Raw genomic sequence first — 57198 nt, 5'->3', positions numbered from 1 at the left:
ACACGAACGGATTTCACCATGGACGATTTTCCCTTCAGGATGAAGGAAGTAGTGCGGCAGGGAATGCGCTTATAGCAAAAGGAAAAACCTGGATGTTGAGTGTGCGCACGGAATGCGTAGCAGGAATATCCTTCGAAAGAGGGTGCAAAAAGGCGGCGGGTTTAACCTGCCGCCTTTTTTCTTTGTTCGCTTTCTGCTAGATTCCGCCGCAATCGTATAGCATCTATCTCTATACTGAATCTACATACCTAAGAGCATACGCTATGAACCAGCCATCAAAAGCACCTCGCGCCCCACGCAGCAGCGCGGCGACGTCGAAAACCAAAAAGAAAAGCCGTGTGGAGCTCGATCAGGAAGCCCGTGAGCGCAAGCGTCTGAAAAAGCGCCGTGGTCTTGCTTCCGGTTCTCGCACCCAGGTTGAGTCTGCCAATCAAAAGAATAAGGCCGACGCGCAGACCAAAGATCCGCGCATTGGTAGCAAAGTGCCGGTAGCGCTGGTGGTTGAAGCCAAGCCAAAAGCCAAGCCGCAGCCAAAACCTAAGGCCGAAGCCAAACCACGTCTGTCCCCGGAAGAAGAGCTGGCGAAGCTGGAAAATGATGAGCGTCTGGACGCACTGCTGGATCGTATTGACGACGGCGAGACGCTGAGCGCAGAAGATCAGAGTTATGTTGACCAGACTCTGGATCGCATTGATGCCCTGATGGAACAACTGGGCATTGAGCTGGGCGACGATGAAGACGACGAAGAAGAAGAGAAAAAGGAAGATATCCTGAAACTGCTGAAAGGCGGTAACCCGAAAGACGTAATTTAACGCGTCATGTGGCTGATCCCGTCAATAGCCCTACTCTTGATGTGTTATCTGCTGTGGTTATTCGGTAAACTATGGCGGCTGTCTAAACGCAAAAAGCGTTTTCGCAGCGCTTCCGCGGCCAGACAGCGTAGACAACTGCCCATCTCCCGGCCCGGTAGGAAAAAATATCGGAAGGAGTGAGCATGTCAGAGCAGGCAATTGTCTGGGATCTGGCCCTGATCCAGAAATATAACTATTCAGGGCCGCGTTACACCTCATACCCCACAGCGCTGGAATTCAACCAGAGCTACGACGAAGCGGCGTTTCAACGCGCCGCGGCGCGTTATCCTGAGCGCCCTTTATCGCTGTACGTGCATATTCCTTTCTGCCACAAGCTCTGCTATTTCTGTGGTTGCAACAAGCTGGTGACGCGTCAAACGCACAAGGCCGATGAATATCTGGCGGTGCTGGCGCAAGAGATTGCTCAACGTGCACCGTTGTTTGCCGGGCGTAAGGTCGGCCAGATGCACTGGGGCGGCGGTACGCCAACCTATCTGAGCAAGGCACAAATCAGCCAGCTGGTAACGATGCTGCGCCAACACTTTGATTTCCTTCCCGATGCCGAAATGTCGATCGAAGTCGATCCGCGTGAGATTGAGCTGGATGTGCTCGATCATTTACGTAGCGAAGGTTTTAATCGCCTGAGCATGGGGGTGCAGGACTTCAATAAAGAGGTGCAGCGGCTGGTGAACCGCGAGCAGGATGAAGACTTTATCTTTGCCCTGATTGCTCGCGCTAAAGCGCTTGGCTTTAATTCCACCAATATCGATCTAATCTACGGCTTGCCAAAGCAAACGCCGGAGAGCTTTGCCTACACTCTGCAGCGTGTGGCAGAGCTAAGCCCCGATCGCCTGAGCGTATTTAACTATGCCCATATGCCGAACCTGTTTGCTGCCCAGCGCAAAATCAAAGACGCAGATCTGCCGAGCGCGCAGCAGAAACTGGATATCTTGCAGCACACCATAGCCTCCCTGACCGAATCGGGTTATCAGTTTATCGGCATGGATCATTTCGCACGACCGGACGATGAGTTGGCGGTGGCACAGCGCGAAGGAAAACTTCATCGTAACTTCCAGGGGTACACCACCCAGGGCGACAGTGATTTGCTGGGGCTGGGTGTCTCCGCCATCAGCATGCTGGGGGACAGCTATGCGCAGAACCAGAAAGAGCTGAAGGTTTATTACAACAGCGTTGAAGCGCAAGGTCATGCACTGTGGCGCGGCCTGGCGATGACCGAAGACGACTGCTTGCGGCGTGAGGTGATCAAAACGCTGATCTGCAATTTCAAACTGGACTATCTGGCCATAGAACGTCAGTTCGGCATCAACTTTGCCGATTATTTTGCCGAGGATTTGCAATTGTTGGCGCCGTTTGAACGCGATGGGCTGGTGGAGCGTGACGAGCAGGGCATTCAGGTTACGCCGCGTGGCCGGTTACTGATCCGCAATATTTGCATGTGCTTTGATATCTACCTGCGTCAACAGGCCCGCGCTCAGCAATTCTCTCGGGTTATTTGATGAGTAAAACATCGGCCGCTTTCGCGGCCTTTGTTTTAACTGAAGAAATTAATCAGTGCGGCGCACAATACCGCAGCAACGGCTGCCTGCGGCGTGTGGCTGGCGGCAGAACCAAGTTCTGCGCCTTGAGAAATGAATGCGATTAACGAATCCAGCATGGAAGCCTCCAGGGTGTGCGCCCCGATCATACTGCGGCCTCTTCGGCTGTAAAGCCTGAAATAGCCGTTTTTTTGTGCGCTTGATTGTATTTTCTATCATCAATGCCGCAAACTATTCCATTCCCAATTCTTTCAACTTACGCGTTAACGTATTGCGCCCCCACCCCAGCAAACGGGCGGCTTCCTGCTTATGCCCCTGGGTATGACGCAGTGCAGTGGTGAGCAAGGTGCGCTCCATCTCCGGTTGCGCTTCCGACAGCAGGTTTTGATGACCGGAACGCAGCGCGCGGTCTGCCCACTGTGCCAGCAGCGTGGCCCAACTGTCGGGCAGGCTATGCCCGGTCGTTTCCGGCGCAGAGGTTTCAAACAGCTCGCTCGGCAGATCCTGAATCAGCACCTCCTGACCAGCGGCCATCACGGTTAACCAACGGCAGGTGTTCTCCAACTGGCGAACGTTACCTGGCCATGGCAGGCGCGTCAGTGCAGTTTCAGTCTCCGGGTGCAGGTTTTTCGCTTCCACACCCAGCTCCTTTGCCGCCACCTGCAGGAAGTAACGCGCCAGACGCGGAATATCCTCACGACGTTCACGCAACGGCGGAAGGTGCACGCGGATCACGTTCAGGCGGTGGAACAAATCCTCACGGAATTTACCTTCCTGTACCCGCATTTCCAGGTTCTGGTGGGTGGCGGCGATGATGCGTACGTCAACCTTCACCGGGGCATAACCACCGACCCGATAGAATTGGCCATCTGCCAGCACCCGCAGCAAGCGGGTTTGCACATCCAGCGGCATATCGCCGATTTCATCCAGGAACAAGGTCCCGCCGTCGGCCTGCTCAAAGCGACCCTGACGGATCTGGTTGGCGCCGGTAAAGGCCCCTTTTTCATGCCCGAAAAGTTCGGACTCGATCAGGTCTTTGGGGATCGCCGCCATATTCAGCGCGATAAAAGGCGATTTGGCGCGCGGACTGTGACGGTGCAGGGCATGGGCAACCAGCTCTTTACCGGTACCTGATTCGCCGTTGATCAGTACGCTGATCGACGAACGCGACAGGCGCCCGATGATGCGGAACACGTCCTGCATCGCCGGGGCTTCACCGATGATGTCTGCCACCGGATCGTTGGCCGGTTGGCTGCGTGCAGGCTGCTGCTGCTCCTGATAATGGCTGATGGCGCGTTCTACCAGCGCTACGGCTTCATCGATATCAAAGGGTTTCGGCAGGTAATCGAACGCCCCTTGCTGGTAGGCGCTGACGGCGGCGTCGAGATCCGAATGTGCGGTCATTATGATGACCGGAAGCATCGGATGACGCTGTTTGATCTGCTTGAGCAACGCAAGACCATCCATACCCGGCATGCGGATGTCAGACAGCAACACGTCAGGAGTTTGCGTGGCCAGGGCTTCGAGCACCGCATTGCCACTGTCGAAGGTCACGCAGCTCACACCGGCTCCAGTGAGCGCACGTTCAAGCACCCAGCGGATGGAGCTATCGTCATCGACGATCCAGACTATCCCTCGTTGCATAGAAAACCTCACTGGCGAATAGGCAGGTAAACCGAGAATTCGGTATGTCCTGGCCAACTGTTAAATTCAATTTTTCCGCAATGCTGATCGATAAGATTACGGGCGATGGATAACCCCAGGCCGGTCCCGCCTTCGCGGCCGCTGACCATCGGGTAAAATAGCGTGTCCTGCAACTGCGCCGGCACACCGGGGCCGTCATCTTCTACGTCGATACGTGCCGCTAACCGGTAGCGGGTGCCGTGCAGGGTGATCTGGAAAGCGGTACGAGTGCGCAGCGTGATGGTGCCGCCCGTTTCTCCCAGCGCCTGCAGCGCATTGCGGGTGATGTTCAGCAATACCTGTTCGATTTGATCTGGGTCGTGCGCCATTTCAGGCAGGCTCGGGTCGTAGTCCCGCACCAGCGTCACGTTATCCGGCTTCTCAAGCGACACCAGTTGGCACACTCGCTCTGCCACCTGATGAATGCTTTGGGTTATGTGCTGGCCCGGTCGCTGCGGGCCGAGCAGGCGATCGACCAGGTTGCGCAGGCGATCGGCCTGCTCAATGATCACCTTGGTGTATTCGGTCAGCGACGGATCGGGTAGCGCCTTGGCCAGCAATTGAGCCGCACCGCGCAACCCGCCAAGCGGGTTTTTAATTTCATGCGCCAGGCCTCGGACCAGATCGCGGGCTGCCACCTGCTGGGCGTGCTGAAGTTGTTCCTGGCTCAAACGGCGTTGGTTATCCATTGGTGCCAGCTCGATCAGGATATAGCCATCAGGCAGAGCCTGAGCGGTCAGGGAGAGGATATGCGCACGCCCGTCAACCACCAGGGTCACTTCGTTATCGGTAAAGCCCTGACCGGCATGCAGGCTCTCACGCATCAGATCGACGTTCAGTGAGAAATAACCGAGCAAATCGGGTAACGGTGTACCGAAAAGTTTACGAGAACTTTGTGCCAGCAGTTGTTGTGCTGCCGGATTGGCGTAATGAACCGCCAGTGAGTCATCCAACAGCAGGATGCTGTTGATGAGAGAATTGAGGATCTGCCCTGCGTCGGGCAGCTTGCCAGTTGCCATATATGCCCTTTATCTTTCAAGACGCAGCGTTGTTGGCTGCTCTTACTCACACCAGTCACTTGGCAGACCAAGCTCCTGTCGGTTCGCTCGGTTGCCGCCTAGCTGCACCGTGAAATCTCTTGGGCATAGCAGACGACTGCACCTTTTTAGTGCATTTATCCTACTCCATCCGTTATGCACGCGGCATGGAATAGTTTTGCAGAAAATACGGTGGAGAAAAAAACCCATCCGAAGATGGGCTGAAAGTTTCCACGGCAACAAAAAAAGACAACTAAATCTGGGCGCCGCCCGCAGACGGCGCGGTAAAACTTAAACGCTGTAGTACAGTTCGAATTCAACCGGGTGTGGCGTCATGCGAACGCGGTCCATCTCTTCTTTGCGCAGATCGATGTAAGCATCGATAGCGTCGTCAGTGAATACGCCGCCACGGGTCAGGAACTCGCGGTCTTCGCTCAGTGCTGCCAGCGCTTCATCCAGGGAGCCTGCAACTTTTGGAATTTCAGCTTCTTCTTCCGGTGGCAGGTCATACAGGTTTTTGTCCATGGCGTCGCCAGGGTGGATTTTGTTAATCACACCGTCCAGGCCTGCCATCAGCAGGGCCGCGAAGCACAGGTACGGGTTAGCCGCTGGATCCGGGAAACGGGCTTCGATACGGCGCGCTTTCGGGCTGGCAACCACTGGAATACGGATGGAAGCGGAACGGTTACGGGCAGAATAAGCCAGCATGACCGGAGCTTCGTAGCCTGGGACCAGACGCTTGTAAGAGTTGGTGGTCGGGTTGGCCAGGGCGTTGATCGCTTTAGCGTGCTTGATGATACCGCCGATGTAGAACAGGGCAGTCTCAGACAGGCCGCCGTATTTGTCGCCGGCGAACAGGTTAGTCCCATTCTTGGACAGCGACATGTGGCAGTGCATGCCGGAACCGTTATCACCGAACATTGGCTTCGGCATGAAGGTCGCGGTTTTGCCAAATGCGTGAGCCACGTTGTGAACCACGTACTTGTAGATTTGGATTTCGTCGGCTTTCTTGGTCATGGTGTTGAAGCGGGTTGCCACTTCGTTCTGACCTGCGGTTGCCACTTCGTGGTGGTGCGCTTCAACGACCAGGCCCATTTCTTCCATGGTCAGACACATGGTAGAACGGATGTCCTGTGAAGAATCGACCGGAGGAACCGGGAAGTAACCGCCTTTGACTGCCGGACGGTGGCCTTTGTTGCCGCCATCGTATTGGGTGCCGGAGTTCCATGCGCCTTCGATATCGTCGATGGCCACGTGGGAACCGCGGATGCTGCTGCCGAAACGAATGTCGTCAAACAGGAAGAATTCTGGCTCAGGTCCGAACAGAACGGTGTCTGCGATGCCGGAAGAGCGCAGGAAATCTTCTGCACGCTTGGAGATTGAGCGCGGGTCACGATCGTAGCCCTGCATGGTGCCTGGCTCGAGGATGTCGCAGCGAATGATCAGGGTAGATTCTTCGAAGAACGGATCCAGTACCGCAGTGCTGGCGTCTGGCATCAGCACCATGTCAGATTCGTTGATGCCCTTCCAACCGCCGATCGAGGAACCGTCAAACATTTTACCTTCTTCGAAGAAGTCGGCATTTACCTGATGAGCAGGGATGGTGACGTGTTGTTCTTTACCCTTGGTGTCAGTGAAACGCAGGTCTACGAATTTCACTTCATGCTCATTCAGCATCGTCAAAACGTGTTCAGCGGACATACTTAACTCTCCCGGATTTATCATTGTCGTCGTCGTGGAACGAATCTGTGAAACTGGCTTTTTTTGCCTTGAAAAGACTAAAGCGAAAACTGTGCCAACTTTGCTAAAGCGCTTTAATCGCCTTTCTGCTTGGGTTTTGCACAGAATCAGTATGCACCATCAGTGACGTTTTGCACTTAAATGGTGCAATCGGTGCGGGGTGGGGCACTGTAATGGTGCAAAAGTGCACCGGATGCTGCTTTTTGCACCGTGAAAGGGATCACATACTGACCTGTACACAGTTGTTTATAAGAGACTGTTGTGATCTTGTTTAGTCCCTCGCTTAATACGTGTACAATAGCGCGCTATTTCTAATGCCTGAGGCAAAGCTGTGATCGAAAATTTGCGTAACATCGCCATTATTGCCCACGTTGACCATGGTAAGACCACCCTGGTTGATAAGCTGCTGCAACAATCCGGTACTTTCGGAGAGCGTGTAGAAGCCACCGAACGCGTAATGGACTCCAACGATTTGGAGAAAGAGCGTGGGATTACCATCCTCGCAAAAAACACCGCCATTAATTGGAAAGACTACCGCATCAACATCGTGGATACCCCAGGACACGCCGACTTCGGCGGTGAGGTTGAGCGTGTGATGTCAATGGTTGACTCGGTGCTGCTGGTTGTGGATGCAATGGATGGCCCAATGCCGCAAACCCGCTTCGTGACCAAAAAAGCCTTCGCTAATGGTCTGAAGCCGATCGTGGTAATCAACAAGGTTGACCGTCCGGGCGCACGTCCTGATTGGGTTGTTGATCAGGTCTTCGACCTGTTCGTTAACCTCGACGCAACCGACGAGCAGCTCGACTTCCCAATCATCTATGCTTCTGCATTGATGGGGATCGCCGGTACTGACCACAATGAGATGGCGGAAGACATGACCCCGCTGTATCAAGCGATCGTAGACCACGTGTCTGCACCGCAGGTTGAGCTCGAAGCGCCATTCCAGATGCAAATCTCCCAGTTGGACTACAACAACTACCTGGGCGTGATCGGTATCGGCCGTATCAAGCGTGGTAAAGTGAAGCCAAACCAGCAGGTCACCATCATCGATAGCGAAGGTAAAACTCGCAACGGTAAAGTGGGCAAAGTGCTGGGCCACATGGGTCTGGAGCGTATCGAGTCTACCCTGGCTGAAGCGGGCGACATCATCGCTATCACCGGTCTGGGCGAGCTGAACATTTCCGACACCATCTGTGACACCTCTGCAGTGGAAGCACTGCCGGCGCTGTCTGTAGATGAGCCGACCGTAACCATGTTCTTCAACGTCAACACCTCACCTTTCTGTGGTAAAGAAGGTAAGTTTGTGACTTCGCGTCAAATCCTTGAGCGTCTGAACAAGGAACTGGTGCACAACGTGGCACTGCGCGTTGAAGAAACTGAAGATGCTGATGCATTCCGCGTATCTGGCCGTGGTGAACTTCACCTGTCGGTTCTGATCGAAAACATGCGTCGTGAAGGTTTCGAACTGGCGGTATCCCGTCCGAAAGTAATCTTCCGTGAAATCGATGGTCGTAAACAAGAGCCGTTCGAAAACGTGACCTTGGACATCGAAGAACAGCACCAGGGTTCAGTCATGCAAGCCATGGGTGAGCGTAAAGCTGACCTGAAAAACATGGATCCAGACGGTAAAGGCCGTGTGCGTCTCGACTACGTGATCCCAAGCCGCGGCTTGATTGGCTTCCGTAACGAGTTCATGACCATGACTTCCGGTACCGGTCTGCTGTACTCCACCTTCAGCCACTACGACGACGTGCGTCCGGGTGAAGTTGGCCAGCGCCAGAACGGCGTGCTGATCTCTAACGGCCAGGGTAAAGCGGTAGCGTTCGCCCTGTTCGGTCTGCAAGATCGCGGCAAGCTGTTCCTGGGTCACGGTGCGGAAGTGTATGAAGGCCAGATCATCGGTATTCACTCACGTTCCAACGACCTGACCGTGAACTGCCTGACCGGTAAGAAGCTGACCAACATGCGTGCTTCCGGTACTGACGAAGCCACTACCCTGGTTCCGGCTATCAAAATGACTCTGGAGCAAGCTCTGGAATTCATCGATGATGACGAACTGGTAGAAGTCACGCCAACCTCGATCCGTATCCGTAAGCGTCACCTGACGGAAAACGATCGTAAGCGTGCAAGCCGCGGTCCTAAAGAAGCTTAATCGCCGATTTAGTCTGCAACACTTAGGGCGCGCCAGCGCCCTGAGTTTTTTCCTCTGTCTTTTCTCATTTCTGCCGCGTGCTATATGCTTTTCCATTCGCTCTCTATTCAGCCTCTGCTTTTCCCGCTACAGTAAAATCTCACCGGCCCATCAGGAGAGGACTATGCTGTATATCTTTGATTTAGGTAATGTGATCGTCGATATCGATTTCAAACGTGTACTGGGTGTATGGAGCAGTTTGAGCGGTACGCCATTGGCGGTCTTGTCCGAACGTTTTGCTATGGGCGAATTGTTTCAGCAGCACGAGCGCGGTGAAATCAGCGATGAAGACTTTGCCGAAGGGCTGAGTGCCGAAATGGGGATTGCCCTCAGTTTCGAGCAGTTCGCTACCGGTTGGCAGGCGGTGTTTGTCGCCCTGCGTCCAGAAGTGATCGACATCATGAAGCGCCTGCGCAGCGAAGGTCACCGGGTGGTGGTGTTATCGAACACCAACCGCTTGCACTGCAATTACTGGCCGCAGCACTACCCGCAGGTGGCCGAAGCCGCCGATCATCTCTATTTGTCGCAGGATCTTGGCATGCGTAAGCCGGACGCCAATATTTATCTGCACGTACTGGATGCAGAAAATACCTCGCCGGATGACGCGGTGTTCTTTGACGATCACCCGGATAACGTCGCCGCGGCACAGGCGCTTGGCATCAAAACGGTTCACGTGACCGACCGCGACGTAGTACCGGCTTATTTTGCCCAATGACCGCAAAGGGTTAAGCTTAAGGCGTACAAACTGACATCAAGGAGTGGCCATGTCGTTTTTCCGCCGCAAGAAGCTGCCCGCTTCGATCAAACCCAGCGTCACCTTTTTACGACTGCTGATTAAACGCGTCGACAGCGATGGCCTGACCATGTTGGCGGGCCACCTGGCCTACGTATCACTGCTGTCACTGGTACCTCTGGTGACCGTGGTGTTTGCGCTGTTTGCCGCGTTCCCCATGTTCTCCGACATCAGCGTTCAACTGAAAAGCTTTATCTTTTCCAACTTCATGCCGGCCGCCGGCAACGTGATCCAAAGTTATCTGGAGCAGTTTGTCGCCAACTCCAACAAGATGACCGCCGTCGGGACCTGCGGCCTGATAGTCACTGCGCTGTTGCTGATCTCGTCGGTGGACAGCGTGCTCAACACCATCTGGCGCAGCAAGAATCAGCGTCCTATCGTGTTTTCTTTCGCCGTGTACTGGATGGTGCTGACCCTGGGGCCGCTGTTGGTGGGGGCCAGTATGGCGATCAGTTCCTATCTGCTGTCGCTTAACTGGCTGGCGCAGACCGGCGTCAACAGCCTGGTGGATCAGGTGCTGCGTATTTTCCCGCTGATCCTGTCGTGGATATCGTTCTGGCTGCTGTATTGCATCGTGCCGACGGTTAGGGTGCCACCCAAGGATGCGTTGATTGGCGCACTGGTGGCCGGTTTGCTGTTTGAGCTGGGCAAGAAGGGGTTTGCGCTGTATGTCACCATGTTCCCGTCTTATCAGCTGATTTACGGCGTGTTGGCGGTGATCCCCATTTTATTCCTTTGGGTCTACTGGAGCTGGTGTATCGTGTTACTCGGCGCGGAAATCACGGTTACCATTGGGGAATACCGCGACTACCGACAGCAAAAGGCACAACAACAGGAACAGTCATCAGAAGGGCAGTTATGATTGCGTTAATTCAACGGGTATTAAATGCCAGCGTCACGGTGGAAGGCCAGACGGTAGGCAACATAGGCCCCGGTTTGTTAGTGTTATTGGGCGTGGAGCAGGACGATAACGAACAGAAGGCCGAGCGCCTGTGTGAGCGCGTATTGGGCTACCGCATCTTTGGCGATGAGAACGACAAAATGAATCTCAACGTCCAACAGGCAGGGGGCAGTTTGCTGGTGGTCTCGCAATTCACGCTGGTGGCCGACACGCAAAAGGGGATGCGTCCGAGTTTCTCTCGTGGCGCGGTACCGCAAGAGGCCGATCGGTTATACCAATATTTTGTTGGCCAATGCCGCGAACGCGGTATCGAAACCCAAACCGGTGAGTTTGCGGCCGACATGAAAGTCGCGCTGGTGAACGACGGGCCGGTGACGTTTTGGCTTCAAGTCTAAGAATTCTGAGAGAGAAGGCGTCTATGTATCACCTACGAGTACCGGTAACAGAGCAAGAACTGAAAGAGTATTACCAGTTCCGCTGGGAAATGCTGCGCAAGCCGTTGCACCAGCCGGTGGGGTCGGAAAAGGATGCCTACGACGCCATGGCACATCACCAGATGGTGGTGGACGAGAGCGGAAAAATTGTCGCCATTGGGCGGCTGTACATCAATGCCGATAACGAAGCCGCGATTCGTTTTCTGGCGGTAGACCCGACGGTGCAGGACAAAGGCCTGGGGACGCTGGTAGCCATGACGCTGGAATCCGTGGCGCGCCAGGAGGGCGTGAAGCGCGTAGTCTGTAGCGCCCGTGAAGACGCGGTAGATTTCTTTGCCAAGCTGGGTTTCATTAATCAGGGTGAGATCACCGCGCCGCAAACCACGCCGATTCGCCATTTCCTGATGATCAAACCGGTGGCGACGCTGGACGACATCCTGCATCGGCCCGACTGGTGCGGTCAGCTGCAGCAGGCCTGGTACGATCACATTCCGCTCAGCGAGAAGATGGGGGTGCGCATCAGCCAATATACCGGCCAGCGTTTTGTCACCACCATGCCGGAAATTGGCAACCAGAACCCGCACCACACGTTGTTTGCCGGCAGCCTGTTCTCTCTGGCCACCTTGACCGCCTGGGGCCTGATCTGGCTATTGCTGCGTGAGCGCCATCTCGGTGGCACCATCATTTTAGCCGATGCCCATATTCGTTACAGCAAGCCCATCACAGGCCGACCGCGTGCAGTGGCGGATCTCAGCTCGTTGAGCGGCGATCTGGCCCGTTTGGCCCGTGGCCGCCGCGCTCGCGTACAGGCGGAAGTCCATCTGTTCGGTGACGACGACAAAGGTGCGGTATTTGAAGGCACTTATATGGTGTTGCCGGCCGAGCCGGAAGTGCCCCTGGATCAGGGCGGCTGTGAGGCGATAGACAGTTAACACCCAGGCCCTCTCTATGCGGAGAGGGCCTATCCAGGATTAAGGCAGTTGCTGGTTGACCGTTTGGCCATCGGCGGCAGTGGCCTGCAACCTGCCCTGCAATGAAGCCTTAAATGGCCCATCGCTGTTCAACAAACCTTTCAACTGTAATTGCAGATTACCGTCGCCTTCCAGCGGCACCGCTTGCCATCCCCACTGTTGTAGCGTATTCAGCGGTACCGAACGCCCATTCAGCGACAGCGTAAAAGGCTTGCCCGGCAGCTGCTCGACGGTGGCTTTGGCATCCAACAACCCCTGCGGCATAAAGGCGCTGAGCTCGGTGACGTTGATCTGCCCGTCATTGGCGTTCAGCGCCAGCGATGGTCGGCGCACGTCAATTTTGTTGAAGGTAGCTTCACTGCCGTTCAAATTCAGCGTGCCGGACCAGATGCCCCACTGGTGATCGCGCGCCAGCAACAGGTTGCTGCCATAACCGTCCAGTGCGGTGATCTGGAAAGGGAAGGCCGGGTTGATATCGATGATCAGGTTACGGTTGGTGGTCAGTTTATTGACATACACCTCCGCCAGCCAGTTCGGCAGCGGTTGTAACCACAATGCGCGCCAGTCTATAGGCAACGTATATTCCAACGCAGCGACCGCGACCTCATCCAGCTGCAGGCGGTTGTTGGCACGCAGCCAGTTGCCAGAGGTGCGCAATAACCCACCTTCCCAGCGGGTGGTGAACTGCTGAATGGCGATCCCAGCCGGCGAGAGTCGCATATTCATGATCGGATCAATCAGATGGAAACTGCCATTGATCAGGTCGCTGGCGTTAAAGTTCAGCGAACCGTCCTGGCTGCTCCAGTCGCCCTGTTGGAAGGTGACATTTTGCAGTGACAGGTCGAGATCGTTAAATGCCCACTCCTTGCCTTCCAGCCGTGCATCTATCAGATCAAAACGTTTGAGCGTGACGGGGGGCAGAGCGGTAAAACGTTGCCAGAACTGTTCCAGTGTCAGGGGAGTTTGCATGCGCACGCCGCTGAGCCTCAGTCGCTCTACCTGCCAACTGCCGTCGGCGGCGCGAGTGGCTACGCCGGTCAAATCCCCCTGCGCCAGGTCGGCGCCGAAATTGCTGAGCAGCAGCTGATTTTGTTTCAGCTCGCCCTGAACCAGGACCTGAGAGGCCGGGATGCCATTGAGCGTCATCGAGCCAGCGCTGAACTGGAACTGATTGTTATCACCCAGCGGATGGCCGGCTTTGGGTTGCCATGGCGTGATGCCGGCGTTGACCTGCTGCGCGTTGAGCTGCCAGGTTTCATCGTTGGATTGCAGCGCCATATTGCTCAGTTGCAGCACGTCGGCCTGTATTGGCATTGCTGCGTCCTGCTGCTGCAGATTCAGCGTGCCGTCACGCAGCGTGACGCTATGGAAATGACGAGGTTCGGTAATTTGGCGCAGGCTGAGACCGAGGTCCAGACGTTTGGCCACCAGTGATTGAGGCTGATTTTTTTTGGCCAACTGAACGTCTTCCAGGCTGATTTGGCCCGGCTGGTTCCATGAGTGCGAGATTGCCGCCACCGACAGGCGGTAGTCGCTGTTATCGCTGACCCAGCGGCTGACCCAGCCCGCGGCCCAACGGGTTTGCCCTATGACGTACAACAGTGCAACGGCCAGCACGACCAGCAGCAGCAACGTCAGCAACAGTTTTCCGATAAATTTCATCGTCTACATCCGCGTCGGTCAAAAAAGATACCCTGTTTATGCCGCAATTGGCCGGGCATCTCAAGTGCAATGGTCTGATAGGCAATAAAAAACGGCCGCAAGCGGCCGTTTGTCACAAGGCAGTTCGATGGATTATTGTTTCTCGTGTTCCTGCGGGAACAGCAGGTTCAGCACGATGGCAGTGATGCCGCCGGCAGCAATGCCTGAGGAGAGTAATGTTTTCAGCCAGTCCGGTGCGAACTGCAAGATCAACGGTTGCTGGGAAACGCCCATCCCCACGGCCAACGACAGCGCCATGATCATGATTGCACGGCGGTTCAGACGCTCTCGCGACACGATGCGCACACCGGATGCGGCGATGGTGCCGAACATCACCAGGGTGGCGCCGCCCAATACCGGCTCAGGAATGTGTTGTACGAAGCCGGCCACCGCCGGGAACAGCCCCAGCGCGATCAGCATCAGTGCCACCACGAAGCCGACGTAGCGGCTGGCGACGCCGGTCAGTTGGATCACGCCATTGTTTTGACCGAAGCAGGAGTTAGGGAAGGTATTAAACACCGCCGACAGCATGGAGTTCAGGCCGTTGGCCAGTACGCCGCCCTTAAGGCGCTTCATATACAGTGGGCCACTGACAGGTTGTTCCGACACGTCAGAGGTCGCGGTGATATCGCCGATAGTTTCCAGCGAGGTGACCATAAAGATAAGCATCAGCGGCAGCAGCAGATTCCAGTCAAAACCCAGACCGTAATACAGCGGGGTCGGGATGATGATCGCCGCCGTCTCGGGGGTGGGCTGGCTTTCTGGCAGCATGCCCATGGCCCAGGCCAGCAGATAACCCACCGCCATGGCAATCACCAGTGAGGCGACGCGCAGGTAGGGATTGCGCTGACGGTTAAGCAGAATAATGACCAGTAATACCGCGCCGGCCAGCAGCAGATTTTTGGGGGCGCCGAAGGTACCTCCGTTCATCGCAGCATAGCCGCCGCCGATGGAAGTCAAACCGACCTGAATCAGAGACAAACCGATAATCATCACCACAATGCCGGAGACCAGCGGGGTGATAATGCGCCGTGCCAAGTGCAACACGCGTGACAGCAGGATCTCGGTGCAGGAGGCGACCATCAGCGTACCGAACAGCGCAGCCATCATGGTGGGAACGTCCGCGCCGCCATTTTTCAGCGCCAGCCCGCCCATGATCAGCGGCGAAACAAAGTTAAAGCTGGTGCCCTGAATAGACAGCAAGCCCGAGCCGACGGGTCCCCAGGTTTTGATTTGTAAAATAGAGGCCAGGCCGGAGGCGAACAGCGACATGCTGATAATGTGCTGAGTGTCCTGCGCCGGCAGACCCAGTGCCTGACAAATCAACAGGGCCGGTGTGATCACGGCAACGAACATCGCCAGCAGGTGCTGACCGGCGGCGAACAGCGTTTGCGGCAGCGGTGGGCGATCTTCCAGGCGATAAATCAGTTCACTGTTGCGGGGAGTGGCGGATGCTTTTTGCGCAGCATCGAACTCGGCGGATGGCTGGGTCATGGTGTGGCATTTCCAGAAACGGCAAAGCAGGCATTTTAATGATTTGGCCCATAAAAGCAAACGGTTGCGCGTTAATGCTTTGTTAGCAGTATCGTCACTTATGTCGCATTTTCGTTCATTTTTTCTTGTGTTATCAGCGTTTTTTACTTCTAATCCTGCACTCATCAAGTTTTAAAAACTAAGCGGTTTTCTCTAACTTATTATTTATTAATTGGATCTTTTCCCTTACATGGAGTAACTGGATGTTTCATCTTGATACTTATGGCACGTTAGTCGCAGCAACATTGGTTCTGCTCCTTGGGGGCAAATGCGTCACCAGCATCCCCCTGTTGAGGAAATACACCATTCCCGCTCCTGTCGCCGGTGGTTTACTGGTGGCACTCCTGTTGTTAGCCCTGAAAAAGTTCGTTAACTGGGAAATCAGCTTCGATATGTCGCTGAAAGACCCGTTAATGTTGGCCTTCTTCGCCACCATCGGTTTGAACGCCAACCTGTCGCGGTTGCGCGCGGGTGGCAAGGCATTAATGGTATTCCTGTTTGTGGTGCTGGGCCTGCTGCTGGTGCAGAACGCTATCGGCATCGGCATGGCGAAAATGCTGGGTCTGGACCCGTTGATGGGCCTGATCGCCGGCTCGATTACCCTGTCCGGCGGTCACGGTACCGGGGCGGCCTGGAGCAAGCTGTTTATCGAACGCTACGGCTTTGAAAACGCCACGGAAGTGGCGATGGCCTGTGCCACCTTCGGTCTGGTTCTGGGTGGCCTGATCGGCGGTCCGGTGGCGCGTTACCTGGTGAAGCACTCTTCCACCCCGGAAGGCTCGCCGGATGACAGCGTCCAGCCAAGCGGTTTTGAAAAACCGGAGAGCGGCCGTTTGATCACCTCGCTGATCATGATTGAAACCATCGCGATGATCGCCATCTGCCTGAGCCTGGGGCAGTTTATCTCCGGCTTGCTGAGCGGTACGGTATTTGAATTACCCAACTTTGTTTGCGTGCTGTTCGTTGGGGTGATCCTCAGCAACACCCTGGCCTTCACCGGGTTCTATACCGTGTTTGAGCGTGCGGTGTCGGTGCTGGGCAACGTTAGCCTGTCGCTGTTCCTGGCGATGGCGTTGATGAGCCTGCGTTTGTGGGAGCTGGCTTCTCTGGCGCTGCCAATGCTGGCGATCCTGGCCGTACAGACGCTGGTGATGGCACTGTACGCAATTTTCGTTACCTACCGGGTGATGGGTAAAAATTACGATGCAGCGGTGTTGGCTGCGGGCCACTGCGGTTTCGGCATGGGGGCCACGCCTACGGCGATCGCCAACATGCAGGCGATTACCGATCGCTTCGGTCCATCGCACCTGGCGTTTCTGGTGGTGCCTATGGTGGGGGCGTTCTTTATCGATATCGCCAACGCGATTGTGATTAAGCTGTATCTGCTGTTGCCGGTGTTTCCGGCGATTGGCTGATTAAGCGGTCGTAATAACGAAAAAGGCGCCTATCTGGCGCCTTTTCTCTGCCTGAAAATCAGGCGTTGGAGTAACGTGCTTTCTCCGGTAGCCAGCGTTCAATCAGGGCTCTGGCATGCTCCGGGTACTGCTGGTGTATATGGCGGGCGACGCGTTGTACTTCCGGGATCATCGCCTGATCGCGCAGCAAATCCGCCACTTTGAACTCCGCACTGCCGGTTTGGCGGGTGCCCAACAGTTCACCGGGACCGCGGATCTCCAGATCGCGCTGGGCAATAACGAAACCGTCATTACTGTCGCGCAGCACCTGCAGGCGCTTTTGCGCCGTTTTGCTCAACGGGGTTTTGTACAACAACACGCAGTGAGACGCTACGGCGCCACGACCCACGCGCCCCCGCAACTGATGCAGCTGAGCCAGCCCCAGTCGCTCGGGGTTTTCGATGATCATCAGGCTGGCGTTGGGCACGTCGACCCCCACCTCGATCACCGTCGTCGCCACCAACAACTGCAGCTCACCCTGTTTAAAGGCCTGCATTACCGCCTGTTTCTCTTGTGCTTTCATGCGACCGTGCACCAGCGCCACTTTCAGCTCTGGCAGCGCGGTTTTCAATTCTTCCCAGGTGGCTTCGGCTGCCTGGGCTTCCAGCAGTTCGGATTCTTCGATCAGGGTACAAACCCAGTACGCCTGGCGGCCTTCTTCCATGCAGGCGCTTTTCACCCGCTGAATAATATCGGCGCGCCGGGTGTCTGGAATGGCAACGGTAGTGACGGGCGTTCTGCCCGGTGGCAGTTCGTCGATCACCGAGGTGTCGAGATCGGCATAGGCGGTCATTGCCAGCGTGCGTGGGATTGGCGTGGCGGTCATGATCAACTGATGGGCATGGAAGCCTTGTTCTTCGCCTTTCTCCCACAGTGCCAGCCGCTGGTGTACGCCAAAACGGTGCTGTTCATCGATGATCACCAGCGCCAGACCGGAAAATTGCACCTGTTCCTGGAAGATGGCGTGGGTACCGACCACCATGGAGACCTGCCCGCTGGCAATTGCCTCTTGCTGTGCGATACGCGCCTTGCCTTTTTGCTTGCCAGCCAGCCAGCCAACCTCTAACCCCAGCGGTTCAAACCACTGACGGAAGTTATTGGCGTGCTGTTCGGCCAGCAGTTCCGTTGGGGCCATTAACGCCACCTGCTTGCCGTGAGCGATAGCGCGCAGTGCTGCCAGCGCGGCCACCAGCGTTTTGCCGGAGCCAACGTCGCCTTGCACCAGGCGCATCATCGGGAAGCCTTTTTGCATATCGGCTTCGATATCGGCCACTACGCGATCTTGCGCGCCGGTGGGGGCAAAGGGCAACTGGGCGAGGAATTGCTTTTTAAGCCGGTCGTCGGGCATTAACGGCAGGGCCTGATAGCTCTGCGCACCGGCTCGTACCGCCAGCATGCTGAGGTTATGCGCCAACAGTTCTTCCAGGATCAGGCGTTTTTGCGCCGGATGCTTGCCCTGTTCCAAATCCGCCAATTGGATATCCGGCGGCGGGCGGTGCAGGGTATGCAGCGCCTGTGGCAGGCTCATCAGACCGCCGCTCAGTTCCGGCGGCAGCAGTTCGGCAATAGCGCAGGTATCCAGCAACTCCAGCGCCTGATCGGTCAGCTTGCGCAGCGTGGCCTGGCGTATGCCTTCGGTGGTGGGATAAACCGGTGTCAATGACTCTTGCAGCTCAACTTCGCTGCTTTCCCCTTGAATGCGATATTCAGGGTGAATAATTTCGGCGCCGTGGTTACCGCGTTTGACTTCACCGTAGGCGGTCACGCGACGGCCGGTGGCCAGGCTGTTTTTCATCGCAGCGTTGAAATTGAAGAAACGCAGGGTGAGCAGGCCGGTACCGTCGCTGATCTGGCAGGTTAGCATGCGCCTGCGTCCAAAACTGATGTCGGTACGCAGCACTTCGCCTTCCACCGTGGCAAAAATGCCAGGCTGCAGATCGTTTATCGGGTAGAGGCGGGTGCGGTCTTCATAGCGCAGCGGCAGGTGCAGCAGCAGATCTTGAATGGTTTCCAGACCAATCTTGGCCAGTTTGCCCGCCTGGCTGGCGCCAACCCCGGAAAGCGTAGTGAGTGGGACAGCATCCAGCAGACGGCCTTTCATTTGCGTACCGTCGCCTGCATGGCCGCCCACCATTCGGCATCGGCGACCACCTGGCCCTGTTGATCGATATGAGGACGCGGCAGCTTTTTACGCTTGGCCACGTTGGCCAGCACCGGGTAGCCACCTTCAAACAGCAGACGTTGTTGTTCTTCTGCGTCGAGCATACTGTGCTCACGGCGATACAGGCCGGCATTTTGCCGCTGGCGTTGCGCTTCGTACAGGATCAAGGCTGAGGCAACCGACACGTTGAGTGACTGCACCATACCGATCATCGGAATAATGATGTCCTGATCGGCAAGCGCCAGCGCTTCTTCGGTAATGCCGGTTTTTTCCTGGCCCAGCAGGACGCAGGTAGGGCGAGTGTAATCCACTTCGCGAAAGTCTACCGCCCGGGCGGAAAGGTTAGTCGCCAGGATCTGCATGCCCTGGCCTTTCAGATGAGTTACGGCGTCGCCGATAGTGCGATGGGTTTGAACATTGACCCAGCTGTTGCTGCCGGCGGCGGAGGAAACCAGGGTTCGCATGCGTGTAGTTGGCCACACGGCATGCACCTGATGCACGCCGACAGCGTCGGCGGTGCGGATAATGGCGGAGACGTTATGCGGTTTGTGAACCTGTTCCAGGCAGACGGTTAAATCCGGCTGCCGGGTGGCCAGCATTTCACAAATCCGCGCATAGCGTTCAGGGCTCATAAGCGCTAATTTCGGTTGCGGTTAACTTTAATGACATCCGGCATGATACGGATTTTACGCATAATATTTGCCAGATGGATGCGATCGCGGGTGGTCAAGCGGATAAAGGCGCTATAAACCCGGCCGTCTTTCTCTTCGGTATTCAGGCTTTGAATATTGGACTCAGCCGCATTGATGGCTGCCGTCAGGTTGGCCAGCGCCCCCTGATGGTTAAACATGTCCACTTTGATCTCGGCAATGAATTCCTGCTCGATGTCTTTATCCCACTCTACCGCCATGAACTTTTCAGGCTCTTTCTGGTAGCCGCGGATATTGCGACAGGATTCATGGTGGATCACCAGGCCTTTACCTGGGCTGACGTGGGCGATAATCGGGTCACCCGGAATAGGTCGGCAGCATTTGGCAAAGGTGATTAGCACGCCGTCTGCACCCTTGATCGCCAGATTACGAACGCCGGAAGAGGTGCCCAGATTGGACTGATCGCCCTGCAGGTTTTTCGCGACCACGACGCTCATGGCATTGCCCAGGCCGATTTCAGCCAGCAGATCGTCCAGCGTCGCCAGCTTCATGCGATCCAACTCGTGTTGGATATTTTCCGGCGGGATCTCGGCCAGTTTGCGACTGCCGCCCAACGCATGGTTTAACAAACGGCGGCCGAGGCCAACCGAATCATCGCGCTTGAGGTTTTTCAACATCTGGCGAATTTTAGCGCGCGCTTTGGAGCTGACGACAAAGTTCAGCCAGGCGGCGTTTGGCCGTGCGCCCGGGGCAGTGATGATTTCGACCGTCTGTCCGCTGGTCAGTGACTGCGACAGCGGGTATGGCTGACGATCAACCCGTGCGCCAACGCAGGCGTGGCCGATATCGGTATGCACCGCGTAGGCGAAATCGACCGGGGTGGCGCCCGCAGGCAATTCAACGATGCGGCCTTCCGGGGTGAAAACGTAAATCTCATCCGGGAACAGATCGGATTTGACGCTCTCAATAAATTCAAACGAGCTACCGGCGCTCTGTTGCAGCTCCAGCAGGCTCTGCATCCAGCGCTGGGCTCGGATTTGCGCGGTGGTGCCGGTTTCGCCCTGTTCTTTTTCTTTATAAGCCCAGTGCGCGGCGACCCCCATTTCGGCCATCTGATCCATATCTTCGGTACGGATCTGCACCTCTACCGGAACGCCATGCGGGCCGATAAGTGAAGTGTGCAGCGATTGATAGCCGTTGGCCTTGGGAATGGCGATATAGTCTTTGACCCTGCCAGGGCGCGGTTTATACAGGCTGTGAGCCTGACCCAGCACGCGGTAGCAGGTATCCACCTCTTTCACGATCACCCGGAACGCATAGATATCCATAATCGAATGGAAGCGCTGTTCTTTCAGGTGCATCTTGAGGTAAATGGAATACAGATGTTTTTCTCGCCCGCTGACGCGGCAGGGGATGCCGGCTTCGGTCAATCGCCCCTCGATTTCGGCGAGAATCTTCTGGATCATCTCTTTACGATTACCGCGTGCGGCTTTCACCACTTCTTTGATTACGCGATAACGGTTCGGATACAACGCCTCGAAACCCAGCTCTTCCAGCTCGGTTTTCAGGTGGTGAATACCCAGACGATGGGCCAGTGGGCTGTAGATTTCCAGGGTTTCACGTGCAATACGCCGCCGTTTGTCGGGGCGCAGCGAACCTAAGGTACGCATGTTGTGCGTGCGGTCGGCCAGCTTGATCAACACGACGCGGATATCCTGCACCATCGCCATGATCATCTTGCGGAAGTTTTCCGCCTGGGCTTCTTTTTTGTCCTGGAATTTCAGTTTGTCGAGCTTGGATACGCCCTCAACCAATTCGGCGACGCTTTTGCCGAACAGCTGTTCCATATCCTGATAGGTGGCTGGGGTGTCTTCGATGACGTCATGCAGCAGGGCTGCCATCAGCGTCTCATGATCGAGACGCATTTCCGCCAGAATACAGGCCACAGCAACCGGGTGAGTAATGTAGGGCTCACCGCTGGAGCGTGTCTGTCCCTCGTGAGCATCACGTGCAACGAGGTATGCCTGTTTGAGGCGCTTAATCTGCTCCTCAGGCAGGTAACGTTGAATCAGCAGATTCAGGCTTTCAAACAGGTACAAGGCAGGCTCGCAGTCTAATTAATTAACGACGACCTTCAGCAATCGCGGTAACCGCTTGAATTTCTGCGGCTTCCTGCTCTTGCTGCTCCTGACGATCGCGAACATCGAGGATCTGGCTGGTGATCAGGCCTTCTTCGATTTCGCGCAGCGCGATAACGGTGTACTTGTCGTTTTCTTCCGGAACAAGTGCATCTTTACCGCCAGTCTGGATTTGACGTGCCCGACGAGCAGCGACCAACACCAGGTCAAAACGGTTACCAATTTTCTCTACAGCGTCTTGAACAGTTACGCGTGCCATATTTGTGCTACTCCACAGGTGACGAAAAGACTGGGCATAATACTGAAACTGTCTTCAGTCTGCCAATAGTTTGCTGATTAAAGCGTCATGCCGCAGTAATTGGCGGCCTAAACGCAGGCGTTCGGCGCGAATAATGGTTTTCAGATCGGACAGGGCCAGATCGAAATCATCGTTCACGATTAAATAGTCATACTCCGCGTAGTGCGTCATTTCCGCCACGGCTTGCGCCATGCGTTTGGCGATCACTTCATCAGAGTCTTGTCCGCGTCCACGAAGGCGACGGCCAAGTTCTTCCTTCGACGGCGGCAAAATAAAGATGCTGCGCGCCTGGGGCATTTTGGCACGAATTTGTTGCGCGCCCTGCCAGTCGATATCCAGGAAAACGTCTACCCCGGTCGACAGCACCTGCTCAATGGCAGCGCGTGAGGTACCGTAATAGTTGCCGAACACTTCGGCGTGCTCAAGAAACGCATCCTGCTCAATCATTCGGCAGAATTCTTCTTTTGAGACGAAGAAATAATGATCGCCATGCTGTTCACCCGGGCGGCTGTCGCGCGTGGTGTGCGAAACCGAAACCTGCGTGTCGTACAGCGGTTGCGTCTTTAACAAAGCCTGAATCAGACTTGATTTCCCTGCGCCACTAGGGGCAGAGACAATATAAAGCGTGCCTTGAGCCATGATGATATTCGTTGATATGCCAATAACAGCGGATGTGTATTTTCTCCGCACAGTATACACGGCTAACGTGCCGGATGCAGCGTTAGCTCGCATTTTGCCCGCCCCTTTATGCTGAAAAAACCTCAAACAGGGTGGTTTGCGCAGCGTATCGCCAAATTTTGACGGTTTTCTGCAATGCGAGCGGGCTTTCTCGAGCCGCTGCGCAGAACGCCACATGGGCCATTGTCGTGCTTTCCTCTTCCGGCTTTACTGCCGGTTATCAGGGAGGTGAAAGATGCGCAAAAGTGTCATGAGAATAGGGATGATGCTGCTGTTCGGTTTGCTGTGCAGTGAGACTGTTCGGGCGCAAGCCTGTCCGGCGTGGCGCCCGGTGCGGATGCAGCTGGAGATAACCGCCTTAAAAAACCAGCTTGAACGCTGGGACGTAGCTTATTACCAGCAGGGCAGCAGTTTAATTGAAGATGAAGTCTACGACAGTCTGCGCGAAAAGCTGCGGTTATGGCAGCGTTGCGCCGGGGCAGCGCCGGAGGAGGGGGCTGGCCCGCTTTTACCCGAAGGCAAGGTGCCGCACCCGGTGGCGCATACCGGGTTGCGGAAATTGCCGGATCTTGCCGCCGTCGACCAATGGTTAAAGGGGCGCAGTGATCTCTGGGTTCAACCCAAAGTGGACGGTGTCGCCATCACGCTGGTTTATCACGACGGAAAACTGACGTCGGCGATCAGCCGAGGGAACGGGCTGAAAGGCGAGAACTGGCTGGAAAAAGTGCGGACTATTCCTGCGGTGCCGGTCAGTATTAAGGGGGCCCCGCCAACGTTGATTCTGCAGGGCGAGCTGTTTCTGATGGTGAACGGTCATCAACAAAAGGTCAGCGGCGGCATCAACGCCCGTGCCAAGGTCGCCGGCGCGCTGATGAAAAATAAGCCTTCGCCGCTACTCCAGCAGATCGGGCTGTTTGTCTGGGCCTGGCCGAACGGTCCGCAGGAGATGGCGCAGCGTTTACGCCAGCTTGCTGAAATGGGTTTTCCTCTTGCCCTGACTTTTTCGCAGCCGGTGAAATCCTCGGCGGAGGTGCAACAATGGCGAGAGCATTGGCATAAAACCGCTTTGCCTTTCGTCACCGATGGTGTGGTGATCCATCAGGCACACTCACCCCAGGGGCTCTACTGGCAAGCCAGGCCCGGTGATTGGGCCGTTGCCTGGAAGTATCCGCCCGTGCAGCAAGTGGCGAGGGTCAATGGTATTGATTTCAATATTGGTCGCACCGGAAAAATCGCCGTGGTACTGCGGCTTGAACCCGTCAGGATGGACGATAAATGGGTGACAAGAGTTAACCTCGGCTCGCTACCACGTTGGCGAAAATGGGCGGTTGTGCCCGGAGATCAGGTAACCATCAGCCTGATGGGACACGGCATTCCACATCTCAATAATGTGGTCTGGCGTGGAACGGACCGGTCGCTGCCCAGTGCGCCGTCTGCTGAACGTTACCACGCGTTGAGTTGTTTCAGTTGGCGACCGGATTGCCGTCAGCAGTTTCTTGCCCGACTGGTGTGGTTGAGCGGCCCGCAGGGGTTAAGTTTGCGCGGCGTCAGTGAATCCACCTGGCAGACGCTGATCGATCAGGGGTTAGTGCGGAATTTGCTGGATTGGCTGTTGCTGACGCCGGAACAACTGATGGCCGCGCCCGGGATCGGCGGTAAGCGAGGGCAAAGCATTCACCGGCAATTTCAGCAGGCGCGACAACAACCGTTCGCGCGTTGGCTGCTCGCTTTAGGTATACCGCTCTCCCCGCAGCAAACGATGGCGCTGACAAACTGGCATCAGGTCCAGCAAATGTCCCCCGTGGCGTGGCGGCAAATCGTCGGTATTGGTGCAAAAAGGGCACAACAGATTGCCGATTTTCTCCAGCACCAGCCAGTCCTGGCGCTGGTCAGCATCCTGGGCTCACAAGGGATTGTGGGTTTTGCCGGCGCGCCTTGATGTGATGTTCCTCTTGAAGTCCATCAACAACGGGATTGCCTATGCTGTTATGGTGCCCTTATTAATGATCCGGATGCTGATAGTTAAACACCGGCAGACCCAGCCGAAAGCGCAGAGCAATCAGTCGGGCGCTGAGGCCGGCTACCAAAGTGATGATCACCACCATATTATGTGGCAGGCTGAAGTGTTGCAGACCGATGTACAGCCAGGCGGCGGCGAAGGAGATACCGGCGTAGATTTCTTTCTGGAATACCAAGGGAATGCGATTGCAGAGCATATCGCGCAGAACGCCGCCGAATACGCCGGTGATCACCGCGGCAATCGCGGCAATGATGGCACCGTGGCCCATGTCCAGCGCGACCTGTGCGCCGATGATTGAAAATACAATCAGCCCAACGGCGTCCAACACCAGAAAAAGACGGCGCAGGTGACGCATCAAGGGGGCCAGCCAGGTGGTGACGATCGCGGCAATGGCAACGATAACGATATATTCAGGATGTTTGACCCACCCCAGGGGGAAATGCCCGAGCAACATGTCGCGTACCGAACCGCCACCGATTGCCGTGGCAGAGGCAATAATAATGACGCCAAACATGTCCATTTGGCGGCGGCCGGCAGCCAGTGCGCCAGTCATGGCTTCGGCAGTAATACCGATGATATAAAGAATGCTCAATAACATAAGATATTCACAGGGTGGGCGGGAATGAGTGTCATGGTGGCAGGGTAATAGCCGCGAGGACATAGCACCACTGAGTTTTTCTAACCGATGGCAATTCGGATTACTTTAGTTAATCCATTTTTTGTTTTATTTGCTTATCCATTGCCTTTTGTAACCTTATTTTATTCAAGAAAGCATTAGATATTTCGCATTGGTTTCTATTGCTGACTATGCTTTTTGCATGCGATCCCGAGGCCGCTTGGCGGTGAGGGATCTCTGGCTGATGATGGCGTTTACTGAGGAACATGAAGATAAATGAAAGCTACTTCCCTACTGGCGGCGGCTGCCGCTGTGACCATCCTGTTGAGCGGTTGCGTTGCGCCGGTTCAGAACACCGGGCCGCAAAAATCGGCGACCTGCCAGGTTGGCGATCCTATGGTCCAAACTACGCTTTATTTTGGCCTTAATCGCCCTGCGGGGCCAGCGATCGGTGCTGCCGAATGGCAGAGTTTTGTCGATCGGCAAGTGACGCCGCGTTTTAAAGATGGGTTATCGGTATTTGATGCCAAAGGACAGTGGTTGGGTAATGACGGCAAGCTGGCGCGCGAAAACAGCAAAGCGCTGATGCTGATTCATGCGCCGGGCAAGGAAAGTGAAACCCATATTGAGGCATTGCGCAGCAGCTATAAACAACAGTTTGCACAGGATTCCGTGATGCGGGTTGATGCGCCCGTGTGCGTCGCGTTCTGATAAGCTCCCGGCCCGCAGGCCGGGATAGTGTTTACAGTACCAGTCCGGCGATGGCTGCCGAAAGCAGGCTGACCAGCGTGGAACCATAGACCAGCTTCAAACCAAAACGAGAAACCACGTTACCTTGTCGCTCGTTAAGCCCTTTGATTGCCCCGGCGACGATGCCGATAGAGGCAAAGTTGGCGAAAGACACCAGGAATACCGACAGAATGCCCAGGCCGCGCGGTGACAGCTCCGTAGCGATTTTCTTCAGTTCGATCATTGCCACAAACTCATTGGCCACCAGTTTGGTCGCCATAATGCTGCCTGCTCGTAGCGCATCCGGTGCCGGGATACCGATCAGCCAGGCCAGTGGATAGAATACATAGCCCAGGATTTGCTGGAAGCTGATGCCGAACACGGCGGAGAACAGAGCGTTTACCGCTGAAATCAGCGCAATAAAGCCAATCAGCATGGCGGCGATAATCATCGCGATTTTGAAGCCCGCCAGGATGTACTCGCCCAGCATTTCAAAGAAGCTCTGGTCTTCATGCAACTTGCTCAGTTTCAGTTCGGGTTCATCGTCCAACTGATAAGGGTTGATGATCGACAATATGATAAAGGTGCTGAACATATTGAGGATCAGCGCGGCTACCACGTATTGCGCATCGATCATCGACATGTAGGCACCGACGATGGACATGGATACCGTCGACATGGCGGTGGCTGCCATGGTGTACATGCGACGCGGCGAGATATCGCCGATGATGCCCTTGTAGGCGATAAAGTTTTCAGACTGGCCGAGCACCAGCGTGCTGACGGCGTTGAAAGATTCCAGTTTGCCCATGCCGTTAACCTTGGACAGCAGGGTGCCGACCAGACGGATAATCAGCGGCAGAATGCGGAAATGCTGCAAAATACCGATCAGCGCGGAAATAAAGATAATCGGGCATAACACGCCCAGGAAGATAAACGCCAGCCCGTCTTTACTCATGCCACCAAACACAAAGTCGGAACCCTGTGCGGCGTAGGTCAGCAGCGTTTCAAAGAAACCTGCAACGTGCTTGATGACGCTCAGGCCGCTCTCTGAATGCAGGAAGAAATAGGCGAGTGCGCCTTCAATGACTAAAAGCTGAATAATATAACGCAGGCGGATTTTCTTGCGGTCATTACTGACCAGTAGTGCCAGGGCGATGATCACCACCAGGGCAAAAATAAATTGCAGAATTTGCGGCATAAAGAGTCCGTACGGCTAAACGGGCAGGAAAAAACACATTTAGCCACAGCTCTCCCGGCCTTTCATTACATTACGTGATAATTAGAACAAAATACTTTCGGTAAGCCGGGTAAGTTGCCGATTGTCATCCTCTCTTACTTATCGGCAGTTTTTCATAAATAAATTCAACGCGAATTTCACGGCGAGAGTCGCTTGTGAGCCGGATTTTTACGGCTGTACTATACTTCAGCCTTTGCGATGACTTATAAATCGCAGGGTTATTTTTGGCTTCACGACACATCGCGACATCCGGTTCTATAACGGAGGCTTTATGGCCTTTTTGCTGAGGAGAACTGTATGAACCAGATTTCAGGCAAGGTTGTGATTATTACCGGCGCCAGTAGTGGATTGGGCGAGGCGACAGCTCGCCATCTCGCCGCTCGGGGCGCAACGTTGGTATTGGCAGCGCGTCGCAAAACGCGTCTTGATGCATTGGCGAATGAAATCATCGCGGCCGGGGGTAAAGCGCTCGCGGTAGCGGTAGATGTCACTCACCGTAACGACGTGGAGGCAATGGTCGATGCCGCAATAACGGAATTTGGGCGCGTTGATGTGTTGGTGAACAACGCAGGGTTAATGGCGATAGCCCCGCTGAGCGCCACCCGGGTCGACGAATGGGAACGGATGATCGATATCAACCTCAAAGGCGTGCTGTATGGCATTGCCGCTGCGCTACCGGTGTTTGAGCAACAGCAGAGCGGTCACTTTATCAATGTCGCCTCCGTCGCCGGTCTGAAGGTACTTAGCCCGGGCGGCGCCGTTTACAGCGGCACCAAGTTTGCGGTACGCGCTATCTCCGAAGGCTTGCGTTATGAGGTGGGGGCACATATTCGCACCACCATTATCTGTCCGGGAGCCGTGGATTCCGAACTGAAGCTTGGCACCTCGGACCGGGAAAGCGTGAAGTTCGTTGAGGAGTTTTATCAACAGGCCATCCCGGCGGATTCCGTAGCGCGTGCCATCGCCTATGCCATCGAGCAACCGGCGGAGGTGGATATCAACGAAATTGTTTTGCGGCCAACCCAAGAGCTGTATTAAGCCGCATACCACCGCCGCGCCTTTTCAGGTGCGGTCTTCTGCGCCATAAAAAAAGCCCGCGGGTGCGGGCTTAAACGAATGAAGCAATGTATTACTCGATATTCTGGATCTGTTCGCGCATCTGCTCGATCAACACTTTCAGCTCGATGGCTGAAGTGGTCACTTCGGCATTGATGGACTTGGATGCCAGCGTGTTGGATTCGCGGTTGAACTCCTGCATCATAAAGTCGAGGCGACGGCCCACGGCTTCTTTCTTCTTCAGGATGTTGTGCGTTTCTTTTACGTGAGCTTCCAGGCGATCCAGCTCTTCGGCAACGTCAATACGCTGCGCCATCAGCACTAGCTCTTGCTCCAGGCGGGTGTTTTCCAGCTGCACCTGGGCTTCTTCCAGTTTGCTGACCAGACGCTCACGCTGCCATTGCAGAATGTTGGGCATTTGGGCGCGAACCTTGATTACTTCAGCGCTCACGCCTTCCAGACGCTGTTCGATCAGCGCTTTCAGTGCGGTGCCTTCGCTTTCGCGAGCCACAATGAAGTCATCCAGTGCACCATCCAGCGCTTGCATCAGCTGTGCGCTGATGGCGTCCAGATCCTGCTCTTGAGCAGACATCACGCCAGGCCAACGCAGGACGTCGATAGGATCGATTTCCCCTTCGTCGCTCTGCATTTTTACCCAGTTGGCGGCTTCAACCAGCTGCTTGGCCAGTTTTTCGTTCAGGATCATCGAGCTTTGCGCGCTCGGATCCAGCTCAAAGCGCAGGTTGCACTCCACTTTGCCGCGGGTCAAACGACCACGAATGCGTTCGCGGATCACCGGTTCCAGGCTGCGGAATTGTTCCGGCAGACGGATGTAGGTTTCCAGATAGCGTTGGTTAACGGAACGCAGCTCCCAAGCTGCGCTGCCCCATTCACCCTTGATTTCTCGCCGAGCGTAGGCTGTCATGCTGCGGATCATTGATGCGTACCCGTAATAGGAAAAGATGGAGCGATTATAGCGTTGGACCTTCGGGCAGGATAGGCATTACGTCACGAAGCCCGTATAATGCGCAGCCAATCGTTGATAAGAAGCCGGAGAGAGCCCATGCGTCCTGCAGGCAGAGCACCACAACAAGTTCGCCCACTGACACTGACCCGTCATTATACCAAACACGCAGAAGGCTCAGTGCTGGTTGAGTTTGGCGATACCAAAGTTTTGTGCACCGCCACGGTAGAAGAGGGTGTGCCGCGCTTCCTGAAAGGTCAGGGCCAGGGTTGGATCACCGCTGAGTACGGCATGTTGCCGCGTTCCACCCACAGCCGTAACGCCCGCGAGGCCGCAAAAGGCAAGCAGGGTGGCCGCACGCTGGAGATCCAGCGCCTGATTGCCCGTTCGCTCCGTGCCGCGGTAGATCTGAAAAAACTCGGTGAGTTCACCATCACTCTCGACTGTGACGTATTGCAGGCCGATGGCGGTACCCGTACCGCGTCCATTTCCGGCGCCTGCGTTGCGCTGGCCGATGCGTTGAATGCGCTGGTGGCCAACGGCAAGCTGAAAGCCAACCCGATGAAAGGGCTGGTGGCGGCGGTTTCCGTCGGTATCGTTAACGGCGAAGCGCTGTGCGATTTGGAGTACGTTGAAGACTCTGCAGCAGAAACCGACATGAACGTGGTGATGATGGAAGATGGCCGTATGATCGAGGTGCAGGGCACCGCCGAGGGCGAGCCGTTCAGCCATGATGAACTGTTGGCGTTATTGGCGCTGGCTCGAGGGGGCATCGATACCATCTTCCAGGCGCAGAAAGCGGCGCTGGCAGACTAATTTTTTAAGGCGACTCAAGAGTCGCCTTTTTTACGCCCGGCGATCGGGCGGCAGTATTAACAGATCTAACCGACCAGACGAGGAGAAGCAGTAATGAAAGCCTATCAGCGCCAGTTTATCGAGTTCGCGCTTAACAAGCAGGTATTGAAATTCGGCGAGTTTACCCTGAAATCCGGCCGCACCAGCCCATATTTCTTTAATGCCGGCCTGTTTAATACCGGGCGTGATCTTGCGCTACTCGGGCGTTTCTACGCTGAAGCTCTGATGGATTCCGGTATTGAGTTTGATCTGCTGTTTGGTCCTGCTTACAAAGGTATCCCGATTGCCACCACCACGGCGGTGGCTTTGGCAGAGCACCATGAGCGCGACGTGCCTTACTGCTTTAACCGTAAGGAAGCCAAGACCCATGGCGAAGGTGGCACGCTGGTAGGCAGCCCGCTACAGGGCCGCGTGATGCTGGTGGACGATGTGATCACTGCCGGTACGGCTATCCGTGAATCCATGGAAATCATCGGTGCCAGCGGCGCAACGTTGGCCGGCGTGCTGATTTCACTCGATCGTCAGGAACGAGGTCGTGCGGATATTTCGGCCATTCAAGAAGTTGAGCGTGACTATCACTGCAAGGTGATTTCCATCGTGACGCTGAAGGATTTGATTGTTTATCTCGAAGAAAAGCCAGAAATGGCGGATCACCTGGCGGCGGTGCGCGCCTATCGTGAGCAGTACGGGGTCTAACTCAGTATCTACGTTACCGGGCGCGTAAAATGCGCCCGGTAACGGGTTTATTGCAGCTGTGCCGCCAGCAGTGGCCAGCGGCCATCGAACTCTTGGGTTGGGCGATAGCGGAATTCAGATCGCACGTAGCGCGACAGCATCCCCTCGCAGAACGCCAGCAGCTGGCTTGCCAGCAGCGTTTCGTCCACGATAAAGCCTTTGCCTTCCCGCAGTTTTCGCTCTTTCAGTACCTGACGCAATTGCGCTTCAATGCGTTCAAACAGCTGGTTGATGCGGCCTTGCAGGCGATCCTGTTCAAACATCAGCGCATGGCCGGTCATGATTCGCGTCAGGCCAGGGTTGCGTTCGGCGAACCCCAATACCAGCAGCAAAATCAGGCGCAGACGGTTAAAGGTCTCTTTTTCATCCTGCAAAATCAGGTTGATGCGCGTGATCAGGCTGTCTTCAATAAACTCGATCAGGCTGTCGAACATCCGTGTTTTGCTGGGAAAGTGCCGGTACAGTGCAGCTTCGGAGACTCCGACGTTAGCGGCAAGTTTAGCGGTGGTAATACGCTGGCTACCGTCGCTGGACTCCAGCATCTGGGCTAATGCCTGCAGTATTTCCTCGCGCCGATTCCTTTTGATATTTTCTTTTTCTGCCATGTCTGATTAGACCCTTGCTAAAACTGCTTAGACTTTCGGAAACCCGGGCACCGGCCGTTGCAGAGAAAGCTCTGTGCGGCTTATGTGATAGCTTTTTTACGATGCTGGGGTCAGCGGCCTTAACGACCTGTATTCTCCGTGCGCCCTGGTGTGCGCTGTAATCGTAGTCGGCAAAATCTTGCCATGGAGCCGTCCTTCTCTCCGGGGTAGCAAGATTTAAGGCGACAATTCCTTGTCGTCGGTCAGGTATCAGGCAGCGCTTAGTGGCGGCCGGAGTGGCCAAAGCCACCGGCACCGCGTTCGCTGCTGTCGAACTCTTCTACCAGATTGAATTCAGCCTGAACTACCGGCACGAACACCATCTGCGCGATACGTTCACCTGGCTCAATAGTGAAGGATTTCTGACCACGGTTCCAGACGGAAACCATCAGCTGGCCCTGGTAGTCGGAGTCGATCAGGCCGACCAGATTGCCCAGTACCACACCGTGTTTATGGCCCAGACCGGAACGCGGCAGGATCACTGCGGCAAGATCGGTGTCGGCAATATGAATAGCCAGGCCCGTTGGCAGCAGCGTGGTTTCACCCGGCGCCAACTCGACAGCGCTGTCCAGGCAGGCACGTAGATCAAGGCCTGCGGAACCTGGGGTGGCGTAGGTCGGTAAAGGGAAGTCCTTCCCGATACGCGGGTCGAGGATTTTAACGTCGATTTTTTTCATCATAACGGCTGACTATCTCGTCTATTAAACGTTGGCCAAGGAGTGCCTTGTCGCTCAGCGGCAGGCGCTTTTCTCCATTCTGCCAAAAAAGGTGCAAGGCATTGGTGTCACTGTTAAACCCATGCTCTGCAAGCGATACATCGTTAGCGCAAATTAAATCCAGTTTCTTACGCGCCAGTTTTTGTCGCGCGTATTCTTCCACATTCTGGGTTTCGGCAGCAAACCCCACGACAAAAGGCCGATTTTTGGTCATCGCGGCGACGCCGGCAACGATATCGGGGTTTTTTACCATTTTGAGGATGATTTCATCACCCTGTTTTTTTATTTTTTCATCGGAAATCTGCTCGGCGCGGTAATCGGCCACGGCAGCGCAAGATATAAAAATATCCTGTTGGCCGGCGCTTTGCTGGACCGCCTGCTCCATTTCCAATGCGCTGATCACATCTACACGGGTGACCGATGGCGGCGTCGACAGGTTGACCGGCCCTGCGATCAGCGTGACCTGCGCACCGCGTGCGGCGGCGGCGGCGGCGATGGCAAAGCCCATCTTGCCGGAGCTGTGGTTGCTGATGAAACGAACCGGATCCAGCGCTTCGCGCGTGGGGCCGGCGGTGAGCATAATCTTTAAATGTTTCAGATCTTGCGGTGCGGAGAAATGGCTGTTCGCCAGTTCGACGATTTCCAGCGGATCGAGCATGCGGCCTGGGCCGACGTCGCCACAGGCTTGACTGCCGCTGTCAGGCCCCCAGAGCAGCATACCGCGCGCTTGTAGCGTCTGCAGATTGGCCTGGGTGGCGACGGCGCGGTACATTTGCTGGTTCATGGCGGGTGCGGCAGCGATCGGTGCCGCCGTGGCCAGGCAGACGGTGGTCAGCAGATCGTTGGCCATTCCGGCGGCGACGCGCGCCAGCAGATCGGCGGTAGCCGGCGCCAGAATCACCAGGTCCGCCCATTTGCCGAGCTCAATATGACCCATTGCAGCTTCGGCGGCGGGATCCAGCAGATCGTCCGAGACCGGGTAGCCGGAAACGGCCTGCAGCGTCAGCGGCGTGATAAAGGCTTTCGCCGCGCCTGTCATTATCACACGCACTTCCGCGCCTCTGTCACGCAGGCGGCGTACCAGTTCTGGGCATTTGTATGCGGCGATACCGCCACTGATGCCAAGCACAATATGTTTGCCGGAAAGTCCCGTCATCATGATTGTCCGATTGAATCCGAAAGATGTGCCATTTTAGCATAACCGTCCGACAGGTGAGTGATTCCGCTGCGCCTGCAACGCGTTACATTGTGCTTTGCGCAGCACTTCGCAATGTTATCAAACACCTGTCGTGAGCTGCTTCGCTGCGTGGCATGCTGTGGCGTTTTCGGGAGGGTGTTAATGAGCAGTCAGGTAATCACCCTGTGGCAGGATACATTGGCGCCACGGGAAAAATTGTTGCGTTACGGGGCGTCGGCATTGTCCGATGCGGAGCTGCTGGCCATTTTCCTGCGCACCGGCTTTCCCGGCGTGCACGTTATGCAACTGGCAGAGCAATTATTGGCGCAGTTTGGCTCGCTGTATCACCTGATGTCGGCAGACCATTCGGTTTTTTGCAGTCACAAGGGGCTGGGTAATTCCAGTTATGCCCAACTGCAGGCGATTTCGGAGCTGGCGTTCCGCTTCTTTTCCAGTCATCTGGCACAGGAAAATGCCATGCTCAACCCCAGGATGACCCAGCATTATCTGCAAAGTTTGCTGGCGCACCATGAGCGGGAAGTGTTTTTGGTATTGTTTTTAGACAATCAGCACCGTGTTATTCGCCATCAGGAGATGTTTGCTGGTACCATCAGCAGCGTCGTCGTACACCCGAGAGAAATTGTGCGTGAAGCGTTGAAGGCTAATGCGGCCGCCATTATTCTGGCGCATAATCATCCTTCGGGTAAGGCTGAACCCAGCCACGCCGACCGTTTGATAACGGAGCAAGTGGTTAATGCCTGCCTGTTATTGGAGATCCGAGTGCTCGATCATTTGGTTATAGGTCGGGGTGAATGCGTCTCTTTTGCCGAACGCGGATGGCTTTAAGCGATTTTTTCGCGATCCTTATGGGATCTTTAGCTGTTCGGGACTTGAGCACTTACGCTTCAGAGCGTATACTACGCCACCTTTGAGAATCTTGGGTTTGGCGCAAGAGCCTATCTCAGCAGGTTTCTAACCTGATGTGTGGTTTCTGACCTGATGACGAGAGTCTCCTCAGTATGAAGTTTGCTGAGATGGGCTCTAAAAGCCTGACGAGGCGGCCATACCCTATACGAAGCTCGAGCTGATTTGATTTTTGGAGAATAGACATGTCCCGAGTCTGCCAAGTTACTGGCAAGCGCCCGGTGAGCGGTAACAACCGTTCCCACGCAATGAACGCGACCAAACGCCGTTTTCTGCCGAACCTGCACTCACACCGTTTTTGGGTTGAGGCTGAGAAGCGCTTTGTAACTCTGCGTGTATCTGCTAAAGGTATGCGTGTTATCGATAAGAAGGGTATTGAGACGGTCTTGGCCGATCTGCGTGCCCGTGGTGAGAAGTATTAAGGAACTGAATCATGGCTAAAGGTGTTCGCGAGAAGATCAAGCTGGTTTCTTCTGCTGGTACTGGTCACTTCTATACCACCACGAAGAACAAGCGTACTAAGCCGGAAAAATTGGAACTGAAGAAATTCGATCCAGTTGTCCGTCAACACGTACTGTACAAAGAAGCTAAAATTAAATAATTTTAGTGGATTAATAAAAACCCGGCCTCGGCCGGGTTTTTTGTTTTATAAAGGTAGGAAATCAACGGGAGAGCGCCAGATGCCTGAATTACCAGAAGTTGAAACCAGCCGACGCGGGATTGAACCTTATCTCGTCGGTCACAGCATTCAATATGCGGTGGTGCGCAATGCCCGTCTGCGCTGGCCGGTTTCCGAGCAAATTCTGGCGCTGAGCGACCAACCGGTGCGCAGCGTGCAACGCCGTGCCAAGTATCTGCTGATTGAACTGGACCACGGTTGGATTATCGTTCACCTGGGCATGTCCGGCAGCCTGCGCATGCTGGCTGAGGAAACCGAAGCCGGCAAGCACGACCACGTCGATCTGGTGATCAGCAATGGCATGACACTGCGCTATACCGATCCCCGCCGTTTTGGCGCCTGGTTATGGTGCGAGGATCTGGCGGCCAGCAACGTGCTGGCGCACCTGGGGCCGGAACCGCTAAGCGAAGCCTTTAACGGCGCTTACCTGTACGAAAAGTCACGCAGCAAGCGCACGCTGATCAAACCCTGGTTGATGGATAACAAGTTGGTGGTCGGGGTAGGCAACATCTACGCCAGTGAATCGCTGTTTACCGCCGGGATCTTGCCAGACCGTCCAGCGGGCTCGCTGAGCAAAGCGGAGGCGGAGTTATTGGCGGAGACCATCAAGGCGGTGTTGCTGCGTTCAATCGAACAAGGGGGCACCACGCTGCGCGATTTCCTGCAGTCAGACGGTAAACCGGGTTATTTCGCGCAGGAGTTGCAGGTGTACGGCCGTGCGGGGGAGCCTTGTCGCGCATGCGGCACGCCGATTGAGTCTGCGAAACACGGGCAGCGCAGCACATTTTTCTGCCGTCGCTGCCAGCGCTGATTAGTGTTCGGCGAGCTTTTCGAACAGTGCCTGAGTGACTACGGCCGGCAGGAAAGGTGAGATATCGCCGCCGTGCCGTGCGACTTCCTTCACCAGGGTGGAGGAGATGAACGACCACTCTTCGGAAGGCATCAGAAACACGCTTTCCAATGTCGGCATTAAATGGCGGTTCATGTTCGCCAACTGCAATTCATATTCAAAATCAGAGACCGCACGCAAGCCGCGTACCAGAATATTGGCATTCTGATGGGCGGCAAAGTGTGCCATCAGTTCACTGAACCCCAGCACTTCCACGTTATCCAGGTGCGACGTCACCTGGCTGGCCAAGGCTACGCGCTCATCCAGCGTGAACAGCGGCTTTTTGCTCGGGCTGGCGGCGATGGCCAGGATGACGTGATCGAACATCAAAGATGCGCGTGTCACCAAATCCAGGTGGCCGTTAGTCATGGGATCGAAAGTACCGGGATAAATGGCTTTACGGGTCATGATTCACTTCTCTGAATAGTTGCGGCCCAATGCCCAGAGTGCGGCATATTTATTGAAGGTATATTGCGCGTTGACCACGGCTAACAGCAACCCCTGTTTACCGTCCAGGAAGCCGGCACGCAGCAGCCAGGTTTTGCAAAAGGCGCCAAGGGTGTGGGTCAGTATCGACAGATAGCTGCAGCGCTTGCCGGCCTGGTGGCGTTGAATGGCCCACTCTTCGGCATAACGCAGCTGTTTGCGTTGAAAGGCAAAGAAGTCACGGCAGGTCAGGTGCAGCAGGTCGCCGCTAAGGGGCACCACTTTCGCCCCGTCAGTATTGAGGGACTCGTGCACCAGATTGTCGTTATAGCGATAACGCCGATTGGCATACAGGCGGTTGACGCGATCGGGATACCAGCCGCTGTGGCGCATAAAGCGCCCCAGGAACAGGTTGCGGCGTGCGCAGCTGTAGACCTTATTCTCATCTGGCGCGGCCAGCGCTTGTTCAATCGACTGGCGCAATTCCGGCGTAACGCGTTCGTCGGCGTCAATCATCAGAATATAGTCGTGGCTGGCGTAACTTTGAGCCAGTTGGCGCTGTTTGCCGAAGCCCTGCCAGTCGGTATGGGTGAATACTTTGGCACCCAGGCTTTCGGCAACGGCAACGCTGTCATCCTGGCTGCCAGAGTCGAGCATGATGATTTCGTCTGCCCAGGCAACGGAGTGCAGGCAATCCGGCAGCAGCCCGGCCTCGTTCTTGGCGATAATCACCACCGACAGGCTTTTACGGTCGCTCATTTAATGGCTCCGAGGCGGCAGGTGCGGTTCCAACAGTTGCAGCAGGCGTTGCAGCGCTCCCTGGTTTTGATACAGCACTTCCACCGCGTGGCGGCCGTAATAGCGACGATAGTCTTCGTCGGTGAGCAATGTAGCCACTTCCTTGACCAGCGATTCCTCGTCGGTCACGGTGATCAACCCTTCGGCTTGCGACAGTTTGGCGCAAATATCCTTGAAGTTGAAGGTATGTGGCCCCATCAGTACCGGAATGGCGTGTGCCGCGGCTTCTAGCGGGTTATGCCCGCCGCGTTCCACCAGGCTGCCGCCAACGAAGGCCAGATCGGCAATGCCGTACAGCAGCATCAGCTCGCCCATGGTATCGCCGATCACCACCTGAGTGCCGCCGGAAGGGATTTCACCGCTGCTGCGAAGGGTGTAACTGAAACCAGCTTTTTGTACCAGATCTTTGGCCGTCGCGAAGCGTTCCGGGTGGCGAGGCACCAGGATCAACAGCAGGTCAGGGTGTTTCTCCAGCAGTTTTCGGTGTGCAGCCAGCAGAATGCTTTCTTCGCCTTCATGGGTGCTGGTGGCGATCCATACCGGGCGACGCGGCGCCCATTGACGGCGTAATGTGACCGCGCGTGCGGCCAGTTCCGGAGTAACGGAAATATCGAATTTCAGGCTACCGGTAACGGTAAGCTGTGAGCGTTTCAGGCCAAGCTCGATAAAGCGCTCGCCATCTTCCTGATTTTGCGCGGCGATCAGCGTAATACGGCGCAGCATATCGCGGACAAAACCGCCGATTTTTTTATAACCGGCGGCTGAGCGGGCAGAGAGACGGGCGTTGGCGATCACCAGCGGAATTTGGCGCTGATGCAATGCGTTAATCAGGTTGGGCCACAGCTCGGTTTCCATGATGATGACCAGCTTGGGATTCACCTGATCCAGGAAACGGCGCATCGAGCCAGGCAGATCGTAAGGCAGATAAACGTGATGAACGTCTTTACCGAAGGCGGACTGCACGCGTTCTGAACCTGTCGGGGTCATCGTGGTCACAGTAATCGGTAAATAGGGGTAGCGGTGGCGTAGCGCGCGGACCAAGGGGATGGCGGCCAGCGTTTCACCCACGGAGACGGAATGCAGCATGATCCCGCCCGGCACGACTTTACCGGCGCAGAAGCCATAGCGTTCTGCCCAGCGTTTACGGTAGGCTGGAGCTTTGCGGCTGCGCAACAGTAAGCGGAGCCAGATCAGGGGTTGGATAAGGTAGAGTAGTACCTGATATAAACGCAGCAACATTCTATCAATTTCATTTATATGGGTTATTCAGAATAGTACCATAACTGGAAGGGAAAGGCGCTAATTTGGTAACCTTGGGTGTCAGTTTCAGACAACAGGCGAGAGATTTCGCTGATAGGCTTGGAATGAAGAATATTTTAATTATTCGCCGTGACAATATTGGCGATCTTGTTTGTACAACCCCGTTGATCGAAGGGGTGAAAATTGCCTATCCGGACGCCAAACTTTATCTGTTAATCAATAAAGTTAGCCAGGATGTCGTTAAAAATAACCCGCATCTGGAAAAAGTCTTTGTCTATAAAAAAGCAAAGCATAAGGCGAAAAATGAAACCACGCTGGGGGTTTATTTCGAACGGCTGATGATTTTTCTTCAGCTGCGTAAAATAAAATTCGACGCGGCCATCCTGGCCAATCCGGTACCCTGCAAGTACAGTCTGCGATTGGCAAAAATGGCCGGGGTCAGCAATATCATTGGTGCAGATTTAGGCACGCCTGATATTCATCATCCTTTCCGCAAGGCGAATTTCAGCGGAAAACATCAGGTAGAACATACCTTCAGCTACCTCTCGGCTATTACCGAACAATCCATCCCTATCCCGCCGGTGCGGGTGTTTCTGACCGCGGAAGAGCGTCAACAGGCAGCGCAGCGGTTGCAAGCCAGCTTACCGTCGGTCGAGCGGATTTGTGCCGTTCATATCAGCAGCCGCAGTCCTAAGCGGCGCTGGCCGATCGAACGCTATGCTGAAATTATCAATCGCTTACTTGCTGAACCCAACACGGGAGTCCTGATTTTTTGGTCGCCTCAGGGCACGCTGACGCCGGATGATATTGGCGATCAGAAACGGGCCGAGCAACTGTTGGCGCTGTGCCAGAACGAGCGTGTGGCGCTGTACCCAACGGCGTCGGTGCGGGAATTACTGGCCGGTTTTGATTTATGCGACAGGGTGTTGTGCAGCGATGGTGGGCAGATGCATCTGGCTGCCGCGTTGAATAAAGATATGGTGGTGTTCTTTGGCGATACGGATAAAGAATCCTGGCACCCATGGTCCGGCCGCTATCACATTTTGCAGACCGAATCGGGTGACTGTATTGATGTGCCCGTTGATGATGTGTGGGAAAAAATACAGGCGTTCAATTAATTAAAAATAAGGCAGGGTTTCCCCTGCCTTAATTATTTTTTGAGCGATAAATATTGCTGACAAATAGGCTGTAACCCATAGCTCAGCAGCTGTTGGTGATTAATCTCCGGGGGCGAGGCATACATTTCCGCCATTTTTTCCGCCAGCGATTTTTCATTGAGCTCCGCCAATGCGTTTTCCATTCCCGCTTTTTCCAGAATTTCCGCAGGACCGCCCGGGCAACGGGTGCTGACCACCGGCGTATCGCACAGCAGCGCTTCAACCAGTACGTTGCCAAAGCCCTCACTGTCGGAGCTCAGCACCAGCAGGGATGCGTGGCGAATAAACGGGTAGGGATTGGCCTGGAAGCCGAGAAACAGCACGCGCTCGGCAATGCCCAACTGGTTCGCCAGTTGCTTCACCTGTGCGATATGGGATTCGCTGCCGGTGCCGATCAGCGCCAACGGCGCCTGTATACCCGATTGGGCATAGGCTTTCAGCAGGCGATCGTGCCGTTTGTGCGGATGAAAACGCCCAACGTGCACCAGGTAATCTTTGCCCGCCAACTCGCAGGGCTCTGCCGCCTGCTGCTCGATGCTGGCAATGTCGAACGGATTATTGATCACTTCCAGTCTGCTTGGCTGGATCGGCAGGTTCCGCTGTAAATCGTCCCCGACGGCCTTTGATACCGCAACGATATTTCTGCCTTGGTAAACCGCCGCGATTTTTCGCTGTTTCAACCAGCGATCCAGCCCCTTGCGGTGGCCCAGATAAGAGGTTGAAAGGATGCCGTGAATGCAAAACCACAGGCGATCTGACGAGAGCAGTTTGCTGCGGCTGACGATGCGATCGGTTTTATGCAGGTTGGAGAACACCAGATCATAGGCGCCCTGTTGGCGTTCGTTATCTGCGATGGCCTTGTCCAACGCGGCGGCGCGGCGAGACAGTTCGGTCAGTTTACGCCATGGCGAACGGCTGCTGTCCGCCACCACCTGGTAGTGAATGCCGGTAGGAATAGGGTAGTTACAGACATCGCGCAATGAAATCAGACTGACGTCATTGCCCATTTGCTGCATGCCCTGGCACAGCGTCAGCACCACTTTTTCTGCGCCGCCGCCGGGCAGGCCGTCAATAATCATCAGAATACGCATAGTTAATCCAGCAGCCGGTTATAAAGGGATATCAGCTGTTCCGACAGGTGTGCCGGGGTAGCCGACATGATACGTAATCTTGCGGCTTCACCCATGGTGGAACCCTGAGCCTGACGTGGCAACGCGGTGATCGCCTCGATCAGCGCCGGTACGTCGAGGGCATCGGTCACAAACCCATTTTGCCCCTGAGTGATAAACTCGGCACCGCCACAGGTGGTGCTGGTGATCACCGGAAGGCCACAGGACATGGCTTCCAGAATCACATTGGGGAACGGGTCGTACAACGTCGGTAATAACAGCGCATCGGCGGCCTGGTAGAAGGGCAGCGTTTGTTTCTGCACTCCCATAAACCGCACCCGTTCGCTGCAACCGAGCGACTGCGCCAGCGCCTGATAGCGTTTTTCGGCCTTATCCTTGCCTACCACCAGCAGATAGCTGTCGGTGGCTGCGACGGCGCGAATGGCGGCGGCCAGCCCTTTGCGTTCAAAACCTGAGCCGACAAAAATCAGGCAGTGCGCCTGTTGCGGGATCTGGTATTGCTGACGTAGCTGCTGTCGCTGTTCGGCATTGGCGGGCAGAAATTTTTGATTATCAATGGCGTTGTAGATCACCGTAATTTTATCGGCGGGAACGCCGAAATCATCGATGATTTCCTGTTTAATCATTTCGGCGTTGCAGATGACCGCTTTCAGCTCCGGAGCGGCGTACATCGCCCGTTCCGCACACATAACGTAGCGGTGGTAGCGGTTGGAGAACAGCCACTTGCGGCGCCATTCCGGCAGCAGGCGCGCCCGCTGCAATAACCAGCGGCGATGCACGCCATCGCCGGCGCGATAAATATCGCAGCCCGGAATGCGCTCATGGCTTTGCACCAAATCGAAGCGTTCCTTTTGCCACAGGGCTCTGGCCGCGTCGGCAAAGCCGCGTTCACGGCTGATGCGGCCAAATTTCAGCGGATTGCACAGGTGAATGTGCCAGTTCGGGTTGGCATCACCCTGCCATTCGCGGGTGATGACGTTAAGATCCAGGTCCTGCTGTTCCAGCGCCTCCAGGGCGCGTGAGACGAAACGCTCAGCTCCACCGTCCGGGCGGTATTTTTGGCGAACGATCGCCAAACGAAATGCTTTCATGCCAGCGTGCTCCGCGCGGCTGCAATCACCGCGTCTGTAGGAATAAGGTCCAGATAACGTTCATCGGTGCCGGTATCAATGGCGTCTGGATCGGGCAAGGTGCCATAATCACCGGCCCATATCACATGGCCAATGACCTGCCATGGACGCCAGAACACCAGCTTGGAAGGGCCAAACAGCGCGACGCAAGGGGTCTGCAGCGCGGCGGCCATGTGCATAGGCACCGAATCTACGCCGATAAACAGTTTTGCGTGGTCGATCAGGGCGGCCAGTTGCCGCAGCGTCAGTTGCCCAGCCAGGGACACTACGCCCTGTGGCGGACAGAGCGCCAGAATGCGCGCCACCATTTCGCGTTCTTTTGGATCCGGGCCAGAGGTGATCACCAATGAGTGACCGTCGGCCTGCAACGCGCTGATGGTGGCGGCCATTTTTTCTTCGCTCCAGCATTTGAAGAACCAGCGGGAAGTGGGTTGCACCACAATGTAATCGCCGGTAATGCCCTGTTGCTGCAACAGTTGCTCGCAGGCTTGCCAGTCCTGCGATGGATAGCTCATGGTGACCTGCTGACTGACGCCTGGCAGGCCAAGCGGCTGTAACAGCGACAGGTTTTGTTCAACGGTGTGCAACCGGGCATGATCGCTGACCGGTACCAAATGCGTGTGGCAGTGCCGCCATAAGAAGCCCTGACGCTTGGGGAAATCGAACCCCAGCCGGATACGTGCACCGGTCAGCCGGGCGAGAATAGCGCTGCGCCACTGATCGGCCAGGTTGACCACCAGATCGTAATGCCGGGCCTTAAGCTGTCGGATCAGATTCAGTTCATGACTCAGGTGCGCTTTCGTACCCTGTTTTTTCCATTGACGATCGATCACGAAGACGTTCGACAAGGCCAGATGGCTGACCAGCATTTCCTGGGTTTCTTTATACAGCAGTACGTCGATCTGCGCCTGCGGGTAGTTTTGCTGCAGGGTATTGATGACCGGCGTGATCAGCAACATGTCGCCGTGGTGGCGAAGTTTAACGATCAAAATACGCTGTATCGAGGTATCAGGAGCAAGGGCTGGCGCGTCGTTCATCATGAGTCGCTTTCAGGGAAACCAATCTTTGATTCTAAATGACCCGATCGCATGTGGCTACTGTTGCACGGTTTTCTTGCCGTGAAGAGAAAAAATCGCCTTGGGAAGTGACAAAATGCCTTCAACGTTGTCAAAACCAGGCACTAAAGTCGTTTGCCCTGGCGAAACGCCCTGCGTAACATAATGCATTCTGTTGATATCAGGCCCGATATTTATGACCAAACCGGCATTTCTCATCACCATTGATACCGAAGGCGACAATCTGTGGCAAAACCACGATCGCATTTCGACCGATAACACGCGCTTTTTGCCGCGCTTTCAGGCGCTGTGTGAGAAATATGGCTTTAAGCCGGTGTACCTCACCAACTATGAAATGGCGATGGATGCAGAATATGTCGAGTTCGCTCGCGATGTGATTGCCCGCGGCACCGGCGAAGTGGGAATGCATCTGCATGCCTGGAACAGCCCGCCGCTGACGCCGTTGACCGAAGATGACTGGCGACACAAACCCTATCTGATCGAATACCCGGCCGAGCAAATCCGCGCCAAGGTCGATCACATGACCAAACTGTTGGAAGACAGCTTCCAGACAAAAATGCTCAGCCATCGCGCCGGGCGTTGGGCGTTTAACGAATACTATGCCGCCTTGCTGCTGGAGTATGGTTATCAGGTGGATTGCTCGGTTACGCCGCGCGTTAACTGGCAGTACTCACCGGGCAACCCGCAGGGTAACGGCGGCACTGACTATCGCCATTTCCCATCGCAAGCCTATTTTATCGATCCGGAAAATATCGCCAGAGCGGGTTCCTCATCGCTGCTGGAAGTGCCGATGAGCACTCAATATAAACATTCTGCGCTGATGAATACGCTGAAGCAGGGTTACGATCGGCTGCGTGGCAAACAACGTTCGCCGTCGGTCAACTGGCTGCGCCCAAGCGGCGGAAACCTGGAAAAAATGAAGCTTGTGGCTGAGCGCTGTTTGGCGCAGGGGCATGATTACGTGGAATTTATGCTCCACTCTTCCGAGTTTATGCCGGGTGGCAGCCCAACCTTTAAGACCGAACAGGATATTGAAGTGTTGTACCGTGATTTAGAGCAGCTGTTCGCCTGGCTGCAGCAGCGTACGGTTGGCATGACGCTGGCCGAGTATTATCAACTTAAAGTGAACTGAGATGTCGAAAAAATGGAAAATTAAGGTCGCGGATTGGTTTTTGCGACGTTATACCGCAAAGTCCGGCCGTTTCCAGGATAAGGCGACTTTCGACAGTCGGCTTCAATTTGACAATATCGTCATCTATTCCACGACGGCGTTGGGCGACTTTATGTTTAACACGCCTGCGCTGCGGGCGATGCGTGAACGCTATCCGAACGCGCATATTACTCTGGTGGTTCACAAGAAGAATCAGGAGCTGGTGGAAAACGGCCGCTACTACGATCGCGTGGTGTATTGGGACAGCAAAATCAAAAGTCTACGTCCGCTGTTGAAATCGCTGCGCGAACATCAGCCGGATTTGGCGCTGATCCTGCACTCACATCTGCCGTACGACATTATCAGCGCCGTCTTATCCGGGGCTAAATACATTATCCGGGATAACTACAGCTCCGGAATTTGTGGGCTGGAACCTTGGTTGACCAACTATATCTTCCATTACTACGGCCATTTTATTCGCCGCAAGTTGGAGCTGATTTCCATTTTGGGTTGCCGCAGCGACGATCCCACCATGGAAATTCCCGCGCCGTATCAACCGGGCGTCAAAAGCAGCGAGCACTGTACGATAGGCTTTCAGTTGGGCGCGTCTACCGAATCGCGCTGTTGGCCGGTATCGCATTTTGCTCGGTTGGCCGATGAGCTGGTGGCCAAGCATGCCAATGTGCGCATCGTACTGATTGGCGGGCCTTTCGACGAAGGGAAAGCGCAGCAGTTTCTGAGCCAGGTTAGCCCTCAAACCCGGGAGTGTGTAGACAACCGCATCGGTAAAACGGGGCTGCAGACGTTGCTGACGCTGATCGACAGCTTCCATGTGTTGGTTACCGGCGATACCGGCCCACTGCATTTAGCCGTGGCGCTGAAGGTAAAAACCATCAGCCTGTTTGTCACCGCGGATTCGCGTTCTACCGGACCGATTCAGGATCCGGAGCTGCATCGGATCATTCAGGTTTCCCGTACCGGCTATACTATGCCGCTGGAGGCTGAAAGCCCGATGGGCGTGATCCAACCACAGCGTATTTACGCTGAAGTGGTGGATCATTTATCGCTGAATAAAGAGTGAGTTAGCGCTTTTTCAGTTGCCAGCGCATTTTTGACAGCCAGGTGTCCACTCGTGCGTACCGCATTTGCCGGATCTTTTTTCGCGGTACGCCGCTGTTGCTGCAGACTTCAGCCAGGCGTTTGAAGGTACGTAGTGTTTCCGGTTCATAGTGATAGTAACCGTACAGCGCTTTCGACATCGCTCTGATTTCTGAAAAACAGTTCCCGAGCATCAGAGCCGCCAGTTGGCGCAGTGGCTCGTCATCTCGGTGCTGTTCGACAAAACTCAACATTTTCCCCGTCGCAAAAAGCATGTCCTCAATATCCTTGGATTTGATATTGCGGGTGATCCCCTGACTGTTATCTCGATAGAAATAGAGCACGTGGTCGAGATGAGTAATTTTGCGCGTTTTGAAATATTGAAAAGGCGTGAAAATGACATCTTCATAGCGTCGACCGTCTTCGAATCGGTCACCTTCCAACAATGAGCGTCGATAGACACGGCTCCACAGGTGCCACATTGAGTGGGAAAATAACGGGGTGAGACAGGCCAGGCCTTGGCCAGCAAAGTCATAAGTGCTGCTGCGGATCGCGGTGCCAACAGGCTGTACCGGCGGACTGTCAGCAAACTTCTGATAATTAAAATCGATCAGGTCGTCTTCGTTTGCCAGCAGCAATGGCCGCAGAATGGCCAGATAGTCGCTGCTCAGCAAGTCGTCGCCGTCGAGGAAGGTGACATAGCGCCCGGTAGCCAGCTGCAAGCCGACGTTGCGGGCGTGGGCGATACCGCTATTTTCTTGCGAAATAAAGACCACCTGGGGATGCCGGCGTTCGGCTAACAGTTGGCGCACCAGCGAGGCGGAATTGTCGGTCGAGCCGTCATCAATGATGACCACCTCGATATCATCGCCGATCTGGTTAAACAGCGAGCTCAGGCTGGCAACGACGAAATTTTCGTTGTTGTAAAATGGCACGATAACGCTGAGCAGAGGCGGCGATGAGTTCATGAGGTTAATCCTGAGCGACCGACGTTTTTTTCACTGAAAGCACGCTGGCAACGATCGCCAGGCAAAAAATCGCCGTACCTTCAGTGCTAAAGAATATGACGTCACTGAGCCCATAAACAAACAGGCTGAAGGTCACACCCAGCAACAGTGCATTGCGGTGAGGCTTTAATGAGGAAACAAATAAGCCGATGTACAGCGCCAGTAAAAACAGGGCCCCCCAGACGCCTTTGAGCGAGTAGGTTTCCAGCAGCTCATTGTGCATATGAACATTGATATAAGGCATTACGCCATACAGTTCGGGCTGCTTGGCAACTATAGCTTTGATTTCCTCTCCGCGCTGTTCTGCCGATTGTCCCAACGGGGCCAGGTTTCCGGTACGCACCCCGATTATTTGCATCGTAAGGCGTGACATAATGGAATTGTCGATTTCTGGATTATTCGCTTGCTGCATGTTGGTTTTAAAATCGGCAATACGCTGTTCAATTTGTGGTTTAAAGATGAACCCGCAGGCGACCAACAATAAAGGTACTGAAGCTATCAGCAGGATTTTGTGCTTATGGGAAATCAGGTTTTTCGTCGCCAGTATCGACAGGCCTACCGCGACCGGGTAGACCAGCATCGCCGCCCGGGTGCCGGTCAGCACCAGCGTGGATAAGGTGACCAGAAAGCCGATGATATAGAGCGGAATGCGGTATTTCGTTCGCAGCATCAGAATTGCCTGCAGCATGACCAGATTGATGGCGGTAATCAAATAGGCGGCAACGGTAGCGCGATCGAAGTTAATCTCTACGCGGCCAATATCCAGCCACAAGCCCTGATAAAGGGAATAACCGTTGACCGCAATACCCGTCACCAACGCAATAACAATAAAGGCGCGTTGCATGCAAAGGCGTTCATTTAACGCAATCAGCAGAATAAAGGCGGTGGCGATCTGCAACTTGCCGGTCGACATGTATGAGCGGTAAATATTGATGTAATCGCCCGGTTGTTTAAAGTGCTGCAACCAGAAAATGCTCCCCATGCCTACGCAGAAAAACAGAACGGGTACGATAAGGTTTTTTTTGTTTTTAAAGTAATACTTCAGGTTTAAACACACGGCGATAAATGAGATATAGCTGGCGACATAAAAAAGATTGCGCCCGGTGTCGGAACCGAAGGGGATAGTACAAAACGCGATAGCGCATCCCAAATAGATCAGATAACTGAAGACAGGGTGCGGTGTGGTTTCTTTGAGTAGTTGCATGGGGCTGGGTTTCCGGCTCGCATTAATGTTAAGCAGTAAATGATTTCAGCGCGTCGTCAAATTCTGTTTTGAACATAGCGTAGCTGAAATGTTCAACCGGGTAACGCTGCGCATTTTGACTCATACTTTGATATGTTTCCGGCACTATCAGCTTTTCCACTGCATCTGCGCACTCAAGATGTGACAGCAGTTTCGGCATGACCAAGGTATCGCTGAGCGGATCATAGACATCGTGAGGGAAATCCACCTTGATACCCGTTAGCCGTTGATGTTCTTCAATCGTTACCGAGGGGAGCAAGCCAATACCGCAGTGCCCATCTTTGATCACCTCTGGCTGACCATCGACCTGCGGGAATATGACCGGCACGCCGAAATACAACGCTTCCATACAGGATAAGCCGAAGGGTTCGGTGATCGGCGTACTCATATAGATATGTGTGCGGTTGAAGAAATCCGCGACGTTATCCTGAAAACCGCTGAAGATGACCCGGTCGCCCAGCTCGAGCTTTTCCGCCAAGGCTTCAAATTCTGCCCTGTCGGGTCCCTTGCCTGCAATTTCCAGAGTGACATCATGCCCGCGGCGCAGCAGTTCCTGCATCATCAGTAACGACACGCTGATGCCTTTCAGGCTGACCAGGCGAGAGGCGGTGCCTATTCTGATCGGCTTGCTGAGTGGTTTCAGGCTATCGCTGATACCGGAGGGCGTTTTCAGTCGGTTGATCACCACGTGATTCGGACAGGGCAAATTAAAGCGCAGTTCCATCACCCGTTTTGAGGCAAATGAAGCCGATATCACCCCGTCCAGCATGGCGAGAAAACGCAAGGTTTTGTGATTCTTCGGGTAGCGCCATGAACAACCGTGATCGTAGTAAACCAGCTTACCGCGTTTCGGTTTGGCGGCCAGACCGGGTACCAGATCCCAAACGATGACCACGTCGGCATTGGCCTTTTCGATTTTACTTTTCAGCAGGTATTTGCGTAAAAACTGCGGGCAGCGCAGTGGCAAAGCGTTCACCAGCCGGTTGGCAAAGGTAACTTTTTGGTCAGGCATTTGCCGGCGGATCTCTTCACCGACCTCGCTACTGATGCAAATCACCTCGTTACTGCCGTCGGTAGTGTCGTTGATATACTGCAGGAACAGGCGTTCGACGCCACCCATCTTCCCTAAATTGATAACGTGCAGCTTTTTCATCCAATAACCTTTTGCAACTCGGCCCAGACTGAACCGGCGGAGAGCGTCGCCATGCTTTTTTCTGGGGAAATCAGAGAATGTTGATTCTGACCGTAACCACCGATCAATCCTGGATCGGTGGGACCAAACAGCGTGATATTCGGCCTGTCTAGCGCGGCGGTCAGGTGGCTAAGGCCGGTATCAACCGAGACCACGCATTTCGCACCGGCCAGCACTTCGGCCACCTGCTGCAGACTGAGCTTGGGTAAAACCTCGACGTGCGGGAAACCTTCCGCCAGACGCAGTGCGCGTTGACGCTCGTGCTCTGCGCCCCACGGTAGTTTGATCTTCAAACCGGTTGGCTCAGTTAACGCGATCAGATCGCGCCAGTGTGTTTCCGGCCAGTGCTTCTCATCGCGGGTGGTAGCATGCAAAAACACCAGATACTGGCCAGCATCGGCCGGCAGATGGCTGAGAAAGCGGGCCGCAATGGCGTAATCGCCGACGCTGTCGGGTTTTTCATAGCCCAGGCTTTTGGCAAACAGCTCGCGCGTACGCTCAACGGCATGTTGCTGTTTGTCGATATCGTAGCGGTGGTTGTAGAACCAGCTGGCGAAGGGCTCACGGGCGCTTTTGCTGTCCTGACCGTGTTTGCTACCTTTGGCGATGCGAGTGATCAGCGCGGCGCTTTTGATTAGCCCCTGGGCGTCGATCACCGCGTCGTAATTTCGCTCCTGCACCACGCGTTTAAAGTCGCAGCGTTGCTGGCGAGTTTCACTGCCAAACCAGTTTTTGCGCCAGCGGCGAATCGCCACTGGGATCACGCGGTCCACCGCCGGATGCCAGGTGGGGATTTGGCTGAAGCTTTCCTCAACCACCCAATCAAAGCGAATACCGGGAATGGCCTGCATGGCGTCGGTGAGCGCAGGTAGCGTGTGGAGCACATCTCCCATGGAAGAGGTTTTTACAATCAACACCTGCATGCTTATTCCTCGCTGGCGGCAAGTAACGGCGTCAGCGCGTCCAACACCTGCTGTGGCTGAATATCGATCAGGCTTTGATGGTAACCCTGATCGGCATCGCCTTTGCGTATCTTATGGTAACCACTAATTAAGCGGATCACTTTGGCCTTGTCGGACAGCGGCGGCGTGAAGTCCGGGCTGCTCGGGCCGTACAAGGCTATCAGCGGTTTATTCAACGCCGCCGCAACGTGCATCAAACCTGAGTCGTTACTGACCACGGCCGAACAGGAGGCCAACAGGATCACCGCTTGCTCCAGCTGAGTTTCCCCAGCCAGGTTCATGCAAAAGCCGCGGGCGTCATCATCCAGCGCAGCACGGATCTGTTCGCCCGCCTCATTATCCTTGGCGGAACCGAACAGGGCGATTTGATAACCCTGATCGATCAGCTTCTGTGCCAGAGCGGCATAGTGATAATGCGGCCAGCGTTTGGCCGGACCGAACTCGGCGCCGGGGCAAAAGCCGATGATCGGCCGATGATCGGTCAGGTTGAAGGCGGCGGTAGTTTCGGCAATCTCTTCGTCGCTGACCTGCAGTTGCGGCCACAGTAGCGGCTGCGGCAGATCTTCTGCGCGTTGAATGCGTTGCTTGTCATAGGCTAGCGCGACATAACGCTGCACCATCAGCGGGAAGGCGGCCTTGTCCAGTACGCGAATATCATTCAGCAGGCCATAGCGCATTTCCCCGCGCCAACCAACGCGCCGTGGCACCTGGGCAAAGAAGGGCACCAGCGCAGATTTGAAGGAGTTCGGCAGCACATAAGCGCGATCGTATCCGTTAGCGCGCAGGGCATGCCCGAGACGTCGACGCTCACCGAGTGCCAACGCGCCGTGGCCTAACGGCATCGACAGGGCCTGGTTGACCTCCGGCATACGCGCCAGCAATGGACGGCACCAGGCCGGCGCCATCACATCAATTTCTGCCGTCGGGTGCTCGGCCTTCAGGGTGCGGTAGAGACTTTGCGACATCATCATATCGCCAACCCATGAAGGGCCGATAACCAGTATTTTCATACCCTACGTTTGTTCCTTCAGCTTAGGCGGTGCGGTTCAACCAGGCCATGTACTCTTTCACGCCTTCGGCGACCGTTTTGAACGGTGCGTCATAGCCGGCGGCACGCAGCTTGGTCAGGTCGGCCTGGGTAAACGCCTGATAACGGCCTTTGAGTTTTTCCGGGAACGGGATGTTTTCCACTGCGCCTTTCTGATGGAAGTCGACTACCGCGTCGGCCACCGCCTGGAAGGTTTCCGCACGGCCGGTGCCGCAGTTGAAGATGCCGGAGACGCCGCTTTTCCAGAACCACAGGTTCACTGCCGCTACGTCGCCGACGTAGATGAAGTCACGCTTGAAGTTTTGGCTGCCGTCGAACAGTTTCGGGTTCTCGCCGCGGTTGATCTGGCTGTTCAGGTGGAATGCCACGCTGGCCATGCTGCCCTTGTGGCCTTCGCGCGGGCCGTAGACGTTGAAGTAACGGAAGCCGCAGATCTGTGAGTCTGCCTCAGGCAGAATTTCACGTACGTACTGGTCGAACAGGAATTTCGAGTAGCCGTAAACGTTCAGCGGCTCTTCAAACTGGCGCTCTTCGATAAACTCTTCACGACCGCCGTAGGTGGCTGCAGAAGAGGCGTACAGGAACGGAATTTCGCGATCCAGGCAGTAGTGCAGCAGATCTTTAGAGTACTGATAGTTGTTGTCCATCATGTACTTGCCGTCCCACTCGGTGGTGGACGAGCAGGCACCTTCGTGGAAAACCGCGTCGATTTCACCCAGATCGTCACCGGCCACGATATTGGCGATGAAATCTTCTTTGTCGATATAGTCGGCGATGTCGAGATCGACCAGATTGGCGAATTTGGTGCCGTCTTTCAGGTTATCTACCACCAGGATATCGCGATACCCTGTGTCATTCAGCGCTTTAATGATATTGCTGCCGATCATGCCGGCGCCACCAGTGACGATAATCATTGGGTTACCCCTGTTATTCTGCCCGGTGGGACACGGTGTCCCACGCTCAATGCCGCTTATAATAGCATTTCATGCCGCTGCAAACATCGGACGGGCTCTGAATATCCCGTGATGTCGAGCACTGCAGTACTTTGCCGTGATATCTGCTGCAATTTTCATATTCTCTCCCGCTGATTCTCGTCAGTTTGGTTACAAATCAGTAAAATATGTTGAAAACAGCCCAATCCTGGAGATAACCGAATGTCCGCGTCTTTTTATCAGCAGTTGGAACAACAACTTGAGACCACCCGTAGCGAGGGATTGTTCAAAGAAGAGCGCATTATTACTACCGCTCAGCAGGCTGATATCGCCGTAGCCGACGGTAGCCATGTGATCAATTTCTGCGCCAACAACTACCTGGGCCTGGCTAACCACCCGGCGATGATCGCGGCGGCCAAGGCCGGTATGGACAGCCACGGTTTCGGCATGGCGTCGGTGCGCTTTATTTGTGGCACCCAGGATAGCCATAAACAGCTGGAAAAAAAGCTGGCCGATTTCCTCGGGATGGAAGACGCCATCCTGTATTCCTCTTGTTTTGACGCCAACGGTGGTCTGTTCGAAACCCTGCTGGGTCCGGAAGACGCCATTATCTCTGATGCGTTGAACCATGCTTCGATCATCGACGGTGTCCGCTTGTGCAAGGCGAAGCGCTATCGCTACGCCAACAACGATATGACTGAATTGGCCGCACAGCTGAAGCAGGCCAAGGCTGATGGCGCACGGCACATCATGATCGCCACCGACGGCGTGTTCTCAATGGACGGCGTGATCGCCAATCTGAAAGGCGTGTGCGATCTGGCGGACCAATATCAGGCGTTGGTGATGGTGGATGACTCCCACGCGGTTGGTTTCGTTGGCGCCAACGGGCGTGGCACCCACGAGTATTGCGAAGTGATGGGGCGCGTCGACATCATTACCGGTACCTTGGGCAAGGCGTTGGGCGGCGCTTCCGGCGGCTATACCGCGGCGAAGAAAGAGGTTGTGGAGTGGTTGCGTCAGCGGTCGCGCCCTTATCTGTTCTCCAACTCGCTGGCGCCGGCGATTGTCGCCGCGTCGATCAAAGTATTGGAATTGCTGGAAGAGGGCGATGCACTGCGCGATCGCCTGTGGGCCAATGCGAGCCTGTTCCGTGAAAAAATGACCGCGGCGGGCTTTGAGCTGGCCGGGGCCGATCACGCCATCATCCCGGTGATGTTGGGTGAAGCAAAACTGGCGCAGGAATTCGCCAATGCGTTGCTCAAGGAAGGCATCTATGTAACAGGTTTCTTCTATCCGGTGGTGCCGAAAGGCCAGGCACGCATCCGTACCCAGATGTCTGCCGATCATACCCCGGAGCAAATTGAGCGTGCTGTTGCGGCGTTCATTCGTATCGGTAAAGATCTTGGCGTTATTGCATAAGGTAAAACCATGAAAGCATTGTCAAAACTGAAAGCGGAAGAAGGGATTTGGATGACCGATGTGCCTCAGCCGGAGCTGGGTCATAACGACATCATGATTAAAATCCGTAAAACCGCGATCTGCGGTACCGATGTTCATATCTATAACTGGGATGAATGGTCACAGAAAACCATCCCGGTGCCTATGGTCGTCGGCCACGAATACGTGGGTGAAGTGGTTGCCATCGGCCAGGAAGTCAAAGGGTTCAACGTCGGCGACCGCGTTTCAGGCGAAGGCCATATCACCTGCGGCCATTGCCGCAACTGCCGGGGTGGCCGCACGCACCTGTGTCGCAACACCACCGGTGTGGGCGTGAACCGTCCAGGGTCGTTTGCTGAGTATCTGGTGATCCCGGCGTTCAATGCCTTCAAGATCCCGGATAATATCTCCGATGAACTGGCGTCAATCTTCGACCCGTTCGGCAATGCGGTGCACACCGCGCTGTCGTTTGATTTGGTGGGCGAAGACGTGCTGGTTTCCGGCGCCGGCCCGATTGGCATCATGGCCGCAGCGGTATGTAAGCACGTTGGCGCTCGCCACGTGGTGATTACCGACGTTAACGAGTACCGTTTGGATCTGGCGCGTAAAATGGGCGTGACCCGTGCGGTGAACGTCAGCAAAGAAAACCTGAACGACGTGATGGCCGAGTTGGGGATGACCGAAGGCTTTGACGTTGGGCTGGAAATGTCCGGTGCGCCACCGGCGTTTCGTTCGTTGCTCAATGCGATGAACCACGGTGGGCGTATTGCCATGCTGGGTATTCCACCGTCGGATATGTCGATCGACTGGAATCAGGTGATCTTCAAAGGGCTGTTTATCAAAGGGATTTACGGTCGTGAGATGTTTGAAACCTGGTATAAGATGGCGGCGCTGATTCAGTCTGGTTTGGATCTGACGCCTATCATTACTCACCGTTTCTCGATCGACCAATTCCAGCAGGGCTTTGATGCCATGCGTTCCGGCCAATCCGGGAAAGTGATTTTGAGCTGGGATTAACAGTAAAAAGGGCCGGAATTCCGGCCCTGATTTTATGCTTTAGGTTTGTCTGGCGTTGAGTCCGTCCAGCGTTGCCACTGACGTTTAATGAAGGTCACGGCCGGCGACTGGGTCACGCTTTCGCCGATCACACTCATGACCTTGCCCGCGTTGACTTTTTCCTTCGGCAACTTGACCTTACACTGCTTGATCCCGCCATTGAACGGGTTCTTCGGCTGCGGTTTCTGCGGTTTGACCGGTGGTGGAACATAGCTGCCGCCACTACCGCCGCCCTGTGGTTCGTTCAGCAGCGAGCTGGGTTTCACCAGCACGATGTCGCTTGGCAGCGTAGGCAGCATTTGCTGCAGCACTTTCACCGTCGCCGGCCGTGGGTGGCCAATGGCAATAGCGGAACCGTTGCGCCGTGCCAATTCGACCGCCCGGTTGAACTGGCGGCGAATATCGGCTTCGCTGGCCGTATCGTCCAGGAACACCTTACGCTTGATCACCTTCACATGGGTGCCGGCCGCCGCTCGGGTGGCCTGGCTGTTGCCGATGGTCATGCTGTCGAGGAAATAGAGCTGATAGCTGTCGAGCGCCTGCATGACTTTCTGCATACCGGGCAAGCTGGAGGTCATGGCGCTGCCCATGTGGTTATTCATACCCACCGCATAGGGCACATTATTGACCGCATTGCGGATAATGCGCTGGATCTCTTCGCTGCTCATGGAAGGCTGTAGCGTGTCACGCTCCAGCGGTTGCTTACTGAGCGGCGCCATCGGCATATGGATCAGTACTTCCCGGCCCTGACTGTGGGCGCGGGTGGCCATTAAGCGGGCATGGGGGGCGTTGGGCAGCACTGCAACGGAGATGGCCGTCGGCATTTGCAGCACCGCACCTTCTTCGTGCGGGCGATAGCCCACGTCATCGATGACGATGGAGAGTTTCCCTGCCTGTGCGGCGCAGACCTGCAGCAGACAGCCAATCAAGACGGCAGTACGGATTTTGTTATAGCGCAAATCTATCTTCCCAACCACGGTAGTGGGTTAACGGCCTGACCCTGGCGACGAATTTCGAAATAGAGCGACGGCGTTCCCTGGCCTCCGCTGGTGCCTACCAGGGCTATCGGTTGGCCGGCGCGCACCTGTGCCCCGACGTTAACCAGTGCACTTTGGTTGTAGCCGTACAGGCTCATGTCACCCTTACCGTGTTCGATGACGACAACCAGGCCATAGCCCTGCAGCCAGTCGGCCAGCAGCACGCGACCGTCGGCGATAGCTTTCACTTCGCTGCCTTCGGCGGCGGAGATCACCATGCCTTTCCAGCGTAGTTCACCTTGCAGCTGTTCACCGAAACCATGCAACGTGCGGCCGCGGACCGGCCATATTGCCTGCCCATTCGGTCTGCCAAGGCCGCCGGTACGGGCCATCAATGAGCGGTCGGCTTCGCTTGGCTTATAGCTAGTGCCGGTTTTCTTCGCCTGCTGTTCTTTGACGCGAACCTGCTCGCGAACCTTGGCGGCCTCACGCGCTTCGCGTTCCGCTCGGGCACGGGCTTCTCGTTCGGCCCGGGCAATCTTGTCGCGCATGCGGGTTTCGTTCTGGCGCAGTTCCACCAGACGCTGCTGATCTTTTTCCAGCGAGGCTTCCAGCGCGGTCAGCGTTTTCTTACGTGCACCGCGTGCCTGCTCCAGCTTCTGCTGCTGCGTTTGTTGTTCCCCTAGCAGCGATTTCTGTTGGCCCTGCTTGGCCACCAGCGTGGTTTTTTGCTTTGCCAGCTCGGCGCGGGTTTGCTTCAGTTCTTCAATGGTTTGCTGACGCGCGTCGTTCAGGTAGCCGAAGTAAGCCAAAATACGCTCGCTACGCTGGCTCTCTTCACCGCTGAGGATCAATTGCACGGCGCTGTGCTGGCCCTGGCGGAAGGCGGCATCGAGCTGTTTGGCGAGGATTTCCTGCTGGGTGGATTGCTGCTTTTGTAGCTTGGCGATTGAGGCATTCAGGCCGGAGATATCTTTCCCCAGTTGGCTCAATGTGCTTTGGGTGTCACGCAGCAGGCGGCTGGCCTGCGCGATGGTTTTTTCTTGCTGCTTAAGCTGATCCTGCAATGAGCTGCGCTGTTGCTGCTGCTGCTTAACCGCCTTTTCTTTCTCGGCGATGCTTTGCTGGATGTCTTTGAGCTGGGATTTATTGTCTTCCGCCGCCTGGCTGGCTAACGGCAACAACAAGACGCCAGCGTAAAATACGCTGGCGCACAGGGTGGTTAACTTCCTTGGCGCGGTGCGTTCAGGCAGCGGCTGGCTGCCTGGGTTTGCGCTTCGGGTTACCCTTGATAGTGCAAAAAACGCCTTTTCCCTCATAGGGAAGGATTATTCCACGATGAACAGCGGCTTACCAGTCATCTCTTGCGGGATTTCCATTCCCATCAGCGTCAGCATGGTCGGCGCGATGTCCGAAAGCTTGCCGCCGTTGACTGCGCGGGCAGGCTTGCCGATGTAAATCAGCGGTACCGGGAGGCTGGTGTGGGCGGTGTGCGCCTGACCGGTCGCCGGATCGCGCATTTGCTCGGCATTACCGTGGTCGGCGGTGATCAGCAGTTGCCCGTCGACGGCTTTCACCGCTTCGACGACCTGGGCGATGCAGCCGTCCAGCGTTTCCACCGCTTTCACTGCCGCGTCGTAAACCCCGGTATGACCCACCATATCGCCATTTGGATAGTTGCAGATGATGGCGTCGTACTTGCCGCTGTTAATGGCGGTCAGCAGTTTGTCGGTCAGTTCGGCGGCGCTCATTTCTGGCTGCAGATCGTAGGTCGCGACCTTCGGTGAGTTGATCAGCACACGTTCTTCCCCGGCAAACGGCTCTTCAACGCCGCCATTATAGAAGAAGGTGACGTGGGCGTATTTTTCGGTTTCCGAAATGCGCAGCTGGGTTTTGTCGTGCTTCATTAACCATTCGCCGAAGGTGTTGTTCAACGATGCCGGCGGATAGGCGCAGGGAACTTTGATGTCGGCCGCGTATTCGGTCAGCATCACGAAATCACCAAAGTTGATGACTTTGGCGCGTGGGAAACCGTCGAAATCCGCCTTCACGAAGGCACGAACGATCTGGCGTGCGCGATCGGCGCGGAAGTTCATGAAAATCAG

The 57198-nt window shown here is 55.3% G+C and carries 54 protein-coding genes (1 of these 54 only partly in view); 22 read left to right on the top strand and 32 right to left on the bottom strand.

The genetic code is table 11. The features are described 5' to 3' along the window. Positions 1–263 precede the first annotated feature (263 nt). Together yihI and hemN are read left to right on the top strand one after the other, a co-directional pair. Positions 264–812: a Der GTPase-activating protein YihI gene (yihI, locus tag M2407_RS24990; RefSeq protein ID WP_020837675.1), complete on the top strand. Its 549-nt coding sequence runs from the start codon at positions 264–266 to the stop codon at positions 810–812. A gap of 182 nt (positions 813–994) precedes the next feature. Beyond that, complete coding sequence (hemN, locus tag M2407_RS24985) at positions 995–2368, top strand: oxygen-independent coproporphyrinogen III oxidase (protein WP_259220117.1); 1374 nt, start codon at positions 995–997, stop codon at positions 2366–2368. Between the two features lie 35 nt (positions 2369–2403). On the opposite strand, the gene M2407_RS24980 is transcribed toward hemN, so the two are convergent. The 4 genes from M2407_RS24980 to glnA all read right to left on the bottom strand — a co-directional run bounded on the left by M2407_RS24980 (position 2404) and on the right by glnA (position 6828). Beyond that, positions 2404–2526 carry a YshB family small membrane protein gene (locus M2407_RS24980; RefSeq protein WP_139285489.1) on the bottom strand — a complete coding sequence of 41 codons (123 nt, stop codon included), beginning with the start codon at positions 2524–2526 and terminating at the stop codon, positions 2404–2406. 112 nt (positions 2527–2638) lie between these two features. Then, the gene (glnG, locus tag M2407_RS24975) at positions 2639–4051 is read right to left on the bottom strand and encodes a nitrogen regulation protein NR(I) (protein ID WP_041415118.1); all 1413 of its coding nucleotides are present in this window, start codon (positions 4049–4051) and stop codon (positions 2639–2641) included. Between the two features lie 8 nt (positions 4052–4059). Beyond that, positions 4060–5109, bottom strand: a complete 1050-nt coding sequence (gene glnL / locus M2407_RS24970; RefSeq protein WP_020837668.1) for a nitrogen regulation protein NR(II) — start codon at positions 5107–5109, stop codon at positions 4060–4062. 309 nt (positions 5110–5418) lie between these two features. Next, positions 5419–6828, bottom strand: coding sequence for a glutamate--ammonia ligase (gene glnA, locus M2407_RS24965; RefSeq protein WP_020837667.1), 1410 nt, complete (start codon positions 6826–6828; stop codon positions 5419–5421). Between the two features lie 370 nt (positions 6829–7198). On the opposite strand from glnA, the gene typA reads away from it, so the two are divergent. From typA to fabY, 5 genes are all read left to right on the top strand, one after another. Then, positions 7199–9022 carry a ribosome-dependent GTPase TypA gene (gene typA / locus M2407_RS24960; RefSeq protein ID WP_020837665.1) on the top strand — a complete coding sequence of 608 codons (1824 nt, stop codon included), beginning with the start codon at positions 7199–7201 and terminating at the stop codon, positions 9020–9022. Between the two features lie 163 nt (positions 9023–9185). Next, entirely contained in the window at positions 9186–9776 is a 591-nt protein-coding gene (yihX, locus tag M2407_RS24955) for a glucose-1-phosphatase (RefSeq protein ID WP_020837663.1), read from the top strand. Positions 9777–9825: 49 nt separating this feature from the next. After that, a complete protein-coding gene (locus M2407_RS24950; RefSeq protein WP_020837662.1) occupies positions 9826–10716 on the top strand; it encodes a virulence factor BrkB family protein in 891 nt (296 codons plus the stop codon). Further along, positions 10713–11150: a D-aminoacyl-tRNA deacylase gene (dtd, locus tag M2407_RS24945; RefSeq protein WP_020837661.1), complete on the top strand. Its 438-nt coding sequence runs from the start codon at positions 10713–10715 to the stop codon at positions 11148–11150. The genes M2407_RS24950 and dtd overlap by 4 nt, the downstream gene beginning before the upstream one ends. A 23-nt stretch (positions 11151–11173) precedes the next feature. Continuing rightward, on the top strand, positions 11174–12121 hold the full coding sequence (gene fabY / locus M2407_RS24940; protein WP_020837659.1) for a fatty acid biosynthesis protein FabY: 948 nt from the start codon (positions 11174–11176) through the stop codon (positions 12119–12121). Between the two features lie 39 nt (positions 12122–12160). Here the strand turns inward: fabY and M2407_RS24935 are convergent, their stop codons facing one another. Continuing rightward, complete coding sequence (locus M2407_RS24935) at positions 12161–13822, bottom strand: AsmA family protein (RefSeq protein ID WP_259220116.1); 1662 nt, start codon at positions 13820–13822, stop codon at positions 12161–12163. A 132-nt stretch (positions 13823–13954) separates the two neighbouring features. Then, complete coding sequence (locus M2407_RS24930; protein WP_187962075.1) at positions 13955–15355, bottom strand: NCS2 family protein; 1401 nt, start codon at positions 15353–15355, stop codon at positions 13955–13957. A 242-nt stretch (positions 15356–15597) separates the two neighbouring features. On the opposite strand from M2407_RS24930, the gene gltS reads away from it, so the two are divergent. Beyond that, complete coding sequence (gene gltS, locus M2407_RS24925; RefSeq protein WP_020837656.1) at positions 15598–16809, top strand: sodium/glutamate symporter; 1212 nt, start codon at positions 15598–15600, stop codon at positions 16807–16809. A 58-nt stretch (positions 16810–16867) separates the two neighbouring features. Here the strand turns inward: gltS and recG are convergent, their stop codons facing one another. Genes recG through gmk form a run of 5 tightly spaced genes read right to left on the bottom strand, consistent with a single transcriptional unit; the run spans position 16868 to position 22734 of the window. Beyond that, positions 16868–18949: an ATP-dependent DNA helicase RecG gene (gene recG / locus M2407_RS24920; protein WP_046375107.1), complete on the bottom strand. Its 2082-nt coding sequence runs from the start codon at positions 18947–18949 to the stop codon at positions 16868–16870. Then, a complete protein-coding gene (gene trmH / locus M2407_RS24915; RefSeq protein WP_020837654.1) occupies positions 18946–19641 on the bottom strand; it encodes a tRNA (guanosine(18)-2'-O)-methyltransferase TrmH in 696 nt (231 codons plus the stop codon). Before trmH ends, recG begins: the two co-directional genes overlap by 4 nt. A 5-nt stretch (positions 19642–19646) precedes the next feature. Continuing rightward, positions 19647–21758 carry a bifunctional GTP diphosphokinase/guanosine-3',5'-bis pyrophosphate 3'-pyrophosphohydrolase gene (gene spoT, locus M2407_RS24910; protein ID WP_020837653.1) on the bottom strand — a complete coding sequence of 704 codons (2112 nt, stop codon included), beginning with the start codon at positions 21756–21758 and terminating at the stop codon, positions 19647–19649. Positions 21759–21780: 22 nt separating this feature from the next. Then, positions 21781–22056, bottom strand: a complete 276-nt coding sequence (gene rpoZ / locus M2407_RS24905; protein ID WP_004953385.1) for a DNA-directed RNA polymerase subunit omega — start codon at positions 22054–22056, stop codon at positions 21781–21783. 54 nt (positions 22057–22110) lie between these two features. After that, positions 22111–22734 carry a guanylate kinase gene (gmk, locus tag M2407_RS24900; RefSeq protein ID WP_041415115.1) on the bottom strand — a complete coding sequence of 208 codons (624 nt, stop codon included), beginning with the start codon at positions 22732–22734 and terminating at the stop codon, positions 22111–22113. 274 nt (positions 22735–23008) lie between these two features. On the opposite strand from gmk, the gene ligB reads away from it, so the two are divergent. Continuing rightward, positions 23009–24712 (top strand): NAD-dependent DNA ligase LigB, encoded by a 1704-nt coding sequence (ligB, locus tag M2407_RS24895; protein WP_259220113.1) that lies wholly within the window; start codon positions 23009–23011, stop codon positions 24710–24712. 61 nt (positions 24713–24773) lie between these two features. Here the strand turns inward: ligB and M2407_RS24890 are convergent, their stop codons facing one another. Further along, positions 24774–25391 (bottom strand): trimeric intracellular cation channel family protein, encoded by a 618-nt coding sequence (locus tag M2407_RS24890; RefSeq protein ID WP_020837649.1) that lies wholly within the window; start codon positions 25389–25391, stop codon positions 24774–24776. A 294-nt stretch (positions 25392–25685) separates the two neighbouring features. On the opposite strand from M2407_RS24890, the gene M2407_RS24885 reads away from it, so the two are divergent. After that, on the top strand, positions 25686–26120 hold the full coding sequence (locus M2407_RS24885) for a DUF3574 domain-containing protein (RefSeq protein WP_020837646.1): 435 nt from the start codon (positions 25686–25688) through the stop codon (positions 26118–26120). Between the two features lie 31 nt (positions 26121–26151). Here the strand turns inward: M2407_RS24885 and M2407_RS24880 are convergent, their stop codons facing one another. Further along, positions 26152–27336 carry a NupC/NupG family nucleoside CNT transporter gene (locus tag M2407_RS24880; RefSeq protein WP_020837645.1) on the bottom strand — a complete coding sequence of 395 codons (1185 nt, stop codon included), beginning with the start codon at positions 27334–27336 and terminating at the stop codon, positions 26152–26154. Positions 27337–27672: 336 nt separating this feature from the next. Between M2407_RS24880 and M2407_RS24875 the strand changes: the two genes are divergently transcribed. Beyond that, positions 27673–28413, top strand: a complete 741-nt coding sequence (locus M2407_RS24875; protein ID WP_259220112.1) for an SDR family oxidoreductase — start codon at positions 27673–27675, stop codon at positions 28411–28413. Positions 28414–28504: 91 nt separating this feature from the next. On the opposite strand, the gene M2407_RS24870 is transcribed toward M2407_RS24875, so the two are convergent. After that, on the bottom strand, positions 28505–29368 hold the full coding sequence (locus M2407_RS24870; protein WP_020837642.1) for a YicC/YloC family endoribonuclease: 864 nt from the start codon (positions 29366–29368) through the stop codon (positions 28505–28507). A gap of 126 nt (positions 29369–29494) precedes the next feature. Between M2407_RS24870 and rph the strand changes: the two genes are divergently transcribed. Next, positions 29495–30211 (top strand): ribonuclease PH, encoded by a 717-nt coding sequence (gene rph / locus M2407_RS24865; protein WP_012147518.1) that lies wholly within the window; start codon positions 29495–29497, stop codon positions 30209–30211. Positions 30212–30304: 93 nt separating this feature from the next. Then, a complete protein-coding gene (gene pyrE, locus M2407_RS24860) occupies positions 30305–30946 on the top strand; it encodes an orotate phosphoribosyltransferase (RefSeq protein ID WP_020837639.1) in 642 nt (213 codons plus the stop codon). A gap of 47 nt (positions 30947–30993) precedes the next feature. Here the strand turns inward: pyrE and slmA are convergent, their stop codons facing one another. From slmA to coaBC, 3 genes are all read right to left on the bottom strand, one after another. Further along, positions 30994–31590: a nucleoid occlusion factor SlmA gene (slmA, locus tag M2407_RS24855; protein ID WP_020837638.1), complete on the bottom strand. Its 597-nt coding sequence runs from the start codon at positions 31588–31590 to the stop codon at positions 30994–30996. Positions 31591–31850: 260 nt separating this feature from the next. Then, positions 31851–32309, bottom strand: coding sequence for a dUTP diphosphatase (dut, locus tag M2407_RS24850; RefSeq protein WP_046374864.1), 459 nt, complete (start codon positions 32307–32309; stop codon positions 31851–31853). After that, positions 32287–33504 (bottom strand): bifunctional phosphopantothenoylcysteine decarboxylase/phosphopantothenate--cysteine ligase CoaBC, encoded by a 1218-nt coding sequence (gene coaBC, locus M2407_RS24845; protein WP_165366271.1) that lies wholly within the window; start codon positions 33502–33504, stop codon positions 32287–32289. Before coaBC ends, dut begins: the two co-directional genes overlap by 23 nt. Positions 33505–33684: 180 nt before the next feature. Between coaBC and radC the strand changes: the two genes are divergently transcribed. The 4 genes from radC to mutM all read left to right on the top strand — a co-directional run bounded on the left by radC (position 33685) and on the right by mutM (position 35936). After that, positions 33685–34368, top strand: a complete 684-nt coding sequence (gene radC, locus M2407_RS24840) for a RadC family protein (protein WP_020837632.1) — start codon at positions 33685–33687, stop codon at positions 34366–34368. Between the two features lie 263 nt (positions 34369–34631). Beyond that, positions 34632–34868 carry a 50S ribosomal protein L28 gene (gene rpmB / locus M2407_RS24835; RefSeq protein ID WP_004931195.1) on the top strand — a complete coding sequence of 79 codons (237 nt, stop codon included), beginning with the start codon at positions 34632–34634 and terminating at the stop codon, positions 34866–34868. An 11-nt stretch (positions 34869–34879) separates the two neighbouring features. Then, complete coding sequence (rpmG, locus tag M2407_RS24830) at positions 34880–35047, top strand: 50S ribosomal protein L33 (RefSeq protein WP_002208990.1); 168 nt, start codon at positions 34880–34882, stop codon at positions 35045–35047. A gap of 79 nt (positions 35048–35126) precedes the next feature. After that, positions 35127–35936 (top strand): bifunctional DNA-formamidopyrimidine glycosylase/DNA-(apurinic or apyrimidinic site) lyase, encoded by an 810-nt coding sequence (gene mutM / locus M2407_RS24825; protein WP_122080471.1) that lies wholly within the window; start codon positions 35127–35129, stop codon positions 35934–35936. On the opposite strand, the gene coaD is transcribed toward mutM, so the two are convergent. Genes coaD through waaA form a run of 3 tightly spaced genes read right to left on the bottom strand, consistent with a single transcriptional unit; the run spans position 35937 to position 38477 of the window. After that, positions 35937–36422: a pantetheine-phosphate adenylyltransferase gene (gene coaD, locus M2407_RS24820; protein WP_020837609.1), complete on the bottom strand. Its 486-nt coding sequence runs from the start codon at positions 36420–36422 to the stop codon at positions 35937–35939. A gap of 3 nt (positions 36423–36425) precedes the next feature. Next, positions 36426–37199 carry a glycosyltransferase family 2 protein gene (locus tag M2407_RS24815; RefSeq protein WP_048762412.1) on the bottom strand — a complete coding sequence of 258 codons (774 nt, stop codon included), beginning with the start codon at positions 37197–37199 and terminating at the stop codon, positions 36426–36428. Further along, positions 37200–38477 carry a lipid IV(A) 3-deoxy-D-manno-octulosonic acid transferase gene (waaA, locus tag M2407_RS24810; protein ID WP_048762411.1) on the bottom strand — a complete coding sequence of 426 codons (1278 nt, stop codon included), beginning with the start codon at positions 38475–38477 and terminating at the stop codon, positions 37200–37202. It lies immediately after the preceding gene. Positions 38478–38602: 125 nt separating this feature from the next. On the opposite strand from waaA, the gene M2407_RS24805 reads away from it, so the two are divergent. After that, positions 38603–39616: a glycosyltransferase family 9 protein gene (locus M2407_RS24805; protein ID WP_020837605.1), complete on the top strand. Its 1014-nt coding sequence runs from the start codon at positions 38603–38605 to the stop codon at positions 39614–39616. A gap of 32 nt (positions 39617–39648) precedes the next feature. On the opposite strand, the gene M2407_RS24800 is transcribed toward M2407_RS24805, so the two are convergent. Genes M2407_RS24800 through rfaQ form a run of 3 tightly spaced genes read right to left on the bottom strand, consistent with a single transcriptional unit; the run spans position 39649 to position 42955 of the window. Next, the gene (locus M2407_RS24800; RefSeq protein WP_122080468.1) at positions 39649–40746 is read right to left on the bottom strand and encodes a glycosyltransferase; all 1098 of its coding nucleotides are present in this window, start codon (positions 40744–40746) and stop codon (positions 39649–39651) included. A 2-nt stretch (positions 40747–40748) separates the two neighbouring features. Then, a complete protein-coding gene (locus M2407_RS24795; RefSeq protein ID WP_122080467.1) occupies positions 40749–41876 on the bottom strand; it encodes a glycosyltransferase family 4 protein in 1128 nt (375 codons plus the stop codon). After that, entirely contained in the window at positions 41873–42955 is a 1083-nt protein-coding gene (rfaQ, locus tag M2407_RS24790; RefSeq protein ID WP_198640244.1) for a putative lipopolysaccharide heptosyltransferase III, read from the bottom strand. Before rfaQ ends, M2407_RS24795 begins: the two co-directional genes overlap by 4 nt. 211 nt (positions 42956–43166) lie before the next feature. On the opposite strand from rfaQ, the gene M2407_RS24785 reads away from it, so the two are divergent. Both M2407_RS24785 and M2407_RS24780 read left to right on the top strand, forming a co-directional pair. Further along, a complete protein-coding gene (locus tag M2407_RS24785; RefSeq protein ID WP_217331902.1) occupies positions 43167–44123 on the top strand; it encodes a polysaccharide deacetylase family protein in 957 nt (318 codons plus the stop codon). A gap of 1 nt (position 44124) precedes the next feature. After that, on the top strand, positions 44125–45222 hold the full coding sequence (locus M2407_RS24780) for a glycosyltransferase family 9 protein (protein WP_142816212.1): 1098 nt from the start codon (positions 44125–44127) through the stop codon (positions 45220–45222). 1 nt (position 45223) lies between these two features. Here M2407_RS24780 and M2407_RS24775 read toward each other — a convergent pair whose 3' ends face one another. Genes M2407_RS24775 through rfaD form a run of 6 tightly spaced genes read right to left on the bottom strand, consistent with a single transcriptional unit; the run spans position 45224 to position 51605 of the window. Next, entirely contained in the window at positions 45224–46207 is a 984-nt protein-coding gene (locus tag M2407_RS24775) for a glycosyltransferase (protein WP_259220108.1), read from the bottom strand. A gap of 4 nt (positions 46208–46211) precedes the next feature. Beyond that, on the bottom strand, positions 46212–47450 hold the full coding sequence (locus M2407_RS24770; protein WP_122080462.1) for an O-antigen ligase: 1239 nt from the start codon (positions 47448–47450) through the stop codon (positions 46212–46214). A gap of 28 nt (positions 47451–47478) precedes the next feature. Continuing rightward, on the bottom strand, positions 47479–48642 hold the full coding sequence (locus tag M2407_RS24765) for a glycosyltransferase (protein WP_130016863.1): 1164 nt from the start codon (positions 48640–48642) through the stop codon (positions 47479–47481). Next, the gene (gene rfaC / locus M2407_RS24760) at positions 48639–49604 is read right to left on the bottom strand and encodes a lipopolysaccharide heptosyltransferase RfaC (protein ID WP_020837592.1); all 966 of its coding nucleotides are present in this window, start codon (positions 49602–49604) and stop codon (positions 48639–48641) included. Before rfaC ends, M2407_RS24765 begins: the two co-directional genes overlap by 4 nt. A gap of 2 nt (positions 49605–49606) precedes the next feature. Then, on the bottom strand, positions 49607–50653 hold the full coding sequence (gene rfaF, locus M2407_RS24755) for an ADP-heptose--LPS heptosyltransferase RfaF (protein ID WP_020837591.1): 1047 nt from the start codon (positions 50651–50653) through the stop codon (positions 49607–49609). 22 nt (positions 50654–50675) lie between these two features. After that, positions 50676–51605 (bottom strand): ADP-glyceromanno-heptose 6-epimerase, encoded by a 930-nt coding sequence (gene rfaD / locus M2407_RS24750; RefSeq protein ID WP_020837590.1) that lies wholly within the window; start codon positions 51603–51605, stop codon positions 50676–50678. A 240-nt stretch (positions 51606–51845) separates the two neighbouring features. On the opposite strand from rfaD, the gene kbl reads away from it, so the two are divergent. Beyond that, positions 51846–53042, top strand: a complete 1197-nt coding sequence (gene kbl / locus M2407_RS24745) for a glycine C-acetyltransferase (RefSeq protein WP_046374879.1) — start codon at positions 51846–51848, stop codon at positions 53040–53042. Between the two features lie 9 nt (positions 53043–53051). Further along, entirely contained in the window at positions 53052–54077 is a 1026-nt protein-coding gene (tdh, locus tag M2407_RS24740; protein WP_044554904.1) for an L-threonine 3-dehydrogenase, read from the top strand. Positions 54078–54109: 32 nt separating this feature from the next. On the opposite strand, the gene M2407_RS24735 is transcribed toward tdh, so the two are convergent. The 3 genes in view from M2407_RS24735 to gpmM are tightly spaced (at most 9 nt apart) and all read right to left on the bottom strand, a layout consistent with a single transcriptional unit that may run on beyond the window. Continuing rightward, complete coding sequence (locus M2407_RS24735) at positions 54110–55075, bottom strand: divergent polysaccharide deacetylase family protein (protein ID WP_115060818.1); 966 nt, start codon at positions 55073–55075, stop codon at positions 54110–54112. 2 nt (positions 55076–55077) lie between these two features. Next, complete coding sequence (envC, locus tag M2407_RS24730; RefSeq protein WP_041415109.1) at positions 55078–56412, bottom strand: murein hydrolase activator EnvC; 1335 nt, start codon at positions 56410–56412, stop codon at positions 55078–55080. A 9-nt stretch (positions 56413–56421) separates the two neighbouring features. Then, positions 56422–57198: the 3' portion of a 2,3-bisphosphoglycerate-independent phosphoglycerate mutase gene (gpmM, locus tag M2407_RS24725; RefSeq protein WP_259220107.1), read on the bottom strand. It continues 768 nt past the right edge of the window; the window shows 777 of its 1545 coding nt (coding positions 769–1545); its start codon lies beyond the right edge, outside the window; its stop codon occupies positions 56422–56424.

It is taken from the genome of Serratia sp. BIGb0234, from assembly GCF_024809915.1.
Taxonomy (GTDB): domain Bacteria; phylum Pseudomonadota; class Gammaproteobacteria; order Enterobacterales; family Enterobacteriaceae; genus Serratia; species Serratia liquefaciens.
Note: the sequence above shows the minus strand (reverse complement) of the source record. Positions and strands in the feature narration are given on the sequence as shown.

Excerpts from the sequence above, each read along its gene's own strand:
- gmk (WP_041415115.1), bottom strand. The coding sequence starts at position 22,734 with ATGGCTCAAGGCACGCTTTATATTGTCTCTGCCCCTAGTGGCGCAGGG.
- M2407_RS24880 (WP_020837645.1), bottom strand. The coding sequence starts at position 27,336 with ATGCCGCAAATTCTGCAATTTATTTTTGCCCTGGTGGTGATCATCGCC.
- M2407_RS24780 (WP_142816212.1), top strand. The coding sequence starts at position 44,125 with ATGTCGAAAAAATGGAAAATTAAGGTCGCGGATTGGTTTTTGCGACGT.
- rfaQ (WP_198640244.1), bottom strand. The coding sequence starts at position 42,955 with ATGATGAACGACGCGCCAGCCCTTGCTCCTGATACCTCGATACAGCGT.
- M2407_RS24815 (WP_048762412.1), bottom strand. The coding sequence starts at position 37,199 with ATGAGCGACCGTAAAAGCCTGTCGGTGGTGATTATCGCCAAGAACGAG.
- rpoZ (WP_004953385.1), bottom strand. The coding sequence starts at position 22,056 with ATGGCACGCGTAACTGTTCAAGACGCTGTAGAGAAAATTGGTAACCGT.
- glnL (WP_020837668.1), bottom strand. The coding sequence starts at position 5,109 with ATGGCAACTGGCAAGCTGCCCGACGCAGGGCAGATCCTCAATTCTCTC.
- M2407_RS24795 (WP_122080467.1), bottom strand. The coding sequence starts at position 41,876 with ATGAAAGCATTTCGTTTGGCGATCGTTCGCCAAAAATACCGCCCGGAC.
- M2407_RS24765 (WP_130016863.1), bottom strand. The coding sequence starts at position 48,642 with ATGAAAAAGCTGCACGTTATCAATTTAGGGAAGATGGGTGGCGTCGAA.
- rpmB (WP_004931195.1), top strand. The coding sequence starts at position 34,632 with ATGTCCCGAGTCTGCCAAGTTACTGGCAAGCGCCCGGTGAGCGGTAAC.
- glnG (WP_041415118.1), bottom strand. The coding sequence starts at position 4,051 with ATGCAACGAGGGATAGTCTGGATCGTCGATGACGATAGCTCCATCCGC.
- trmH (WP_020837654.1), bottom strand. The coding sequence starts at position 19,641 with ATGAGCCCTGAACGCTATGCGCGGATTTGTGAAATGCTGGCCACCCGG.
- M2407_RS24935 (WP_259220116.1), bottom strand. The coding sequence starts at position 13,822 with ATGAAATTTATCGGAAAACTGTTGCTGACGTTGCTGCTGCTGGTCGTG.
- M2407_RS24930 (WP_187962075.1), bottom strand. The coding sequence starts at position 15,355 with ATGACCCAGCCATCCGCCGAGTTCGATGCTGCGCAAAAAGCATCCGCC.
- M2407_RS24885 (WP_020837646.1), top strand. The coding sequence starts at position 25,686 with ATGAAAGCTACTTCCCTACTGGCGGCGGCTGCCGCTGTGACCATCCTG.
- fabY (WP_020837659.1), top strand. The coding sequence starts at position 11,174 with ATGTATCACCTACGAGTACCGGTAACAGAGCAAGAACTGAAAGAGTAT.
- recG (WP_046375107.1), bottom strand. The coding sequence starts at position 18,949 with ATGAAAGGCCGTCTGCTGGATGCTGTCCCACTCACTACGCTTTCCGGG.
- coaBC (WP_165366271.1), bottom strand. The coding sequence starts at position 33,504 with ATGATGACGGGACTTTCCGGCAAACATATTGTGCTTGGCATCAGTGGC.
- M2407_RS24875 (WP_259220112.1), top strand. The coding sequence starts at position 27,673 with ATGAACCAGATTTCAGGCAAGGTTGTGATTATTACCGGCGCCAGTAGT.
- glnA (WP_020837667.1), bottom strand. The coding sequence starts at position 6,828 with ATGTCCGCTGAACACGTTTTGACGATGCTGAATGAGCATGAAGTGAAA.
- mutM (WP_122080471.1), top strand. The coding sequence starts at position 35,127 with ATGCCTGAATTACCAGAAGTTGAAACCAGCCGACGCGGGATTGAACCT.
- kbl (WP_046374879.1), top strand. The coding sequence starts at position 51,846 with ATGTCCGCGTCTTTTTATCAGCAGTTGGAACAACAACTTGAGACCACC.
- rfaF (WP_020837591.1), bottom strand. The coding sequence starts at position 50,653 with ATGAAAATACTGGTTATCGGCCCTTCATGGGTTGGCGATATGATGATG.
- M2407_RS24980 (WP_139285489.1), bottom strand. The coding sequence starts at position 2,526 with ATGCTGGATTCGTTAATCGCATTCATTTCTCAAGGCGCAGAACTTGGT.
- yihI (WP_020837675.1), top strand. The coding sequence starts at position 264 with ATGAACCAGCCATCAAAAGCACCTCGCGCCCCACGCAGCAGCGCGGCG.
- hemN (WP_259220117.1), top strand. The coding sequence starts at position 995 with ATGTCAGAGCAGGCAATTGTCTGGGATCTGGCCCTGATCCAGAAATAT.
- M2407_RS24805 (WP_020837605.1), top strand. The coding sequence starts at position 38,603 with ATGAAGAATATTTTAATTATTCGCCGTGACAATATTGGCGATCTTGTT.
- pyrE (WP_020837639.1), top strand. The coding sequence starts at position 30,305 with ATGAAAGCCTATCAGCGCCAGTTTATCGAGTTCGCGCTTAACAAGCAG.
- dtd (WP_020837661.1), top strand. The coding sequence starts at position 10,713 with ATGATTGCGTTAATTCAACGGGTATTAAATGCCAGCGTCACGGTGGAA.
- waaA (WP_048762411.1), bottom strand. The coding sequence starts at position 38,477 with ATGTTGCTGCGTTTATATCAGGTACTACTCTACCTTATCCAACCCCTG.
- radC (WP_020837632.1), top strand. The coding sequence starts at position 33,685 with ATGAGCAGTCAGGTAATCACCCTGTGGCAGGATACATTGGCGCCACGG.
- slmA (WP_020837638.1), bottom strand. The coding sequence starts at position 31,590 with ATGGCAGAAAAAGAAAATATCAAAAGGAATCGGCGCGAGGAAATACTG.
- rfaC (WP_020837592.1), bottom strand. The coding sequence starts at position 49,604 with ATGCAGGTGTTGATTGTAAAAACCTCTTCCATGGGAGATGTGCTCCAC.
- rph (WP_012147518.1), top strand. The coding sequence starts at position 29,495 with ATGCGTCCTGCAGGCAGAGCACCACAACAAGTTCGCCCACTGACACTG.
- M2407_RS24890 (WP_020837649.1), bottom strand. The coding sequence starts at position 25,391 with ATGTTATTGAGCATTCTTTATATCATCGGTATTACTGCCGAAGCCATG.
- rpmG (WP_002208990.1), top strand. The coding sequence starts at position 34,880 with ATGGCTAAAGGTGTTCGCGAGAAGATCAAGCTGGTTTCTTCTGCTGGT.
- M2407_RS24800 (WP_122080468.1), bottom strand. The coding sequence starts at position 40,746 with ATGCGTATTCTGATGATTATTGACGGCCTGCCCGGCGGCGGCGCAGAA.
- coaD (WP_020837609.1), bottom strand. The coding sequence starts at position 36,422 with ATGACCCGTAAAGCCATTTATCCCGGTACTTTCGATCCCATGACTAAC.
- gltS (WP_020837656.1), top strand. The coding sequence starts at position 15,598 with ATGTTTCATCTTGATACTTATGGCACGTTAGTCGCAGCAACATTGGTT.
- rfaD (WP_020837590.1), bottom strand. The coding sequence starts at position 51,605 with ATGATTATCGTCACTGGTGGCGCCGGCATGATCGGCAGCAATATCATT.
- yihX (WP_020837663.1), top strand. The coding sequence starts at position 9,186 with ATGCTGTATATCTTTGATTTAGGTAATGTGATCGTCGATATCGATTTC.
- M2407_RS24785 (WP_217331902.1), top strand. The coding sequence starts at position 43,167 with ATGACCAAACCGGCATTTCTCATCACCATTGATACCGAAGGCGACAAT.
- dut (WP_046374864.1), bottom strand. The coding sequence starts at position 32,309 with ATGATGAAAAAAATCGACGTTAAAATCCTCGACCCGCGTATCGGGAAG.
- M2407_RS24770 (WP_122080462.1), bottom strand. The coding sequence starts at position 47,450 with ATGCAACTACTCAAAGAAACCACACCGCACCCTGTCTTCAGTTATCTG.
- M2407_RS24870 (WP_020837642.1), bottom strand. The coding sequence starts at position 29,368 with ATGATCCGCAGCATGACAGCCTACGCTCGGCGAGAAATCAAGGGTGAA.
- envC (WP_041415109.1), bottom strand. The coding sequence starts at position 56,412 with ATGAGGGAAAAGGCGTTTTTTGCACTATCAAGGGTAACCCGAAGCGCA.
- M2407_RS24950 (WP_020837662.1), top strand. The coding sequence starts at position 9,826 with ATGTCGTTTTTCCGCCGCAAGAAGCTGCCCGCTTCGATCAAACCCAGC.
- ligB (WP_259220113.1), top strand. The coding sequence starts at position 23,009 with ATGCGCAAAAGTGTCATGAGAATAGGGATGATGCTGCTGTTCGGTTTG.
- M2407_RS24775 (WP_259220108.1), bottom strand. The coding sequence starts at position 46,207 with ATGAACTCATCGCCGCCTCTGCTCAGCGTTATCGTGCCATTTTACAAC.
- tdh (WP_044554904.1), top strand. The coding sequence starts at position 53,052 with ATGAAAGCATTGTCAAAACTGAAAGCGGAAGAAGGGATTTGGATGACC.